The 57,671-nt window shown below is 42.9% G+C and carries 58 protein-coding genes and 2 tRNA genes (1 of these 60 running past the window's edge); 3 read left to right on the top strand and 57 right to left on the bottom strand.

Features of this window, described 5'->3' with window-relative positions; genetic code table 11:
- From sufU to GMC92_RS10035, 8 genes are all read right to left on the bottom strand, one after another.
- Positions 1 to 212: the start of a Fe-S cluster assembly sulfur transfer protein SufU gene (gene sufU / locus GMC92_RS10070; RefSeq protein ID WP_155200295.1), read on the bottom strand. Its footprint begins 223 nt before the window's first position; only the first 212 of its 435 coding nucleotides appear in the window; it begins with the start codon at positions 210 to 212; its stop codon lies beyond the left edge, outside the window.
- Complete coding sequence (locus GMC92_RS10065; RefSeq protein WP_155200294.1) at positions 199 to 1,425, bottom strand: cysteine desulfurase; 1,227 nt, start codon at positions 1,423 to 1,425, stop codon at positions 199 to 201. The genes sufU and GMC92_RS10065 overlap by 14 nt, the downstream gene beginning before the upstream one ends.
- Positions 1,426 to 1,434: 9 nt before the next feature.
- The gene (gene sufD, locus GMC92_RS10060; protein ID WP_049485794.1) at positions 1,435 to 2,697 is read right to left on the bottom strand and encodes a Fe-S cluster assembly protein SufD; all 1,263 of its coding nucleotides are present in this window, start codon (positions 2,695 to 2,697) and stop codon (positions 1,435 to 1,437) included.
- A gap of 66 nt (positions 2,698 to 2,763) precedes the next feature.
- Positions 2,764 to 3,534, bottom strand: a complete 771-nt coding sequence (gene sufC, locus GMC92_RS10055; protein WP_061604642.1) for a Fe-S cluster assembly ATPase SufC — start codon at positions 3,532 to 3,534, stop codon at positions 2,764 to 2,766.
- 134 nt (positions 3,535 to 3,668) lie between these two features.
- Positions 3,669 to 4,826, bottom strand: coding sequence for a glycosyltransferase family 4 protein (locus GMC92_RS10050; protein ID WP_155173101.1), 1,158 nt, complete (start codon positions 4,824 to 4,826; stop codon positions 3,669 to 3,671).
- The gene (mecA, locus tag GMC92_RS10045; RefSeq protein WP_049490468.1) at positions 4,823 to 5,560 is read right to left on the bottom strand and encodes an adaptor protein MecA; all 738 of its coding nucleotides are present in this window, start codon (positions 5,558 to 5,560) and stop codon (positions 4,823 to 4,825) included. The genes GMC92_RS10050 and mecA overlap by 4 nt, the downstream gene beginning before the upstream one ends.
- 135 nt (positions 5,561 to 5,695) lie before the next feature.
- Entirely contained in the window at positions 5,696 to 6,532 is an 837-nt protein-coding gene (locus tag GMC92_RS10040; protein ID WP_070674930.1) for an undecaprenyl-diphosphate phosphatase, read from the bottom strand.
- A gap of 108 nt (positions 6,533 to 6,640) precedes the next feature.
- On the bottom strand, positions 6,641 to 8,548 hold the full coding sequence (locus GMC92_RS10035; RefSeq protein ID WP_155200293.1) for a DUF2207 domain-containing protein: 1,908 nt from the start codon (positions 8,546 to 8,548) through the stop codon (positions 6,641 to 6,643).
- Between the two features lie 117 nt (positions 8,549 to 8,665).
- Between GMC92_RS10035 and GMC92_RS10030 the strand changes: the two genes are divergently transcribed.
- Together GMC92_RS10030 and GMC92_RS10025 are read left to right on the top strand one after the other, a co-directional pair.
- Complete coding sequence (locus tag GMC92_RS10030; RefSeq protein WP_155200292.1) at positions 8,666 to 10,240, top strand: ABC transporter substrate-binding protein/permease; 1,575 nt, start codon at positions 8,666 to 8,668, stop codon at positions 10,238 to 10,240.
- Complete coding sequence (locus tag GMC92_RS10025; RefSeq protein ID WP_049483536.1) at positions 10,240 to 10,980, top strand: amino acid ABC transporter ATP-binding protein; 741 nt, start codon at positions 10,240 to 10,242, stop codon at positions 10,978 to 10,980. The genes GMC92_RS10030 and GMC92_RS10025 overlap by 1 nt, the downstream gene beginning before the upstream one ends.
- A gap of 119 nt (positions 10,981 to 11,099) precedes the next feature.
- Here GMC92_RS10025 and GMC92_RS10020 read toward each other — a convergent pair whose 3' ends face one another.
- From GMC92_RS10020 to GMC92_RS09760, 49 genes are all read right to left on the bottom strand, one after another.
- Entirely contained in the window at positions 11,100 to 11,315 is a 216-nt protein-coding gene (locus GMC92_RS10020; protein ID WP_003004771.1) for a capsule biosynthesis transcriptional regulator, read from the bottom strand.
- Between the two features lie 108 nt (positions 11,316 to 11,423).
- A complete protein-coding gene (locus GMC92_RS10015; protein ID WP_155200291.1) occupies positions 11,424 to 12,317 on the bottom strand; it encodes an SPFH domain-containing protein in 894 nt (297 codons plus the stop codon).
- A gap of 110 nt (positions 12,318 to 12,427) precedes the next feature.
- Entirely contained in the window at positions 12,428 to 13,678 is a 1,251-nt protein-coding gene (ilvA, locus tag GMC92_RS10010; RefSeq protein ID WP_031576453.1) for a threonine ammonia-lyase IlvA, read from the bottom strand.
- Positions 13,679 to 13,754: 76 nt separating this feature from the next.
- On the bottom strand, positions 13,755 to 14,777 hold the full coding sequence (ilvC, locus tag GMC92_RS10005) for a ketol-acid reductoisomerase (RefSeq protein WP_003004157.1): 1,023 nt from the start codon (positions 14,775 to 14,777) through the stop codon (positions 13,755 to 13,757).
- 68 nt (positions 14,778 to 14,845) lie between these two features.
- On the bottom strand, positions 14,846 to 15,322 hold the full coding sequence (gene ilvN / locus GMC92_RS10000; RefSeq protein WP_003010242.1) for an acetolactate synthase small subunit: 477 nt from the start codon (positions 15,320 to 15,322) through the stop codon (positions 14,846 to 14,848).
- The gene (locus GMC92_RS09995) at positions 15,315 to 17,015 is read right to left on the bottom strand and encodes an acetolactate synthase large subunit (RefSeq protein WP_003004603.1); all 1,701 of its coding nucleotides are present in this window, start codon (positions 17,013 to 17,015) and stop codon (positions 15,315 to 15,317) included. The genes ilvN and GMC92_RS09995 overlap by 8 nt, the downstream gene beginning before the upstream one ends.
- A gap of 187 nt (positions 17,016 to 17,202) precedes the next feature.
- A complete protein-coding gene (locus GMC92_RS09990; RefSeq protein ID WP_155200290.1) occupies positions 17,203 to 17,802 on the bottom strand; it encodes a response regulator transcription factor in 600 nt (199 codons plus the stop codon).
- A gap of 1 nt (position 17,803) precedes the next feature.
- Positions 17,804 to 18,901: a sensor histidine kinase gene (locus GMC92_RS09985; protein ID WP_155200289.1), complete on the bottom strand. Its 1,098-nt coding sequence runs from the start codon at positions 18,899 to 18,901 to the stop codon at positions 17,804 to 17,806.
- Positions 18,898 to 19,638: an ABC transporter permease gene (locus GMC92_RS09980; protein WP_155200288.1), complete on the bottom strand. Its 741-nt coding sequence runs from the start codon at positions 19,636 to 19,638 to the stop codon at positions 18,898 to 18,900. Before GMC92_RS09980 ends, GMC92_RS09985 begins: the two co-directional genes overlap by 4 nt.
- Positions 19,607 to 20,524, bottom strand: a complete 918-nt coding sequence (locus GMC92_RS09975; protein WP_155200287.1) for an ABC transporter ATP-binding protein — start codon at positions 20,522 to 20,524, stop codon at positions 19,607 to 19,609. The genes GMC92_RS09980 and GMC92_RS09975 overlap by 32 nt, the downstream gene beginning before the upstream one ends.
- Positions 20,511 to 20,708: a hypothetical protein gene (locus GMC92_RS09970; RefSeq protein ID WP_049503950.1), complete on the bottom strand. Its 198-nt coding sequence runs from the start codon at positions 20,706 to 20,708 to the stop codon at positions 20,511 to 20,513. Before GMC92_RS09970 ends, GMC92_RS09975 begins: the two co-directional genes overlap by 14 nt.
- Complete coding sequence (locus GMC92_RS09965; RefSeq protein WP_014712940.1) at positions 20,705 to 20,896, bottom strand: hypothetical protein; 192 nt, start codon at positions 20,894 to 20,896, stop codon at positions 20,705 to 20,707. Before GMC92_RS09965 ends, GMC92_RS09970 begins: the two co-directional genes overlap by 4 nt.
- 135 nt (positions 20,897 to 21,031) lie before the next feature.
- Positions 21,032 to 21,586, bottom strand: coding sequence for an SP0191 family lipoprotein (locus GMC92_RS09960; protein ID WP_023919327.1), 555 nt, complete (start codon positions 21,584 to 21,586; stop codon positions 21,032 to 21,034).
- A gap of 285 nt (positions 21,587 to 21,871) precedes the next feature.
- Complete coding sequence (locus GMC92_RS09955; RefSeq protein ID WP_049503952.1) at positions 21,872 to 23,536, bottom strand: DAK2 domain-containing protein; 1,665 nt, start codon at positions 23,534 to 23,536, stop codon at positions 21,872 to 21,874.
- A 2-nt stretch (positions 23,537 to 23,538) separates the two neighbouring features.
- Positions 23,539 to 23,904, bottom strand: coding sequence for an Asp23/Gls24 family envelope stress response protein (locus tag GMC92_RS09950; RefSeq protein WP_003004393.1), 366 nt, complete (start codon positions 23,902 to 23,904; stop codon positions 23,539 to 23,541).
- Between the two features lie 142 nt (positions 23,905 to 24,046).
- Positions 24,047 to 24,235, bottom strand: coding sequence for a 50S ribosomal protein L28 (gene rpmB, locus GMC92_RS09945; protein ID WP_001140948.1), 189 nt, complete (start codon positions 24,233 to 24,235; stop codon positions 24,047 to 24,049).
- Between the two features lie 118 nt (positions 24,236 to 24,353).
- Entirely contained in the window at positions 24,354 to 25,049 is a 696-nt protein-coding gene (locus tag GMC92_RS09940; RefSeq protein WP_070665165.1) for a LiaF transmembrane domain-containing protein, read from the bottom strand.
- Positions 25,050 to 25,053: 4 nt separating this feature from the next.
- Entirely contained in the window at positions 25,054 to 25,500 is a 447-nt protein-coding gene (locus tag GMC92_RS09935) for a LytTR family DNA-binding domain-containing protein (RefSeq protein WP_003004160.1), read from the bottom strand.
- A 300-nt stretch (positions 25,501 to 25,800) separates the two neighbouring features.
- The gene (locus GMC92_RS09925) at positions 25,801 to 26,112 is read right to left on the bottom strand and encodes a LiaF transmembrane domain-containing protein (protein WP_049471759.1); all 312 of its coding nucleotides are present in this window, start codon (positions 26,110 to 26,112) and stop codon (positions 25,801 to 25,803) included.
- A gap of 200 nt (positions 26,113 to 26,312) precedes the next feature.
- Positions 26,313 to 26,385, bottom strand: a tRNA-Thr gene (locus GMC92_RS09920).
- A gap of 46 nt (positions 26,386 to 26,431) precedes the next feature.
- On the bottom strand, positions 26,432 to 26,893 hold the full coding sequence (locus GMC92_RS09915) for a GNAT family N-acetyltransferase (protein ID WP_023919330.1): 462 nt from the start codon (positions 26,891 to 26,893) through the stop codon (positions 26,432 to 26,434).
- A 38-nt stretch (positions 26,894 to 26,931) separates the two neighbouring features.
- Positions 26,932 to 27,717 carry an ABC transporter permease gene (locus tag GMC92_RS09910; protein WP_023919332.1) on the bottom strand — a complete coding sequence of 262 codons (786 nt, stop codon included), beginning with the start codon at positions 27,715 to 27,717 and terminating at the stop codon, positions 26,932 to 26,934.
- Position 27,718: 1 nt separating this feature from the next.
- The gene (locus tag GMC92_RS09905) at positions 27,719 to 28,537 is read right to left on the bottom strand and encodes an ABC transporter permease (RefSeq protein ID WP_003017344.1); all 819 of its coding nucleotides are present in this window, start codon (positions 28,535 to 28,537) and stop codon (positions 27,719 to 27,721) included.
- Position 28,538: 1 nt separating this feature from the next.
- Positions 28,539 to 29,531, bottom strand: a complete 993-nt coding sequence (locus GMC92_RS09900) for an ABC transporter ATP-binding protein (protein WP_070660809.1) — start codon at positions 29,529 to 29,531, stop codon at positions 28,539 to 28,541.
- Between the two features lie 359 nt (positions 29,532 to 29,890).
- A complete protein-coding gene (locus GMC92_RS09895) occupies positions 29,891 to 30,829 on the bottom strand; it encodes an alpha/beta fold hydrolase (RefSeq protein ID WP_070665163.1) in 939 nt (312 codons plus the stop codon).
- Positions 30,830 to 30,913: 84 nt separating this feature from the next.
- Positions 30,914 to 31,795, bottom strand: coding sequence for a class II fructose-bisphosphate aldolase (locus tag GMC92_RS09890; RefSeq protein ID WP_003004573.1), 882 nt, complete (start codon positions 31,793 to 31,795; stop codon positions 30,914 to 30,916).
- A 344-nt stretch (positions 31,796 to 32,139) separates the two neighbouring features.
- Positions 32,140 to 32,592 (bottom strand): hypothetical protein, encoded by a 453-nt coding sequence (locus GMC92_RS09880; protein WP_155200286.1) that lies wholly within the window; start codon positions 32,590 to 32,592, stop codon positions 32,140 to 32,142.
- An 83-nt stretch (positions 32,593 to 32,675) separates the two neighbouring features.
- Positions 32,676 to 32,761 (bottom strand) — tRNA-Leu (locus GMC92_RS09875).
- 266 nt (positions 32,762 to 33,027) lie between these two features.
- Entirely contained in the window at positions 33,028 to 34,641 is a 1,614-nt protein-coding gene (locus GMC92_RS09870) for a CTP synthase (RefSeq protein WP_023919338.1), read from the bottom strand.
- Between the two features lie 173 nt (positions 34,642 to 34,814).
- Entirely contained in the window at positions 34,815 to 35,510 is a 696-nt protein-coding gene (locus GMC92_RS09865) for a B3/B4 domain-containing protein (RefSeq protein WP_023919339.1), read from the bottom strand.
- Positions 35,511 to 35,771: 261 nt separating this feature from the next.
- On the bottom strand, positions 35,772 to 36,356 hold the full coding sequence (rpoE, locus tag GMC92_RS09855) for a DNA-directed RNA polymerase subunit delta (RefSeq protein WP_021154455.1): 585 nt from the start codon (positions 36,354 to 36,356) through the stop codon (positions 35,772 to 35,774).
- Positions 36,357 to 36,582: 226 nt separating this feature from the next.
- Positions 36,583 to 37,866, bottom strand: coding sequence for a trigger factor (gene tig / locus GMC92_RS09850; protein ID WP_155200285.1), 1,284 nt, complete (start codon positions 37,864 to 37,866; stop codon positions 36,583 to 36,585).
- 128 nt (positions 37,867 to 37,994) lie between these two features.
- A complete protein-coding gene (locus GMC92_RS09845; RefSeq protein ID WP_023919341.1) occupies positions 37,995 to 38,558 on the bottom strand; it encodes a TIGR01440 family protein in 564 nt (187 codons plus the stop codon).
- A gap of 3 nt (positions 38,559 to 38,561) precedes the next feature.
- Entirely contained in the window at positions 38,562 to 39,032 is a 471-nt protein-coding gene (locus GMC92_RS09840; RefSeq protein ID WP_003010175.1) for an ECF transporter S component, read from the bottom strand.
- Positions 39,022 to 39,783, bottom strand: coding sequence for a bifunctional hydroxymethylpyrimidine kinase/phosphomethylpyrimidine kinase (locus GMC92_RS09835; protein WP_155200284.1), 762 nt, complete (start codon positions 39,781 to 39,783; stop codon positions 39,022 to 39,024). The genes GMC92_RS09840 and GMC92_RS09835 overlap by 11 nt, the downstream gene beginning before the upstream one ends.
- On the bottom strand, positions 39,776 to 40,522 hold the full coding sequence (gene truA / locus GMC92_RS09830; RefSeq protein WP_070590501.1) for a tRNA pseudouridine(38-40) synthase TruA: 747 nt from the start codon (positions 40,520 to 40,522) through the stop codon (positions 39,776 to 39,778). The genes GMC92_RS09835 and truA overlap by 8 nt, the downstream gene beginning before the upstream one ends.
- Before the next feature lie 289 nt (positions 40,523 to 40,811).
- Positions 40,812 to 44,342, bottom strand: a complete 3,531-nt coding sequence (locus GMC92_RS09825; RefSeq protein ID WP_155200283.1) for a family 20 glycosylhydrolase — start codon at positions 44,340 to 44,342, stop codon at positions 40,812 to 40,814.
- Between the two features lie 161 nt (positions 44,343 to 44,503).
- Positions 44,504 to 45,637, bottom strand: a complete 1,134-nt coding sequence (gene dnaJ, locus GMC92_RS09820) for a molecular chaperone DnaJ (RefSeq protein WP_155200282.1) — start codon at positions 45,635 to 45,637, stop codon at positions 44,504 to 44,506.
- A gap of 154 nt (positions 45,638 to 45,791) precedes the next feature.
- The gene (locus tag GMC92_RS09815) at positions 45,792 to 46,424 is read right to left on the bottom strand and encodes a DJ-1/PfpI family protein (protein ID WP_155125224.1); all 633 of its coding nucleotides are present in this window, start codon (positions 46,422 to 46,424) and stop codon (positions 45,792 to 45,794) included.
- Between the two features lie 191 nt (positions 46,425 to 46,615).
- On the bottom strand, positions 46,616 to 48,439 hold the full coding sequence (dnaK, locus tag GMC92_RS09810) for a molecular chaperone DnaK (protein ID WP_070449790.1): 1,824 nt from the start codon (positions 48,437 to 48,439) through the stop codon (positions 46,616 to 46,618).
- Between the two features lie 257 nt (positions 48,440 to 48,696).
- Complete coding sequence (gene grpE, locus GMC92_RS09805) at positions 48,697 to 49,221, bottom strand: nucleotide exchange factor GrpE (protein ID WP_320910008.1); 525 nt, start codon at positions 49,219 to 49,221, stop codon at positions 48,697 to 48,699.
- A gap of 24 nt (positions 49,222 to 49,245) precedes the next feature.
- On the bottom strand, positions 49,246 to 50,280 hold the full coding sequence (gene hrcA / locus GMC92_RS09800; protein ID WP_003004578.1) for a heat-inducible transcriptional repressor HrcA: 1,035 nt from the start codon (positions 50,278 to 50,280) through the stop codon (positions 49,246 to 49,248).
- 168 nt (positions 50,281 to 50,448) lie between these two features.
- A complete protein-coding gene (locus GMC92_RS09795) occupies positions 50,449 to 51,222 on the bottom strand; it encodes a M15 family metallopeptidase (RefSeq protein WP_049475118.1) in 774 nt (257 codons plus the stop codon).
- Positions 51,212 to 51,913, bottom strand: coding sequence for a histidine phosphatase family protein (locus GMC92_RS09790; protein WP_155200281.1), 702 nt, complete (start codon positions 51,911 to 51,913; stop codon positions 51,212 to 51,214). Before GMC92_RS09790 ends, GMC92_RS09795 begins: the two co-directional genes overlap by 11 nt.
- 123 nt (positions 51,914 to 52,036) lie before the next feature.
- On the bottom strand, positions 52,037 to 52,726 hold the full coding sequence (locus tag GMC92_RS09785; RefSeq protein ID WP_155200280.1) for a histidine phosphatase family protein: 690 nt from the start codon (positions 52,724 to 52,726) through the stop codon (positions 52,037 to 52,039).
- An 81-nt stretch (positions 52,727 to 52,807) separates the two neighbouring features.
- A complete protein-coding gene (locus tag GMC92_RS09780; protein ID WP_155200279.1) occupies positions 52,808 to 54,145 on the bottom strand; it encodes a PFL family protein in 1,338 nt (445 codons plus the stop codon).
- Positions 54,146 to 54,163: 18 nt separating this feature from the next.
- On the bottom strand, positions 54,164 to 54,430 hold the full coding sequence (locus tag GMC92_RS09775) for an ACT domain-containing protein (protein WP_003004214.1): 267 nt from the start codon (positions 54,428 to 54,430) through the stop codon (positions 54,164 to 54,166).
- 281 nt (positions 54,431 to 54,711) lie between these two features.
- Positions 54,712 to 55,833, bottom strand: a complete 1,122-nt coding sequence (locus GMC92_RS09765; RefSeq protein WP_155200278.1) for a VanZ family protein — start codon at positions 55,831 to 55,833, stop codon at positions 54,712 to 54,714.
- 144 nt (positions 55,834 to 55,977) lie between these two features.
- Positions 55,978 to 56,568 carry a rhomboid family intramembrane serine protease gene (locus GMC92_RS09760; protein ID WP_101770813.1) on the bottom strand — a complete coding sequence of 197 codons (591 nt, stop codon included), beginning with the start codon at positions 56,566 to 56,568 and terminating at the stop codon, positions 55,978 to 55,980.
- A 318-nt stretch (positions 56,569 to 56,886) separates the two neighbouring features.
- Between GMC92_RS09760 and GMC92_RS09755 the strand changes: the two genes are divergently transcribed.
- On the top strand, positions 56,887 to 57,090 hold the full coding sequence (locus GMC92_RS09755; RefSeq protein ID WP_049471982.1) for a CsbD family protein: 204 nt from the start codon (positions 56,887 to 56,889) through the stop codon (positions 57,088 to 57,090).
- Positions 57,091 to 57,671: the final 581 nt, after the last annotated feature.

Here is a 57,671-nt window from a genome sequence, read left to right as displayed (position 1 = left end):
GCTGTTGAGATCGTACAGCCTGAATTCACAAAGGCAATATCTTCCACCCTGTCATTCTCATCAAATTTCACACTTAACTGGATCACATCTCCACAAGTTGGATTGTTGAGTTGGATCTGATCAACATCTTCAATCTGCCCTTGGTGATGGGGGTGTTTTGAATGGTCAGCTACGACCGCCATGTACAGCGAATCTAATTTAGAAAGTGCCATTGAAAAACTCCTTTGCTTTGATCAATGCCTCAATTAATTTATCACAGTCCGCTTTGGTGTTGTAGATATAAAAACTTGCTCTCGTTGTCGCTGGGACTTGTAGGTATTGAAGGAGCGGTTGTGCACAGTGGTGACCTGCACGAACAGCAATCCCTTCATAATCTAGTGCTGTTGCTAAGTCGTGCGGATGGAGATCTCCTAGATTAAAGGAAATGACGCCAGAACGTTGGGCTAAGTCTTTGGAACCATAGATGGTCAAGCCTTCGATAGCCTGTAATTTTGGAAACACATAGGCAATCAGTTCTTGCTCATGCGCTTCTACCTGGTCCATACCCAGCTCTTCTAAGTAATCGATTGCTGCACCAAGACCAATTGCGCCCGCCATATTAGGTGTTCCAGCTTCAAATTTCCAAGGCAATTCCTTCCAAGATGCAGATTGTTCGTAAACAAAGTCAATCATCTCGCCCCCAAACTCGATCGGAGACATTTTCTCTAAGATTTCTTCCTTCCCATAGAGGACACCAATCCCTGTTGGTGCAGCCATCTTGTGGCCAGAAAAAGCAAAGAAATCCGCATCTAAGTCTTGTACATCAATGGCCATATGAGGGGTTGATTGAGCCCCATCTACGACCATGATCGCTCCAACTTCATGAGCTAATCGAGCAATTTCCTTGATCGGATTGACAACCCCTAAGACATTCGAAGCATGGGTGATGGAGACAAATTTTGTCTTCTCACTAAGCTTGCTCTTTAAGTCCTGCATATCCAGTAAGCCATCTTTTAGATAGACATAGACCAGTTTTGCTCCCGTCTTCTTGCAGGCTTGCTGCCAAGGAATGATATTGGAGTGATGTTCCATGATGGAAATCAGGACCTCATCCCCTTCCTTTAGGACTTCTTCTGCGTAGCGGGCTACCCAGTTGAGTCCGGTCGTTGTCCCTCTTGTAAAGAGCACTTCCTTGGTTGATGAAGCATTGATAAATTTTCTGACTTTCTCACGCGCTGCCTCATAGGCTGCTGTCGCTCGTTCAGCCAAAGTATGGACTCCACGATGAACATTGGCGTTATCTTGCAAATAATAGTGATTAACTGCTTCAAGAACACGTTTAGGTTTTTGCGTCGTCGCTGCATTATCTAGATAAACCAAAGGCTCATCGTGAACTAGTTGATCGAGAATGGGAAAATCTTGAGCAATCGTATTTTTATCTAGCATTGTTTCTCCTTAGCGTTGAGATAACTTTTCTTCGATGGTAGCAATCATTTCATCACGTACTTCTTTAACTGGGATTTCAACAATAACAGATCCCAAGAAACCACGCACCACTAAGCGTTCTGCTGTGTGTTGATCCAGACCACGACTCATGAGGTAATACATATCTTCTGGGTCCACTTGACCGATCGATGCAGCATGGCCTGCTGTAACGTCATTTTCATCAATCAAGAGGATTGGGTTGGCATCTGAACGCGCTTGGTCCGATAACATCAAAACACGGCTTTCTTGCTGAGCATCAGCTCCTTTAGCCCCCTTGATAATATGACCAATTCCGTTGAAGGTCAAGGTTCCTTTTTCAAGAATAACCCCGTGTTGCAAGATATTTCCGATCGAGTTGCAACCAAAGTTGGTCACGCGGGTGTCAATTCCTTGAACCTGACGACCGCTTGATAAAGCAACGACTTTCAAATCTGCATGACTTCCGTTTCCAACCAAGTCACTGTCAAAGTCTGCAACCACGTTACCTTCGTTCATAACACCGATAGCCCAATCAATGCTGGCATCCTGACCTAGTTTCCCACGTCGACTGATGTAGGCTGTGACATTTTCACCCAGACGGTCAATCGCCGCAAATTTCACTTGGGCACCTGAGCGGGCAATCACCTCAACCGTCACATTAGCAGTTGCTGTTGCTGAGCCATCACCTTTTGATTCTAGGCGTTCCAAATAGCTGAACTTGCTGTTTTTGCCTGCAATAATCAAAATGTGTTTATTGAAAGGTACATCACTGTCGCTATCCTGGTAGAAAATGCCTTCGATTGGTTCTGAAATTTCGACGTTATCTGGAATATAGAGGACAGCCCCACTATTAAAATAAGCTGTGTGGTATGCTGCTAGTTTATCATCATCGTATTTAACCGAAGACATAAAGTAGTCTTCTACCACCTGCGGAATTTCTTCTAGGGCAGAATGGAAATCTGTAAAAAGGACTCCTTGGTCTGCCAAGGCTTGTGGCACCTGTTCAAAAACAGTCTGAGTTCCAACTTGGACCAATTTTAAGTTTGAATCGAGGGCTGTAAAATCGGGAACATTGGCAGAAGCCTCACTTTCTGTGATCGTCCCATCCCCAAGATTCCAGCGGTGGAATTTGACGCGTTCAATGGCTGGCAATTCCAACTGATCGATCTTGTCAAAAGCTTTTTTTCGTAAATCTTGCAGCCAGCTTGGCTCAGCATGCAGTTCCGAAAAGAGGGTAATATTTTCAATACTCATTTTTTTCTCCTAATAAAGATACTATCTGTTTGATTTTATGACAACATTAGATCACTTGTCATCAGGTTATAGTTCTTCTTTATAGTCGTAACCGAGTTCTTCTGCGAGTTGGGCATAGCCTTCACGTTCCAAGCGTGCAGCCAATTCTGGTCCACCTGAAAGCACAACACGACCTTCCATCATCACATGAACGACGTCAGGAGTAATATAGTTCAACAAACGTTGGTAGTGGGTGATGATCATCGCTCCAAAACCTTCACCCCGCATCGCATTAACCCCTTTAGATACGACCTTAAGAGCATCAATATCCAAACCAGAATCAATTTCATCCAAAAGAGCAAATGTTGGCTCCAACATCAATAATTGAAGGATTTCATTCCGTTTTTTCTCACCACCTGAGAACCCTTCGTTCAAATAGCGTTCTGCCATTTCTTCTTTCATGTTGAGCAATTCCATCTTTTCATCCAATTTTTTGATGAAATCACGAATAGAGATCTTCTCGTCCTCTTCTTTACTAGCATTCATGGCTGCACGTAAAAATTCTGCATTGGTAATCCCTGGGATTTCTGAAGGGTATTGCATGGCAAGGAACAAGCCCATCCGTGCACGTTCGTCTACTTCCAATTCTAAGATGTTGACACCATCAAACAGAATCTCCCCTTTGGTTACTTCATAATTTGGGTTTCCCATAATGGCAGCTGACAGAGTAGATTTCCCTGTTCCGTTTGGTCCCATGATGGCTGCGATCTCACCAGTTTTTAGGGTCAGGTTTACACCTTTTAAAATTTCTTTGCCTTCAATTTCAACGTGAAGGTCTTTAATTTCTAATGTCGACATTGCATTCCCTTTCTTTTTACTTTGAAGTCTAGAAGGTTCTCAAAGCATCGATTCCTTCATCACAAAGTATTTTTTTACCTTTCAAGTATATCAAAAAAAAGCCTAAATGGCTTTTCTTTTGATTAGAACTATTCTTATTTAGTTTTTTCTTTTCGTTTTTGACGAACTTCCTCCCGGTAGGAAGAATTCCCTATATAGCGCAGAAGATTTAACAAAGGACTGTGATGTGGCCCCAGAACCCCAATCAATTCTGCTAACAACTCTACTCCAAACAAGAGCCCGATCACAAGTAGGACACCCCCAATGCGACTCGAGATGTTGAGCAAGAGAGAAATCAAGGAGAAAATCATCGAAATTCCATAGATCACCAATACAGTTCCCCGATGTGTCAAGCCCAGAGAAAGAAGTCGGTGGTGCAAGTGATTGCGATCCGGTTTATAAAATTTTTGACCAGAAAGAGTCCGACGGATAATCGCTAAAAAGGTATCTGTAATCGGTACTCCGAGGATAATCATTGGGGTGACTACCGCAACTGCCGTTGCATTTTTCAAACCTTGCAAGGACAAGACAGAAATCATGAATCCGATAAACAAGGCACCGGTGTCTCCCAGATAGAGAATGGCTGGATGGTAGTTAAAGGGAAAGAAACCTGCGATGGACGCAACCAAGACAAAGATCGTCATGGTCAGAAAGAGATTGGGTACTGGTAGAAAGAAATAGGACACAATCCCCATTGTTACTAGGGAAATAATAGAGACCCCACTCACCAAGCCATCTAATCCATCAATCAGATTGACCGCATTGGTAATGGCAACAATCCAAATCACTGTCAAAAGATACGATAGCCATGGTTCAAAATGAAGTAAGGGCCCACCGAATGGAATCTTAAAATCATTTAGACGAAAATCTGTCAAAAACCAGACCAGACTCGCTGCCAGCAGGATACCGATCATCTTTTTCTTGGCAGACAATTCTTTTACATCATCGATCAAGCCTGTGAGAGCGATAATCCATCCTGCGCCCACGACCGGCAAGGTATAGGATAGGTAACTTTTGATTGGTGCGGTAGTGGATGTCAGCATAGGAATAAACACAAGAGTCGCAATTGAAAAAGCAATCACAATAGACAGTCCACCCGCGCTTGGCATGGGCTTGGTATTGATCCGACGCGCATTCGGATAATCTACGGCATCAATCTTAAAGGAGAATAGGCGAACCAAGGGCGTCAATACCAAGGCAATCATAAAAGTTCCAATCAGCACCAGAACAAATTGCAAGGAAAAGGACATCATAAGCTAGCAACTTTCTTCAAATTCTCAATCGCACCAGACACCATTAGTAAGTGACCATGTTCCTGCAGAACGGCCCGTGTCACTTCTGAATCATCCGCATACTCCCGAATGATGGCAAGTAACCAGGTTGGATATTGATTTGGTTGATCCTCTGTATCGATCAAGACAGTTAAATAATAATCAGATCCCATTTTGTATAATTCAGAGGTATCCACTGGAAAGCTGACCGTTTTTGAAAAGGCAACTGCTTGCTGGATATTTGAAAAACGCAAAATGTAATAAATATACTGACTTACTGGCGCTTCAAGTGTCGGATCTTGTTCTTGATTGTCCCGCAACTCTTCTTGTTCCAAATGGTGAATAGCTTCTGCATCCCCTTTTGTCTTATCAGAAATCGTTTTTTCCAAGGTTTTGATAAATTCATCTGGCGTCATGCGCGACAACTCTTCCATATCAGGAAGATCTGACAAATCCTCAAAATCCAATTGTTGGTCAATTTTTGATTTGGTAACAAAAACATCCAATTTATCTGGTTTTGGCGTCACACGAAAACTCAGCATCCCGCTATCCAGGAAGCTTTCTGGCATTTCGAGTTCATCCAAAATGGCGTAGAAAAATTCTTCTGTTTTTTCTTGTGGGACAAGGAAGTCAGCAATTTCCATCCCACGTTCTTCTAAGTCTTCTAGTTGGATCGTGATCTTAATTGTTGAATCACTAATTTGCTTCATCTTCATAGCATAACCTCATACTTCTAGTCTTACTATTATACTAAAAAATTGGATAGAATTCAAAAAAAGGATGCATCGAAAAGAGGTCGGGACAAAAGTCTCCAACCTCAGAAAACAATTTGATCAAGTTCAACCGTTCTCTTAGAAAATAATACGGAAGAGTCCATACAATAGCAAGATGGAACCAAGAACAATCCGGTATTTCCCAAAGACGGTGAAATCATGATTTTTCACATAATCTGTCAAGAAGCGGATGGCATACATGCTGACCACAAAGGCCACTCCCATCGCTACCAGTAGAATAAAGAGTTGCCCTAGTGCAAGTGAATGCCCGCTAAGAGCGAATTTCCCAACCTTTAAGAGGCTGGCCCCAAACATAGCTGGGATACCCAGATAAAAGGTAAACTCTGTCACCACTGGACGGCTAACACCATTGATCAAGCCCCCTACAATCGTAGCACCTGAACGGCTTGTTCCTGGAAATAGCGATAAAACTTGGAAGAGTCCAATATAAAGAGCTGTTCGATAAGGTAGCTTATGCAATTCCGTTACTGCTGGCTCAACTTGTTCCCGTCTTTCCAGATAGATAAAGGCAATCCCGTAGGTGATCAACATAATCGCAACGGAAATCGAATTGTGGAAATGCGCCTCAAACCAATCATCCAATTTAAAAACAAAGACAAGAGGGAGCGTTGCAACCGCAACTTTTGCCCATAATTGCCAGGTCCGACGTACTTCTAGTGGAGATTTCCCAGGTTTGAAGGGATACAATTTATCGAAATAAATCACCACAACCGCTAGGATCGCTCCCAATTGGATCACGACATTGAACATCTCCATAAAGGCTGGATCTTGATTTTTAAACTGCACAAAATCCTGTAACAGAATCAAGTGACCTGTACTTGAGATAGGTAGCCATTCTGTAATCCCCTCGACAATCCCAAAAAGAACCGCCTTGATTAATTCGATCAGAAACATCTTTTTCTCCTAAACTTACATTTGCTCTATTATATCATAAATCTATGGACTGGACCAGGCCTTCTAAACTAGAAGGGAAAGAGCGACCAAGACCATTCTTAGTGCTACTTAGAAGGCACCAAAGCCTCCTCCGCCTCCTCCGCCAGAGAAACCTCCTCCACTACCAGAGGAAACTGTGAAATGACTAGCTGTCGATGCTGTCGATCCATAAGTAGACATGGCATGACTTGAGTGGGTCACATCATGATAGAACGGAGTATAAACGAAGGCGTTTAAGGCTTGATTTTCTAAATGAATATTCCGAAGCTTCATGACCTTTGTGACCTGATCAGCTACACCATACAAGGCCGCATAGACCAATAAGCGATTCCATAGGACCAGAGACTGCAACTCTGCATCGTTGAGGTGGGCAATCTCTTTCAACATCCGACCAAAACTATCCCAGTAATAGCGTTGCTCAGCACCCGCAAGATTGACAACCCCATCTCGTAGGCAGGCTTTAAAGACACCATTGAAGCGCACTGGCATAAACCAAAGTATGAGGATCCCTATCAAACAAGGAACAGAGAACCAACCCATCCCAAAGATAGCAAAGATTTCTGCTCCAAGAGCGATAAACCAAGCAGCCCAACCAAAGAAGAGACTTCGTCTAGCTTGCGCTTCTTCTTTTGCTTCTAAAGGGCGATAGTAGCTTGGCAAATGGAGATCTTCCACCTTGCGACGAACATCTCGGGCCACTTGGTTGACAGCCGTATCAAAGCGGCCCTGAGCCCAACTTCCTAGTGAACGAATCGCATCTTGATCTGCTTTTTTGGCATGTTTGTATACATCATCACTAAATTTATAATTTTCAAAGAGACGGTTAACAGGACAGGAAACTTGATCCCCAAAAGCCATATTCATAAAGGACCGTTCAAAATCATCCACATGTCCATGAGAATCCCTGGTCAAAACCACTTCATTTCCTTGTTGCTCGTAGACAATCACTCCACGATCCATCAAATCCAGCAAAGTAGCTTGAAGCATTTTTTCAAATGTAAATACCGGCGGAGTTGCCTTCTCTTTATTGGTCGGGGAGGCCTCGTCTAATTCAGCTGAATAAACAACCGAACTCATAATCAGAGGTGCAATGTCCTGTGGAATCTCGTAAAGACGAGTATCGGTCGGATAGGTCACACCAGGCCAAATCATTTTTTTGAACCGATTGCGGCCCAAGAGAGAAAGAAGCCAGAGTGCAATAATGAAGGCTGGCAAGATCCAGTTCCAAAACATGCGTGTCCAGTATTTTTCCTGTTCAATTTTAGCTTGGTTCTTGTGAAATTCATCCAATTTGGTCAATCCTGTATTTCGACCAGAATCATACAAAGTAGTTAGGTCTGACTTCAACCAGTAACCATACAACTCCACAGCCTTTCCTTTGCCTAGGTTATAGAAAGTAGCAGAATAGATTCCATCTTCTTTTTTTACAGTCACATCTGGTCCCATAAAGGCTGTATGGATATACAGTTCCGATTGGGCATTGGCTGGTGCGAACTTAGGAATGACACGAAATTGAACTTCATCCACCTTCTGATCACCATCAGTAATTGGTTTCCAGTTCAACTGCAAGATATCCTTGTGTGAATAAAGAAGATTTTTTAATTTCCATGTGACTTTAATTTTGACTGTATCTGTCGCCACACCACTGTTATAAATTTTCACTCGGTAGCCATCACCTAGATTCGTAATCTCGGGTTCTCTTTGAAGATCACGGCCTTCCACCTCAACCTTTGGCGGCATCTCAATTGCAAAGCCTTGTGGCATATTCCCCGCCGTTCCTAGACTAACATACTGCCCTCTGTAGGAATCTTTGAAATAATAGACCAACTCCTCCTCATAGGTGGCGTCGTCCCAGGTGTCCAAGGTCAAGGTTCCACCATAGTACAATACATCATAAGAGGGGCTGGATGCATGGACGTTCTGACTGACAAAAAGGCAGGCCAGAAAGGCGAAAAAAACATACAAATACTTTTTCATTTGATCACGCTCCTTTGTATTATTATAGCATTTTTTAAATAAAAAGAGGAGCATGCTTGAAATGCAACCTATTTTACCGTACAATAGGAAGAGTTAAAATAAGGAAGAGGAGAAAAAATGAAAAAAACAATCATTGGAGTCTTTGTCGGAATAGTAACTGTTTTGTTAATTTTTCTGGCGATCACTCACTCTGTAAAAGAAGAAGGTTATCTGCGCATTGGTATGGAGGCTGCCTATGCGCCTTTTAACTGGACTCAAAAAGACGATTCAAATGGTGCTGTTAAAATTGATGGTACTAATCAATATGCCAATGGATATGATGTTCAAATCGCCAAAAAGGTAGCAGAGAAACTTGGGAAAAAACCACTTATTGTCAAAACATCTTGGAATGGACTAATCCCAGCTCTGTCATCTGGAAAAATTGACATGATTATTGCAGGGATGAGTCCTACCGCAGAACGAAAAAAAGAAATAGCTTTCTCTAACAGCTACTATACCAGTGAGCCAGTTATGCTCGTTCGCAAAGATGGAAAATATGCAAATGCTACTACCTTAGATGACTTTAAAGATGCAAAGGTCACCTCTCAACAAGGTGTCTACCTATATAATCTTATTTCACAACTAAAAGGTTCTAAGAAAGTAACTGCTATGGGAGACTTTGCCCAAATGCGCCAAGCTTTAGAATCTGGTGTCATCGATGCCTATGTCTCAGAACGTCCAGAAGCATTGACAGCTGAATCTGCCAATTCAAATTTTAAAATGATTCAATTTAAAAATGGTTTTAAAGTTGGGAAAGAGGATGCTACGATCGCTATCGGGATGAAGAAAGGTGATAGCCGGATTGACCAAATTAATGCTGCTTTAGCAAACATTTCTACTAAAGAGCAAGTCAAACTAATGGATGACATGGTGACAAAGCAACCTGTTTCAACCGATACTACTGAGAGTAAAGAATCGTTCTTTGATCAAGTTGTGAACATCTTAAAAGAAAGTAGCCCACAGTTCTTACGCGGAACCGGAATGACCCTTTTGATTTCCATGACTGGGACAATTGCTGGATTAATCATCGGGTTGTTGATTGGCGTTTACCGGACAGCTCCGAAAGCAAAAAATAAAGTTCTTGCTGGATGCCAAACTGCCTTTGGTTTGTTCTTGAACGTCTATATTGAAATCTTCCGTGGGACACCTATGATTGTACAATCTATGGTTATTTACTACGGAACAGCTCAAGCCTTTGGGATTTCAATCGATCGGACCCTCGCTGCCATTGTCATCGTATCTATCAATACGGGTGCCTACATGAGTGAAATTGTTCGTGGTGGGATCTATGCCGTTGATAAGGGACAATTTGAAGCAGCTACAGCCCTGGGAATGACCCATGGACAAACCATGCGCAAGGTCGTACTTCCACAAGTTGTCCGCAATATCTTGCCAGCAACAGGGAATGAATTCGTCATTAACATTAAAGACACCTCTGTCTTGAACGTTATCTCTGTAGTTGAACTTTACTTCACAGGAAATACAGTTGCAACACAGAATTTCAAATACTTCCCAACCTTTACTATCATTGCTGTGATTTACTTCGTTCTCACCTTTACTATCACACGAATCCTTCGCTACATCGAACGTCGCTTAGATTCTGATACTTATACTACAGGTGCAAATCAAATGCAAGTCAATGAGGTGAAATAATGTCAGAAAAAATTCTTGAAATTCAACATTTAAAAAAATCTTATGGTCAAAATGAGGTTTTGAAAGATATTTCGCTCACGGTTGAAAAAGGAGAGGTGATCTCCATCATCGGGAGCTCAGGTAGCGGAAAATCAACCTTTCTTCGTTCCATCAATCTTCTAGAGACTCCTACTGATGGAGAGATTCTCTATCGTGGGCAAAATGTTCTTGATCCTGAGTATGATCTTACCCACTACCGCGAGAAATTGGGAATGGTGTTCCAAAGCTTTAATCTCTTTGAAAATTTAAATGTCTTAGAAAATACGATCGTTGCACAAACGACCGTCCTCAAGCGTGATCGTGAAACCGCAGAAAAAGTTGCCAAAGAAAACCTTGAAAAAGTCGGTATGGGATCTCAATATTGGGCTGCTCGTCCGAAACAACTTTCAGGAGGCCAAAAACAACGGGTTGCTATCGCGCGTGCCCTTTCCATGGATCCTGATGCCATCCTCTTTGATGAACCAACTTCCGCCCTGGACCCTGAAATGGTTGGGGAAGTTTTGAAAATCATGCAGGACCTCGCTAAAGAAGGTTTGACCATGATCGTCGTAACCCACGAAATGGAATTTGCCCGCGATGTCTCTAGCCGTGTCATCTTCATGGACAAGGGGGTCATTGCTGAGCAGGGAGATCCAAAAGAAATCTTTAGTAATCCCAAAGAAGAACGGACCAAGGAATTCCTTCAACGCTTCTTACACTAACCTCTTGAAACAGTTTGCTTACCAGTATGGAAGCAAGCTGTTTTTTGTACCTCCTCTTCTTTTAAGGCATAGAAAAAACCAGAGAGGAAGCCTCTCTGGTTTTCAATTGGAACAACAAATTAATCTTCAAATTTTTGATGATTTTTGTCATAAAAATCAATCAATCCGAGTGCAGTTTCAAACGAGATGTTCTTCACTTTTGCACGTCCTTGAGCCAAGGCAATGATAGACATTTCACGGGCATTTGTTTCTTTACTGATACGATATCCCGTAATTTTCTTATCGCGTACCCATCCAACAACTGATTCTACTTTTTCAAAGTTCGATTTAGCCATGATCTTTCTCCTATATTATTATTTCCAATACTAATATAAATTGTTTTGCACATTTTGTCAACTAAAATCGCTGAAAATACGAACCTTTTTTAAAAAATGAGAAATAGTTTACTTTGCTTTCAGGGCTGATAATATTTGTGTACGAATGTTTTCGACCCCATCTGGGTTAGCTGGTAGGAAAATCGTATTATTCCCTTCTTTATCTGCAAAATTATTTAGGGTATCCAAGTACTGGTTGGTTAAGAGAATAGACATGATTTGTTCTTCGGTCAAGTCTACATTCGCACCTTTTAACTCTTTAATAGAGTCTGCCAATCCATCGACAATGGCCTTCCGTTGCTCGGCAATACCAACCCCGTGCAAACGGTCTTTTTCCGCCTCAGCTTCGGCAGCAGTCACGATCTTGATCTTATCTGCTTCTGCCAATTCCTGAGCCGCCACGCGTTTTCTTTGCGCTGCATTGATCTCGTTCATGGATTGTTTCACTTCGGCATCTGGCTCAACTTTGGTGATCAAGGTTTTAACAATAATATATCCATAAGTTGACATTTCTTCTGCCACTTGTTTTTGAACTTCAAGAGCGATTTCATCTTTTTTCTCAAATAATTCATCCAAGGTCAACTTAGGCACAGAAGAACGAAGAGCATCTTCAATGTATGATTTAATCTGTGATTCTGGACGCATAAGTTTGTAGTAGGCATCCTTTACGTTGCTTTCATTCACTTGGTATTGCGTCGCCACATTCATGGTAACGAACACGTTATCCTGAGTTTTTGTTTCAACCACGATCTCACTCTGCAAGACGCGCAATTGAACTCGTGCGGCAATTTTATCGATGCCAAAAGGCGCTCGCATATGAATACCACTATCGCTAATTTTTTGATAGCGACCAAAACGCTCGATGATGGCAACAGATTGTTGCTTGACCACATATAGTGAGCTGATCACAATGAATCCTGCAACCATTAGCAAGAATAAAATAAAGATAAAAAATACAGGCATAAAAAGTTCCTCCTTTTAATTTACGCATATCATATCACAAGTCTTCATAAAAAAGCAATATATTCCATAAAAATATATTGCTTAAATTGTCGATTATTTCTGCATGATACTCAGACCAGCATATTATAGAGAGTTTCATTTCCGTTCAAGTTAATGAAAGACGGATCAAAACGCTCAATACGATTGACCAAACCTGCATAGTCATGCTTATTGGCCAAAGTAACCCCAATCAAGACAGGGCCAGTCCCCTTACTAGCACGCTTGATGTATTCAAAACGTGTGATATCATCATTTGGTCCTAAGATATCATTTACAAATTCGCGAAGGGCCCCTGGACGTTGTGGGAAGTTGACGATAAAGTAGTGTTTTACTCCATCGTAGATCAAGGCCCGTTCTTCCATCTCAGGCATACGGTTAATGTCATTGTTCCCACCTGAAATAATACAACAAATGGTTTTCCCCTTGATGTATTCGCGCAAGATTTCAAGGGATGCTACACTAGCTGCTCCCGCTGGTTCGGCTACGATCCCTTGCTTAGAATAAAGATCAATCAAGGTCTCTGAAATCAAGCCTTCATCGACCCCAACAAGAGTTTCCACATGCTGGCGGGTCACTTCATAAGTCGATTGTCCTACCTTTTGCACAGCAATCCCGTCTGCAAACTTATCAATTTCTGGTAATTTGACGGGACCACCTGCTTCAAAAGCAGCCTTCATGGAGCGCGCTCCTTCAGCCTCTACCCCAATGACCTCAATCCGAGGATCCGTTTCTTTGATGTAAGTAGAAACACCTGAAATGAGGCCTCCTCCACCTACAGGAACAAGGACAGCATCAAAGGAAATCGATTCTTTTCGAGCTTCCTCAAGAATTTCATAGGCCACTGTTCCTTGGCCAGCCTGTACGTGTGGATCATCAAACGGGTCAATAAAGGTCCGTTTTTCTGCAAGAGTAAATTCTTGAGCTGCCTTAGCTGACGCGTCAAAGGTATCCCCGACCAACTTAATCGTTACATAGTCCCCACCAAAGAATCGGACTTGGCCGATCTTTTGTTGAGGTGTTGTGATCGGCATGAAGATGGTTGCTGGAATCTTCATTTCATTACAAGTATAAGCAACTCCTTGCGCATGGTTTCCCGCAGAAGCACACACTACCCCACGCTCACGCTCTTCTTTTGAGAGTTGAGAAATTGCAAAATACGCTCCACGAATCTTGAACGAACGAACACGTTGGGCGTTTTCTTTTTTCAAATAAATCTTTGCCCCATATTTTTCAGATAAATAGTGGTCGTATTCAAGGGGCGTATTGACAACGACTCCACTTAATATTTTATGGGCCTTGGCCACATCTTTTGCTGTTATCATTTCTTACCTCTGTTGCTGTGTATTGATCAAAAAAGCAAGCTAGGGTGTCCCAACTTGCTTAGTCTTCTACAGACAATTAGTTGTAGATTTTGAAGGCGTCATCGTCGTTTTGACCAACGAATGGCATTGCTTTACGCAATTCAGCACCAACTTTTTCAATTTCAAGTTCTTCAGCTTGTTTGCGGAAGGCTTTCAAACGTGGGAAACCAGCATCGTGGTCTTCAACGAATTCACGCGCAAATTTACCTGATTGGATATCAGCAAGGGCAGCTTTCATGTTTTCTTTTACTTCTGGACCGATAACACGTGGACCAGTTACGAAATCACCAAATTCTGCAGTATTTGAACATGATTGACGCATTTTCTTGAAGCCACCTTCGTAGATCAAGTCAACGATCAATTTCATTTCGTGAAGGACTTCGAAGTAAGCCAATTCAGGTGCATAACCAGCTTCTGTCAAAACTTCAAATCCAGCTTCGATCAAGCTTGTCAAACCACCCATAAGAACGGCTTGTTCACCAAACAAATCTTCTTCTGTTTCTTCTTTGAAGGTTGTTGAAAGAAGACCAACACGTGCTGAACCAACACCTTTTGCCCAGTCCATTGCGATGTCTTTCGCGTTACCAGTAGCATCTTGGTAGACAGCGTAAAGTGCTGGTACACCAAATCCTTCAGTGTAAGTACGACGTACCAAGTGACCTGGTCCTTTTGGTGCCACCATGAAGACATCTACGTCTTCAGGAGCTTTGATGTAACCAAAGTGGATATTGAAACCATGGGCAAAACCAAGAGCTTTACCAGCGCTCAAGTTTGGAGCGATTTCATCTTTGTAGATATCTTTTTGGATTTCGTCTGGTGCCAAGATCATGATGATATCAGCCAATTTAGTTGCTTCTGCAACTGGGTAAGCTTCAAATCCATCTTCTTTTGCTTTATCGAATGATTTACCAGGACGCACACCGATGATGACATCATGACCTGAATCACGCAAGTTTTGTGCGTGTGCATGACCTTGTGAACCATAACCGATAACGGCGATTTTTTTACCATCAAGTGCTGGTACTTTAACGTCTTTTTCGTATTCCATTTGAACTGCCATAAGTAAAATCTCTTTTCTATTATATTATTTGCCTTTTTAAGGCGGGGTTAACAATGTTAAGGTGAGAATTAATCTCGAGTAAATCCGGTTGCACCGGTGCGGGCGATGTTTTTAATCCCATAAGGTCGAATAACACGAATGAGGGCTTCGCTCTTTTCTGCATTTCCCGTCATTTGAACGGTGATAGAGCTTGGGGCTACATCGACCACGGTCGCACGGAAAGGTTGAATAATGGCCAAGATTTCTGCTCGCTTCTCAGCAGGTGCAGAAACTTTCACCAGGATCACTTCGCGCTCCAAGTGTGGTTTATCAGTGATATCCCGGACACGGATCACATCCACTTGGCGGTTGAGCTGTTTGATGATTTGCTCTACTTCATCATGCGAAGCAACATCAATGATAATGGTAATCCGCGATACATTAGGGTTTTCTGTTGCGCCAACAGAGATGCTTTCGATATTGACTTGACGTCTCGACAAGACTCCAGTAAAGCGGTTCAGAACACCTGAGCGGTTTTGAAGTTTGGCTGTTAACATTCTACGCATTAAACTTCACCCCCAACATCTCATGATTACTCTTACCAGCTGGTACCATCGGCAAGACATGCTCTTTCCGAGAAATGTCTACTTCGATGAACATTGGTACATCTTCTGTGATGACTTCCAAATCCTTCTCAAGAGTTTCAGGATTATCAAATTTATAATTCTTGATCCCGTAAGCTTGCGCCATCAATTGGAAATCTGGAAGGCTATCAAAGACTGACTCTGACGTCCGACCATCATAGAAGGCTTCTTGCCATTGACGGACCATTCCAAGCGAGTGGTTGTTGAGCATAACGACCTTGATCGGAACCTTATAAATATTTAAGATTGCCAATTCTTGATTGGTCATTTGGAAACCACCATCTCCGACAAAGAGAACAACTTCTTTATCTGGATTGGCAATTTTCGCTCCGATAGCTGCAGGAACACCGAATCCCATCGTTCCTAGACCACCAGATGTTACCAATTGGCGCTCATTTTGGTAAGGATAGTATTGAGCTGCCCACATTTGGTGTTGTCCAACGTCTGTGACGACAATAGCGTCCCCCTTGGTCAACTCTCCGATGCGTTCGATCACAGCTTGTGGTTGCACAACCCGTTCTTTCTTGTCGTATGAACGAACCCGGTTCTTATCTTGGGTCACCTTTTCAATCCATTTTTCTGTGTTGTTATGAACCGTTGGCTCTGCTAGCAACTGTTGCAAGGCTTTCTTTGCATCGCCAACAACAGGAATGTCGACAGCAATGATCTTCCCAATCTCTGCAGGATCAATGTCGATATGGGCAACCTTAGCATTTTTAGCGAAAGTCTTTGGATTCCCTGTCAAACGGTCATCAAATCGACAACCAACACTGATCATGAAATCTGTCTCTGTCATAGCGATATTGGCCGCGAAGGATCCGTGCATTCCTCCCATCCCTAGGAAAAGAGGATGACTGGTCGCAATCGTTCCTTGACCTAACAGACTGGTCACTACTGGAATCTGATAGCGCTCTGCTAGAGCAATCAACTCTTTTGCAGCTCCAGCGTAACTCACCCCACCACCAGCAAGAAGAACTGGTTTTTTAGCCTTACTCAATTGCTTCAAAATCTTTTTGATCTGCAATTCATTGGGTTCAATGGTAGGCTGGTAGCTTGGAAGCTTCACACTTGGTTCATAGATAAAATCTGTCTCTAAAGCAGACACATCCTTTGGAAGGTCAATTACCACCGGACCAGGGCGTCCAGTCGTCGCAATATGGACAGCTTCTGTGATAATTCGCGGAATATCTGCCGTCTCACGTACTTGATAGTTGTACTTGGTAATGGGCATGGTAATTCCCACGATATCCGCTTCTTGAAAGGCGTCTTTCCCGATCCCAGCACGATTGACTTGACCAGTGAAGACTAATAGGGGAACGCTATCGCTCATGGCATCTGCAATCCCTGTAATGGCATTGGTAGCCCCCGGTCCACTAGTGACGACTGCGACACCCAGCTTTCCAGTTGATTTGGCGTAGCCTTCAGCCTCATGCAAGCATCCTTGTTCATGACGACCCAAGATATGCTGGATACCCTCAAAGCTATAGATGGCATCGTATAAAGGCAAAACTGCTCCACCAGGATAACCAAAAATAGTGTCAATGCCCAAATCACGCAGGGTTTCAAGAACGAGCTCTGAACCGGTTTTTGCAGTTTCTAAGGTAATTTTCTCCATGTCTCTCCTTTCCAGTACTTTGTATATCAAATTAGCATGCTACTATCATACCATTTTTAGAAAATATTTCAAGGAAAAATAGTAAATTTTCTGAATTTTCTATCCAAATCCGAAGAATGAGAGTTGTTCTAAAAATGCTAGGTCTATCAGAAAAAAGTCTCTAGGAACTCCTAGAAACTTTTCTTCCTTATAACCAACCCTTTTCTTGAGCGATCTTTGCTGCCTCGGTCCGGTTTTCCGCATCCAACTTGGTCAGAATGGCTGACATATAATTGCGGATGGTCCCGTTTGAGAGGAATAAACGATCAGCAATTTCTTGGTTAGAAGCCCCTTTTGCGACTTCTTTTAAAACTGCCTTTTCTTGAGGGCTTAGAGGATTGGGATGGGTCAAAATCCCTTCCATTAATTCAGGCGAATATTCTTTTTGCCCTGCTAAAACGGTATGCAGAGTGGCCATCAAATCCGTAATGCGGCGTTCTTTTAAGACATAGGCATCGACTCCAGCCTTGAGAGCCCGCTCGAAATAGCCCGGCCGCTTAAAGGTGGTAACGATGACGACCTTGATCTGGGGTTGTTGACGTTTAGCCCACTCCAACACTTCTAACCCTGTTTTTATGGGCATTTCGATATCTAAAATCGCAATATCGACTGGATGTGTTTCGAGTAAATGAATAGCCTCTTGCCCATCGCCAGCCTGCAAGACATCTTCCACATCCTCTTGTAGGAGCAAGAGCTGGCAGAGCGCATCGCGCAACATACTTTGGTCTTCAGCAACTAATAAGCGCATCTTATTTCCTTTCTTGATAAGGGATCCGTATTTCTATCCGGGTCGGCTTGTGTTGATGACTGATCTCCAGCTCTCCTCCCAACAAGGTAATCCGTTCGCGAATCGAGTGCAGGTCTTTATCGGAGACTGTGGCAAAGCCGATGCCATTATCTTCTGCGACCATTTCCACACCTGTCTCGGTGGAGCGATAAGAGAGAAGAGCTTGCGTCGCTTTGGCATGTTTGATCATATTGGTAGCTAATTCCAGAGATACCATAGCCAGAGCAGATTCTAGGATCGGCGAGATGCTAGCAGTATCAAGCTCGTTTTGAATCTCCACTTTGATTTGAGCCACTTCCAGCATTTGCTTGACGGTTTCCAACTCTCTTGCCAGGGTTCGCTGCTTTAAGTTCTCGACAATCTCTCGGACTTGGTGCATGGACTCTTGACTGATGGCTTGAATCTCTTGCACCTGCTCCTGCGCCTTCTCAACCTGACCCAATGCTAAGAATTGATCAGCTAGGTCTGCCTTGACACTGAGCATGGCAAAGGTGTGTCCCAGACTGTCATGCAGATCACGGCCAATCCGATGGCGCTCGTTTTCTGCCAGCAAGAGATTGATCTGGGCATTTTGCTTGGCATGGTCAGCTTTCAACTCTTCCATCATCCGAATCCGAACCATGCCGTAAGTCATGGCATGGGTAAAGAAGAAAATGATGATTAAAAATACCCATTCATACTCCATCGCATTCTGTTTGAAAAAGATAACTCCAAAAAGTAGGAATTGCGATAGAAAAACTGTCCAAAGATAAGGAGAGCGAAAATCGCTAATCTCAAAGTGATAGACTAACAGGTTACTGATGAAGAAATAAAACCAAAAATAGTTGGCGTTAATAAAAAGAGTATTTCCTGCTACATAGGCTAGGAGGTACAGCCAACAAATCCAGATCAGCTTCTTGTTTTCAGTAATCAAGATTCCTAGATAGGAAGCAATAAACAAGAGGGCTAAAAAGAAGTGCCAGTAGGGAACCTCACCCAATAAAATAGAGATAAATGGGAATCCCATAAAGACTAGGCTAGCGTAAAACATATAATGGATACGCTTGAGTTTTTCAATCATGAACGAACCTCAGAATGACGACGATAGACGATAACAAGGGCAAACAAGACCAGGGTAAACAAGGTTAAATAGACACTCGCAAAGACATTGACCTGCCCCTTGTTTAAAAAGATCTTGATCAGTTCCATCAATTGATAGGTTGGTAAGCATTTGCCAATGGCTTGCATCCATTCTGGAAATAGGCTAATGGGCATCCATAGTCCACCCATAACAGCCAGTCCCATATAAAGGAGATTCCCCACAACAGACATCAATTGACTAGAAGGAAGCAGGGTCAAGACCAGACCGATCGCTACAAAAGCTAGACTTCCTAAGATGAGAAGGAAGGCTACTAAGACCCAATCCTGCAAGGACATATTCACATGCCGCACCACATGGCCCACGGTAAAGACAACTCCAATCGATAGGAGAAAATCGACAAATAGACCCACAACCTTTATTAGATAATATTCTACCATAGATACGGGGGTATGGCGCAAGACTTTTTGCCAATTATTGAGTCGATCGGTTTCAAGAACGGTTGGAAAAGAAAAGATAGCCGTAGACATCATGGAAAAAGCCGTCATGGAGAGGAGATAATCCCTCATAAAGTGAGCGGGGGCCCCTGGCGTGTCCTGGTACATCCCTGAAAAGAAGAGATAAAAGGCCGTAGGCATCCCAATTGATAACAAGTAATAAATGGCTTGGCGACTGGTCAAATGCCACTCAACCACGCCGAGAGCTTTCATGCGTTTCATCTTCTCTACCTACTTCCTTTGTATTTTCAAAAATAGAATCCAATAAACTTCGATTGGTTACTTCGATTTCTTGGATCGAACATCCTTCTTCTTGCAATCGAATCCACAAACGATTGGCGTCCCGTGTCACAACCTGAAGAGCATCGGGTTTAATGACCACTTCACCAACGCCTTCCATCTCTGCCACTAGAGCTTGGTAGCGCAAAGGCAGGGTAAAATGTTTTTCTACCTCTTCGCTTCTCATAGCGAGTGGTGTCGTATCCCGAAGCAAATGCCCCTGATGCAAGACCAAAATTCGATCAGCCGTGTGCTCTACTTCCTCGATGTAATGGGAAGAATAGACAATGGTCACACCCTCTTCCTTTAAATGCCCGACGATCTCCCAAAAGCGTTGGCGAGTGGACGTATCCATGGCAGACGTTGGCTCATCCAGAAACAGAAGACTGGGACGACCAATCAAGGTCAACACAAAGGATAAAAGACGCTTTTGCCCACCAGACAGCTTACTGGCTAATTGCTTCTTTTGTTCTGGAGTAAAACGCAATAAATCATCGATGTCATTGACCGTTAAAGGGTTGGGATAAATGGAGCGAAAGAAACTGATCAGTTCCTGCACGGTTAGCTTTTGCACGATGGCATTCTCTTGAGGGAGATAAGAGACACTAGCCTTTAACTGAGGATGACCAGGAGCTTTTCCCTCTACTTCAATAGTTCCAGAAGTCGCCTTCATATCTCCCAGCAGACAGTTCATCAAGGTTGTTTTCCCAGCTCCGTTTGGTCCAATCAAGGCCAGACAATCCCCTCTCTCCACTGTGAAAGAAAGATCTTCTAGGATCACCTTTCCTTTGATACTTTTGTTCAAGTTCTCTACTCTAATGACACTCATGAGACTCTCCTTTCAACCAGATTTGACCAGCTGGAATGATGACAAAGACGACCAAGGTCACTCCCCAAACTGTTTGGAAAAACCAGCTAGGAAAATGGGCAGAAAACCAGCCCGTCATCATCTCAGTTGCCCAAAGGAGCAAACACAAAACAGCTACCAATCCAAATTCAAACTTCTTTTTCATTGCTCCATCTCCTTTTTAACAGCCTTGATCATTTTCAATCCTTCCTGAACCGCCCAGCTCATGATGCCAATCCCAGCAAATAATTCCCAAGGAAAATGGTAATAGAGACTATCATCCTTTGAAAAGATCAAATAGACGACCATCCCCACCACTGTTAACGTAAACACTTTATAGAACCATTGTTTCATTTTTCCTTACCTCTTACTTTCTGACTATATTATAGCGAAAGAAAATAACAGCCACTAGATAATTTTGTCACTCGCTCACATGACAAAAGTCACTAAAAAAAGCCAAGTGACTTCACTCGACTTTTTCTATTCTTCTTACTGACCTTCTTCTTTCATGCCATGCAGTTTCAAGGCCTTGACCAAGGCATCTGCCTTCATGTTTTTCAAATCATTGAGACCAGCATCTTTGAAGTAAGAAATTTCTTCAAGAGACTTGGCGTCAATTTGGTTGAGGTCAATCACACTGGTTGAGAGCAATTTTTTCTCTGGTGTGACTGTGTATTCCAAACTAAAACCGGGAACAGTTTTTAGCTTCTTATAGTCTTCATTTTGCTCCAGCAAAGCTTGAATGGCTGCTGTGAGCTCTTCAGGTGACTTTTCTGCTGCGATGGTCCCAAGTTGTTGGGGCAGATCGGCCGTCACTTCGATGCGAAGGTTTTCAACCTTATCTCCCTTAGACTTGATGATATCCCGGTGTTTTGTTCCATTGATATCTCCTACTAAGGTTGTGGTTTTTTCTTCATTTTTTACTTCTTTTTTAACAGAGGAACTGCTAGATGAGCTAGCGGTTGTAGTTTTCTTCGTTTGGGATTGCGAACAACCAGTCAATACCAAAATGGCTAGCCCAAGGGTTACAAAAAATTTCTTCATTTTTATAACTCTCCTTTCACATACTGATACCAGTATAACATATCGCGTCTTTCTTGTCTAAAAACTCCACTGCTCAAACCATTTCCCCCTCTTTTCAAGCTCTTCAATTTGAATAAAAAACTGATGAATGTGAGACTTTTTGCAGAAACTCCTTTTTCTCACGAATAAAGCCTCAGTGGAGGGTTCACTTCAGTCTCAAATCCCTCTGAATCACGCTGCTTTCATAGAGAATCTCCTGGTTTTTCTATATACAAAAAAAGGTTCCGAAAGGAACCTTCTGTTCAATTATTCTACACTAAACAAGTATGGGTAGACGGGTTGGCCACCTTGGTGGATTTCCACTTCTACATCCTCATACTTCTCAGCAAGGACTTGGGCCAATTCATTTGCCAACTCCTCACTGCCGTCTTCACCGACATAGATGGTCACAATTTCACTGTCTTCATCCAACATATGAGCGAATGTTTCTTCCAAGGTTTCCATCATATCTGGATTTGAAACAACGATTTTGCCATCGACCATTCCAAGATTATCATTTTCATGGATTTCAAGCCCATCAATAGTGGTATCGCGAACCGCTGTTGTCACACTACCAGACGCAACATCACCCAATGAAGCGCTCATGCGTTCGTAGTTTTCTTCGATCGATTTGCTTTCATCAAAGGCAAGAAGACTAGTCAATCCTTGAGGGATAGTCTTGGTCTCAACAACTGCTGCAGGTTGATCAATCACTTCTGCTGCAGATTGAGCCGCCATCAAGATATTTTTGTTGTTTGGCAAGATAATGATGTTGCGCGCATTCAACTCTTCAACCGCTTTGACAAAGTCTTCTGTTGATGGGTTCATGGTTTGACCCCCAGAGATGATGTAATCAACTCCTTGCGCTTTAAAGATATCAGCCAATCCGTCACCAGCAACTACTGCGATGATGGCATATTCTTTTTCTTCAACTGGCTTCGCTTGACGCTCTTCTTTTTCAACTTGCGCTTCGTGTTGGTTGCGCATGTTGTCGACTTTCACCTTGACCAAGCTTCCGTACTTAAGACCTTCTTGCATGACAAGACCTGGATCTTCTGTATGGACGTGAACTTTGACAATCTCATCGTCATTCACCACCAATAGGGAATCCCCTAGGTTGTTCAAATAGTTACGGAATTCATCGTAATCGAAATCTTTGACATAGGTTGGACCTTGTTTCAAAGCGACCATGATTTCTGTACAGTAACCAAACTTGATGTCTTCAGTTGCGACATGGCCAGCGACTGACTTGTGGTGTTCTGCATTGATCATTTCTGACATGGTTGCAGGTGTTGCTTGGAACTCTTCAGAAGCGATGAATTCACCTGTCAAGGCTGACAAGAATCCTTCATAGATGAAGACCAACCCTTGACCACCAGAGTCTACCACGCCAACTTCTTTCAAGACCGGCAACATATCTGGAGTCTTCGCAAGAGCTGTTTTAGCACCTTCAAGAGCTGCACGCATGACTTCTACTGCATCGTTGGTAGATTCTGCTTTTTTCTTGGCACCGATGGCTGCCCCACGAGAAACCGTCAAAATGGTTCCTTCAACTGGCTTCATAACGGCTTTATAAGCAACTTCTACCCCAGATTGGAAGGCTGCTGCAAGCGCTGCTCCATCCAATTCTTCTTTGTCTTTGACACTTTGAGAAAATCCGCGGAACAATTGAGAAGTGATAACTCCTGAGTTCCCACGCGCACCCATCAAGAGACCTTTAGCAAAGATTCCTGCTGCTTCTCCAACAGTTGATGCAGAACGGTCAGATACTTCTTTGGCCCCATTTTCGATGGTCATTCCCATATTAGTCCCTGTATCTCCATCTGGTACAGGAAAGACGTTCAAAGAGTTTACATATTCCGCTTGTTTATTTAAGCGCGTAGCCCCCGCTTGAACCATTTCTTGAAATAAACTTGTAGTAATATTAGCCACGATTATTCTCCCACAATCTTGATATTTTGAATATAGACATTCACAGTATCCGTAGTGATTCCAAGTTGATTTTCCAAACTAAATTTCACACGTTCTTGAATATTTTTTGAGACTTCGCTAATCTTTGTTCCATAGCTCAAAACAGTGTAAACATCAACTGCGATAGTTCCTGCTTCCGTTGTTTTGACAACAACACCTTTAGAGAAGTTTTCTTTCCCTAGGAGGGCTTGGAAATTATCTTTGATCGCATTTTTGCTGGCCATTCCAACCACACCGAAGATCTCAGTAGCGGCACCGCCTACAACAGTTGCGATAACCTCATCAGTCAATTCAATTTGACCGTCCTTTGTATTGATTTTTACTGTCATAATTTCTACCTCAAAAGTATTTTATATTCTATTTTACCATAAAAGAGGTCAACTGTAAAAGGGTAGGGACTATTCTTCACCCGCTGTGACAGCTGTCTCTAGAGAAAAAGAAAAGAACCTCTATGAGGTTCTATATTCTTTATTAAACGCGTTCTACTTTACCAGATTTCAATGCACGAGCTGAAGCCCAAACTTTTTTAGGTTTACCATCGATAAGGACAGTTACTTTTTGAAGGTTTGGTTTTACGGCACGTTTTGTTTGGTTCATAGCGTGTGAACGGTTGTTACCTGATACAGTCTTACGACCTGTGAAATAACATACTTTAGCCATTTCTGTGTTTCCTCCTATTAGATCTAATATAACGGATGTGCTAGCACCACATACCGTACTATATTACCAAAAAAAATCTCTCTTGGCAAGCTTTTGGCCAAAGTTTTTCATTTCCGACTTAAGAAAACGAATTCGCTCCGACATAGATAATTTCCAGATTTCCTAAGGAAACATCGCCCGTAATGTAGAAATCCTTGCTTGTCAGAGCACTTGGATTTTCCTGATGTTGGATCGCTGAGAGGGAATTATCCACATTTACATGGACACGCCAATCACTTGGTACATAGAGACTCAAACTTCCAAGGGAAACATCGACAACAAACTGAGCAGATGGACCCTCGATGCGGCAATTGTCAAAATAAACCGATGCTTCTCCCATACTCACATCTGCACTTCCGCGGGTAAAGTGTTGGTCATTGAGATATTTTGTCACTGTTGAAAAAGTGACATCAATGTCATTGCCATCCGACTTACTCATGGACCCAGCAGAATAGGAAGCTAGGCGGGCTTTTGTTTTCTTAGAGGGTTTAAACAAAATGTTGAGCCCAATCACAGCGAGAATTGAGGAAAGGATGACAACTGAATTTGAAACTGGGAGGAAATGGTATTGCCCATTGAGACAAAAGAGGGCTAAAAGTCCATAGATGAAGCCCCAACCAAAATGGCGTTTTAAGAAACTAGAGAGGGACAGGACGGCAAGCAAGGTAACCCAAGCTAAGGTCCAGATGCTGATGTCCCATTTTACAAAATAGCCCTGTAAAAGGAGTAAGGCTGCTAAAAGGATTAAGAATACTCCGATTAATTTTTTTCTCATGATATTACCTCATTTCATTTAGTCGTTCTTTTAAGAGTTGATAGTAGCGTCTGGATACGTGAACCTGCTTATGGGTCTGATAGAAATTGACCGTGCTGGTTCCTGAAAAAGACTTTTCTAGAGAATAGATCTGCTTTGCGTTGACAATGGTGGATTTGGATATCCGACAAAAGGCGATGGGAAGCAGCTCCTCCAACTCATAGAGCTTCTGCTTAACTTCATAGGCCTCGTCCTTGGTGTGACCAAAAATCTTCTCCCCGTCCGTCTCAAAAAAGAGGATCGATGCCACATCCAGAAAATACTCACTTCGATCCTTGTAAAAGGCCAAAGGAGCAACCTTTTGTTCGAGGATTCTCTCTTGCAGCTGGGTCAACTCCGGGGTCAAGCGCGGAGCTCGAATCAAGATCTCAGGCTCGTCCATAGATGGATCCAATTCGATTCTAACTTTCATAAAACTCCTTTCCCAACGTTTTGATAGTACCATTATAACAGCTGTTGAAAACAAAACAAGGGCTTTTCAGTAAGTGGCACGTTTTCCCCATCAAGAGGTCATTTTTGAGAAGTAAAAAAGAGAGTGGGACAGAAATCGGTAATTCGTTAGAATTCGATTTCGTCGTCCCACCTCCGCACAGTTGAGTAGGGCTGTAAAAGCTGATGAAATCAGCATAGTAGAGCCCACTCAACCACTGCGTCTTGCTCGACAATCCAAAGACAATTGAGAGGCTAGGATTTTTATCCCAGCCTCCTTTCTTTATTTATTGCTTTCCTTGTCCGGTAAAAGAAAACTAAGACCTACGCAAGCGAGCACACCTGCTGTGATGACCAGACCATTTGAAACCGGCAGGACATCGTAAATCGCATTTGCGATCATAAATGCGATCAAGGCGCAGATAACACTTGCCTTGTAATCTTTTTTCAAGAGATTTTCAAGTGTAAAGAATGCAAATAAGAGAACAGGAAATAGGGGCCAGATGTTCACATCGAGCTTTGGAAAACCAACCATTCCCATTGTGACAACCGCAAGAGCAACCAAAATAAATCCAAGTCCAAGTAGTTTTTTCATCATCATATACCTCATTTTGATTATTCGGAAGTATTTCTTCCTTTGATGATTCTATGATAGCAGAGAGCTCCTACGGAGACAAGGACTTTTGACTAAGTGGTCAAAAATGGCGCCTATGTGGTCAAAAGAAGGAGCGAGACCGAACGAATATGTGATCACCATTATTCATCGTCTCGCTCCTTCAAAGCAGATTTTTTCTATGCCGATTGCAGGGATCGAACCTGTGACCTACGCGTTACGAGTGCGTTGCTCTACCAACTGAGCTAAATCGGCGATTACCTTCTTAGTATAGCACTCTGATAGCGGATGTCAAGCACTTTTAGTTGATCTTTTTAATCAGAATCTGACATGGATTCTGTGGATCCCATAGTTGCGGAAAAATCTCTAATTTTTTAAAACCAAGACTGCGATAAAAGACATTTGTTCGGTCATAATCTTTATTTGAACCTTCTGCGACTGTTTTGACCTGTAGGTAGTCCACTTGTTTGACTGCTTCTCTTTCTATAGTCGTAATTAATTTCCTTCCAATTCCTTGACCTTGGAATGATTTTTTCACGCCTAGACAGTCAATTTCAGCACAATCTTCACTCGAATATGATAAACTTATAAACCCTACTACATCACTTTCTTGATAAGCAGCCCAAACTCGTAAATCCTTAGCTCCTTCAATGTAGGCTTGCGTGCTTTCTGGTATTCCAAACCATTCTGGCAAATCCCTTAAAATCTCAGCGACAACTGCCATTTTTTGATCTTCACCCTTGACTTCTTTAATTACAAACATCATAAGTTCCTTTCTTGATTTTAGTCTTACTTTACCTCTTACGAACCAGCACTTTCGTAAGCATCCAATCCCCTATCCCAAAGTTTGAGGGAAATAACAAAGAAAACAAGGGAAATCAGAATCAAACCACCAATATTAAAGAGTCCATCCTTGTCCTGCAAGAAATAGCTGGCAGGATAGTAGGCCGTAAAGGCGAAAGGTACAATAAAGCTAATTAACCAACGAAGGAGCGAATTGTAAATAGAAATAGGATACTTGGCAAAATCATTAAACATATAGAAAATGTAAATCATGGCACCTGACTGCTTGGTCCAAAAAGCGATGCTAGCTGTCGCGATTTTTAAAGAAGTGTAAATCAAGGTCGCAAAAGGAATACAGACTAGAAAAATCAGGAATTTTGGAAGAGTCCAAGAGATGCTAGTTACTGTTGTTCCTAATAGAATGCCACCGACCAAGAGTTCACCCAAGGCATCAATCTGAAAGGTCTCAACGAGGATGTGAAAGAGAGGATTGATAGGACGAGTCAGATACTTGTCAAACTCCCCTTTTCGAACTAGTCGTTGACCTAAAGCCCAGAGATTGTCAAAAAAGAGATGATCTAGTCCCTTTGGAATTAAGGAAAATCCATAGATAAAGGCAATTTCTTGAAAAGTCCAACCTTCTAGGGAGGGAATGTGTTGAAAGATGACATTGAGAAACAAGAGGTTCAGGCCTTGAGTCAGAAAGACTCCCAACACACCAACCACAAAATCTACCTTGTATTCCATGATTTGCTTGATATACTGTCTGATAAAAATCAGATGCATGCGTTGATATTTTTTCATACTAACCTCCCTGAATGGTGATAAATGACTGGACTCGTTTCCAAATCAACTGAGACAAGCCCACCATCACTATAAGCCAGAAAAGCTGAAGCAAAAGTGCTTGAAGAATCTGACTAGCATCGTATTTTCCAACAATAATCATGACCGGAGTGTAAATTAAGGATGAGAAAGGTAAGAAGGACAGAATATCTGAAATGACCTTTGGAAAGAAAGCCAAGGGGATCAAACTCCCAGACATAAAGGCCACTATGGAAGTCTTAAGTAGGTTGGAACCCCATAAATTTTTAAATACAAAGGCTGAAAATCCAAAGCAAATATTAAAGAAAAAGTTAATCAGATAAGCCAGGGTTAAGCTAAAGAGATAAAGGGTAGTTAGTCCCAGCACTTCTACAATCCCTTGCCCAGATAAGATTTTCATCAAAACAATGACACTTAAAAATGGCAGTCCAACAGAGATAAAAATCAACCACTTGGAACCAAGCTCCGTAAAGAGGTAAGAAGCCGCAAAATGCACTGGTCGCAACAAGCGCATGATAATGGAACCATCCTTGACCTCATCACCAATCATAAAGGAAGAATCCGACCTAGTCAGAAGATTAGTCACAAAACTCATGATGATGTAGAGGGTGATATCCGCCATACTGAAGCCCTGAATCAAAGGCTCCTGGGAGGAATCAAAGACAGCCTTCCATAGATAAAAAGCCACAAAAGCACCCATGACATCGCCAATCCGATAAAGAATAAAGTTGACTCGATAGCTAATCAACTCCTGAATCCCTGCATTGATAAAGGGTTTATAACGTCTCCACAATTTGACCATCTTAGAGCTCCTTTCGATAGAAGCGACGGATAATATCTTCAATATCCGTATCTACCATCTTCAAATCACGGATCTCAAAATCAGATAAGGTTTGCTTGATAATATCGGCCGACTGGTAGCGGGAACTATCGAATTCAATATTGAGAGTATTTCCTTGTCTATCAATGGACATATCAGGCAAGCCCTCATAATGAGAGACGAGATGATTTTGACCTGGCGTCAGGTCAAAGGAGAGAGTCTTCATCTTTCCAAAGGTCTCCTTGAGCTGGCTAACCGTTCCATCAAAAATCTCTTGCCCCTTATCAATCATAAAAATCCGATCACAGAGTTGCTCAATATCACTCAAATCATGAGTAGTCAAGAGAATAGTTGTCTCTTCCTCCTGATTAATCTGGGTAATGGCCCGACGAATGTTGTCCTTGACCGACACATCCAAACCAATAGTCGGTTCATCTAAAAAGAGAACTTTGGGATTGTGAAGCAAGGAAGCCGCAATATCCGCCCGCATCCGTTGACCTAGTGAAAGAGTCCGCACAGGATCCTTGATAAATTCCTTCAAATCCAAAACTTCATTCAAAAAGTCCATGCGCTTATGGAAAAGCGAGTCCGGTACATCATAGATCTCTTTCAAAACCGTGTAGGTCTCTTGCAGAGCCAAATCCCACCATAACTGGGTGCGTTGTCCGAAAACGACTCCAATATCCTTGACATAATCTTGGCGATTATCCTGCGGAATCTTGCCGTTAATCCGACAAAAGCCAGATGTGGGCTTCAAAATTCCTGTCAGCATTTTGATGGTGGTTGACTTCCCAGCACCATTTGCCCCGATAAATCCTAAAATCTGCCCTTTTGGAACTTCAAAAGTTAAATCCTTGACCGCTTCAAAGGTCTGCTTTTCAGGATGAATAAAGGAGCGCAAGGCTCCCTTTAACCCCGGCTCCTTAACTGTCTTCACAAAATTTTTCCGAAGATGTTGCACTTCTATCATTGCCATATCTATCTCCCTATCGTAAGAAGCAACATTGTATTTTTGACTACAAATATTCTAAATCCTTACTTTCTACACTTACTCAATATTATTACAGAAGGCTTTATACCAACCTATTATAATCCAATAAAAAAAGGAATGCAAGCGTTTGCTTATAGATTATGAAATTAGAGATTTCTCTCTTAAAATGAAACTTTTAATCAAAAATTCTGTTAAATAGTTTCCTTAAGACACCAAAAAACCTGCCCTTAGGGGCAGGCTTATTGTTAAGAAAAAGAATTTTTTTAATCGAGAAAATTAACGATTCTACTGTTAATCCTTCAGCATTTAATTATTATCATCAGTCTCAATGGATTTTTAAGCCCTCAATTATTCTCTAAAAATTCTTTAATACGAGAAACAATAGCATCGCTTTGATAATGATAGAGGTCGTGAGGCGCATCCATATAGTCGACTTGAACATTAGACTGGTCGCTTGCAAATCTCTCTGCATAACGTTGCCACTCTGATTGGCTAAAGGTCGTGCCTTCACCGTTAGAAACCAGGAGTAAGGCTGGAATTTTCGGATTAATGCTAGATGGAACTTTCTTGGCATTTTCCTTTGCCAAACGGGATTCATGAAGCATGGCTTGTGACATCAACTGCTTATATGCTAGTAATTTATATTGTTGTCGTTCAGTTTCAGTCAGAGTTGGATTTTTTATATAAAAGGACTCTGGGAAATAACGGAGCAGGCCAATCTTACTCGTCCAATAGGCTAAGGTTATGAGAGTTGGGTGTTCTTTTAAATCTTCATAACTCGCTGGCAAGGCCCAATCCAGGCCAATCAAAGCCTTCACTTCATTCGGATATTTCTCTTGCCAAGCAAGACTCTCTAAACTAGCCATAGAATGCGAAATAATCACATAAGGACCTGAAACATGAGCTTGCGACAAAGCTTGACGGGTCTCAGAAAGGACCTCCATCACATCTCTTGAACGATCACTATCTTGGCTAAAACCATATCCTGCTCGCTCCACGACAACAACCTTGTATTTTTTGGATAGGGGATCTGATAGATTCTTAAAGTCTAGGATAGGAGAGGCGATACCTGCACCAGAAAGAAAAACGATTGTTTGAGGCCCTTCTCCTTTAATAGAAACATTCATTCGATGTCCATTGACTGTCACTTGTTTACCAATGGGTGTGAGAAGCTTACTTTCATTTCGTAAACTGACTTGATGAAAAACAAATGTAGCACCTAAAAAGAGCAGGAGAAAGCCACAAACGATCCAGCTCCACAGTTTGAATTTTTTCATAGGCATATTGTACAAAAATTAACCCCTGGAAGCAACCTTTCCCAAACAAAAAAACAAGATCCACATGGGACCTTGCTTTCCTGTTTTTAATTAAGCTTTGCCTTCTGAACCGAATACGTCGATACGTTCTTCAACAGCTGCTGTAATTGCTTCGAAACCTGGTTTCAAGAATTTACGTGGGTCGAAGAGTTTCTTCTTGTCGTATTCTGCTTCGTTTGCATCGTATTCACGTACGAATTGACGAGTAGCATTTGCAAATGCGATTTGGCATTCAGTGTTAACGTTAACTTTTGCAACACCAAGTTTGATAGCTGCTTGGATTTGATCATCAGGGATACCTGATCCACCGTGCAATACGATTGGGAATCCTGGAACAGCTTCAGTCAATTTTTGCAAGTGGTCAAGGTGAAGACCTTTCCAGTTTGCTGGGTAAGGACCGTGGATGTTACCGATACCTGCAGCCAAGAAGTCGATTCCTGTAGCAACCATTGCTTTAGCATCTTCGATTGGTGCCAATTCACCGTCACCGATGATACCGTCTTCTTCACCACCGATAGTACCAACTTCAGCTTCTACTGAGATACCTTTAGCATGAGCTTTTTCAACGACATCTTTCGCCAATTTAAGGTTTTCTTCAACTGGAAGGTGTGAACCGTCAAACATGATTGAAGTGTAACCAGCTTCAATACATTCAAGAGCATCGTCGTAGTGACCATGGTCAAGGTGAATAGCAACTGGTACAGTGATACCCATTGATTCTACAAGGTTTTCAATAAGGGCTTTACATACTTTGTAACCACCCATGTATTTAGCAGCACCCATAGAAGTTTGGATAAGTACTGGAGCTTTCTTAGCTTCTGCTGCACGCAAGATAGCTTGAGTCCACTCAAGGTTGTTTGTGTTAAATCCACCAACTGCATAACCATTGTCACGAGCTGCTTGGACAAATTTTTCTGCTGAAACGATTGCCATGTGTAATAGGCCTCCTATAAATTTTTGTGGGATTGATCCCACTTACATTGTTTATTTTATCACTTTTTAGATGAAATTGCTAGCTTTTCCTGTGTCTTTAAGCACTTTCTTATGATAAATAGGGCGGAATCTCCTATCTCCTAAGGCTTTCACCCTAGCAAATAAGGAAAAGAGAGTGGGACAGAAATCGGTAATTCGTTAGAATTCGATTTTGTCGTCCCACCTCCGCACAGTTGAGTAGGGCTGTAAAAGCTGATGAAATCAGCGTAGTAGAGCCCACTCAACCACTGCGTCTTGCTCGACAATCCAAAAACAATTGAGAGGCTAGGACTTTTGTCCCAGCCTCAATTCTCTTCTTTATTTTTTTTTAGCGAAAGGAGAAAGGCGATCCCGCAAATCACAAGGAGTACTGCTACAACCCATTGAGAATAGAAATAAGCAGCAAATAACTGACTGTCGGTAAATATTTTTCCAAGAAGTCCGTTTAGCACTCCCTCAAGAAAGGGAATATTCTCACACACTGCAAGGATTGACGCAAGAAAGAGTATACTGCCTGCTATCAGAAAAAGATGAAGAATCCATTTTTTGATTCTTTTTTTATCTCTGAGCAGATACTTAGAAGCAATCGCCACTAAAAAAATGAAAACATTCCATATGTTTAAGGCGATAAAATATCTAAAAGTATCCTTGTATGCACCTATCCCCATCGCTAAAATCAGGATAGGACCGAAAAAATTAATGGCACTTCCCAATAGTGCAAAGAGGCCATCGGCCAAAACCAGATCCTTTTTCTTCATTTTCTCACCTCATCTCACACCTATTCTACCACAAAGAAATTTGAAAACAAAAAAAGATAGCCGAAGCTATCTTGATTATCCGATGCGGAGAGAGGGACTTGAACCCTCACGACCTAAAGCGGTCACAGGATCCTTAGTCCTGCGCGTCTGCCAATTCCGCCATCCCCGCGATTGAGTACTTTACTAGTATATCAATCAACGACTTTTTTGTCAAGATTTTTTTCAAACTTTTTTCAGAGTTTGTCATTTTTTCACAAAAAGGGAGTGGGAAAGAACTCCGACTAATTAAAAAGAGTTCGTCTTCCCACCCCCGCACAGTTGATTAGGTCATCTTTGGAGCTTGAAAAGCGAACAAAGATGCCAATCAACCACTGCGTCATGTAGTTATTACTATTATAGTCCAAAGGCTGGACACTTATTGCCCAGCCTTGATTCTTATTTGCTATCGTGGTTTTCAACTGCCGCTGTGATAAAGGCTGTGTAAAGTCCTTCTGGGCGGTTTGGACGGCTTGACAATTCTGGGTGGTATTGGCAAGCGACAAAGAATTTGTTTTCTGGGATTTCAACGATTTCGACCAAACGGTTGTCTGGTGAAACGCCTGAGAAGACAAATCCTGCTTCTTCGAACTGTTCACGGAAAGCATTGTTAAACTCATAACGGTGACGGTGGCGACGTTGCACCACTTCTTGATTGTCATAGGCAGCTGCTGCTTTTGAGCCTCGTTTGAGTTTAGATGGGTAAAGACCGAGACGGAGCGTTCCTCCCATGTCTTCCACATCGATCTGGTCCCGCATGATATCGATAATCGGATACTTAGTTCCTGGATCCAATTCGGACGAATTAGCTCCTTCTAAGCCTAAAACGTGACGGGCAAATTCGATACAGGTTAACTGCATACCCAAGCAGACACCCAACATTGGGACGTCCTGTTCACGCGCATACTTGATGGCTTGAATTTTTCCTTCTGTTCCCCGTTGGCCAAAACCACCTGGGACAATGATCCCATCCGCATCTCCAAGGAGTTCTGCCACATTTTCAGCTGTCACATCATTGGCATTGACCCAATTAATCTTGACTTCTGCATCATTAGCATAACCTGAGTGCTTCAAGGCCTCAACGACAGAAATGTAGGCATCTTGCAATTCCACGTATTTTCCAACCAAGGAAATCTTGACCTGCTTCTTAAGGTTCATGACCTTATCGACCATCGCAGACCATTCTGTCATATCTGCTGCAGGAACATCCAATTTCAAATGGTCACAAACAATTTGGTCCATATTTTGTGCTTGCAAGTTCAATGGGATTTGGTACAAATGCTCCACATCAAGAGACTCAATGACTGCTTCAGGTGCGACATCACAGAATTGAGCCAACTTGTTCTTAATTCCTTGACCAGCTGGTTTTTCTGTACGGATGACCAACATATTTGGTTGAATTCCTAGACCACGCAATTCTTTCACAGAGTGTTGCGTCGGCTTGGTTTTCATTTCTCCCGCAGCTTTTAAGTAAGGTAGAAGAGTGGTGTGGATGTACATAACGTTTTCAGCACCAACATCTGCCTTCATTTGACGAAGAGCTTCAAGGAATGGAAGGGACTCAATATCTCCAACTGTTCCTCCGACTTCTGTGATGATGACATCTGAATCCGTCGTCGTCGCTGCTCGTTTGATCTTTTCTTTCAAGGCATCTGTAATATGAGGAATAACCTGTACAGTCGCGCCCAAGTATTCTCCACGACGTTCCTTTCGAAGGACTTCGCTATAAATTTTCCCTGTTGTCACATTTGAGTACTTATTCAGATTGATATCAATGAAGCGTTCATAGTGACCAAGGTCCAAGTCTGTCTCTGCGCCATCGTCTGTGACAAATACTTCCCCGTGTTGGTAAGGACTCATCGTCCCTGGGTCAATATTGATATAAGGGTCAAATTTTTGGATGGTCACTTTCAATCCACGATTTTTGAGCAAGCGACCAAGACTTGCTGCGACAATCCCTTTCCCGATGGATGATACGACACCACCCGTGACAAAAATATATTTTGTTGACATGTGCTTTCCTCTTCTTCTAATGTTGTAGAGGCCATTCCTCTTTGCAGAAAAAACAAAAATAGCTCCCTAATCCTTAGGGAGCTCCGACCTCAAAATGAGGTGCCCGAACAATATCTTACCGCAAATGGTCTACTTTGTCAAATTGAAAATTTCATGAAAATAATTTTCGCTGTTTACACGACCTTTTCCACTCCATTTTGTGTGACGAGAAATTTCTCAAATTGAAGCTGAGGCATGCAAAGAGCAAGGTCCTTGTGGATTCGTTCTAGCGCTTCTAAACGCATCTCGACTGACGTCTCGGTATTTCCTTGGATGACAAAGAGGGCGTTTTGCGTAGTCTCCTCAAATTTGTAATGGTCACTATCGCGTACATCCAACCAAGCCAGAACTCCTTTTTGATCCCGGTAGACAGGATCTGTCGGTGCGACATGTTTTTCACTAGAAAGGATAGGGAGGAAGAGATCGTCTCTTTGACTCACTGTAAATTCAATCGGTCCCTCAATCTTATCTAGGTCATGTCCTCCAATTGCGAGAAAGGACTTCAGAGATTCGACATTATAGATATCGATGATGCTATTGATCTGAGGAAGAGCTCCTCGATGCTGGATGTTTCGGATAAGAGCTAGGACTGTTGGGGGATTTTTCTTGATGCTACGCCCTACTTTTTGCAAGAGGTCTGTATACCCTTTAATGACAGGAGATGCCACTACTTCTTCTGTCTGACACTGGAGCGCCCATTGTTCAAGCGCTTTCTTCTTTTCAAGAAAAGAAGGGGGCAGGACTGCTTGGGGATCCACATTTCTAGCAATTCCGACCACAACCGTATCAATACCAAGAGCTACTAAACTTTGATCTAAACGAAAGTCCATCTGAACACCTCCTATTTAGGAATCCTTACACGTTTATCATACGCCATTTCGCCACTTTTTTCAATGCAAACAAAAAGAGAGTGGGACAGAAATCGGTAATTCGTTAGAATTTGATTTCGTCGTCCCACCTCCGCACAGTTGAGTAGGGCTGTAAAAGCTGATGAAATCAGCGTAGTAGAGCCCACTCAACCACTGCGTCTTGCTCGACAATCCAAAAACAATTGAGAGGCTAGGACTTTTGTCCCAGCCTCTTCTTATGATTTATTCTTCTTCCTCGTCTTCAGAATCCTCTTCTTCGTCGTCTTCTTCGCTTAATTCAACTTCCTCACCCAAATCATCTGGTACGATTTCATTGATTTCAGCATCGTAAGCTTCGACTTCACTCTTTTCATCGTCTGGATTTTCTTCATCATATGAAAGAGCTGGATCTGCTTCGTAAACTTCTTCGTCTTCTGGATCGTCGTCGTTGTAGTCGATCGCATCCTCGTCTCCATCCATGAAGGCATTGACACGTTTTTTCTTCCGTTTCTTAGGAGCTTCATCTTCGTCTGTTTCTTCAAGAGCGATGATTTCTTCGTCAACTTCATCGATGGCATACCATGAACGAAGACCCCATTTGTTATCTCCAAGTGGGATAAAGCTTCCATCTACATTCAATTCTGTGTAGAACAATGGGAGGGCTTCACGGATCTCGCTGTTTGATTTTTCAAGGTAATTTTGAATTTCATTTACAAGATCGCTAAAGTACATTTCATGGTCACGTCCGCGTAATTCCAAAATCGCACGCGCCACTTCAATCATAGAAAGTTCACTTTTTTCTTGTCCAGCAAATACTTCTAATTCCAAGGGTAAATCTCCTTATGTTTCATTTCCTAAATGGAGAAGGATCCGGTCTTCAACCTCATCCTATCCTCAATGATAGATTGAAAACTTCTCGTCACTAAATCTATCACGCATTTTATCGTTACACTCTATTGTACGATAAATTTCCCCTTTCGTCAAAGGAAAATTCCAGGATTCTCCACGAAATCAGAAAAAAGAAGAGCCTCACGGCTCTTCTTTTTAATCTCAATTATTTTACTTTTGCTGTGCTTGTGATTACGTTCACTGCTTTCTTCACTGTGATGTCATGTTTCAACATTTCTGGTGAAAGAAGGTTGCGAACTTGTTCAACTGGCATGTTGTAATCTGCTGCCAATTGTTCGATTTCAGCGTTGATTTCTTCTTCAGTTGCTTCGAAGCCTTCTGCTTTCGCTACTGCTTCAACCACAAGGTTTGTCTTCGTACGGCTTTCAGCTTCTGCTTCGTATTGTTTGTGAAGATCTTCTTGAGTTGTTCCAGTGATTTGGAAGTACATTTCAGGTGAGATACCTTGACGTTGCATGTTTCCAAGGAACTCGTTGATTGAACGGTGTACTTCTTCGTGGATCATTTCTTCTGGAAGGTCAACGATTTCAGCGTTTTCAACTGCTAGATCGATTGCTGCTGCTTCTACTGCATCGTTGTATGCTTCTTCTTTAGCTGCTGCCAATTCTTTGCGGTATTTTTCTTTCAATTCGTCAAGAGTTTCAACTTCTTCGTCGATGTCTTTTGCCAATTCATCGTCAAGAGCTGGTACTTCTTTTGCTTTTACTTCGTGGATAGTTGTCACGAATTTCGCTTCTTTACCTGCAAGGTCAGCTGCTTGGTAGTCTTCTGGGAATGTTACGATCACGTCAACTGTTTCACCAGCAGAGTGTCCAACCAATTGGTCTTCGAAACCTGGGATGAATTGACCTGAACCAAGTCCAAGTGAGAAGTTGTCACCTTTACCACCGTCGAATTCAACACCGTCGATAGAACCTACGAAGTCGATCACAACTGTGTCACCTTCTGCTGCAGCACCTTCTTTAACAACCAATTCAGCCAAGTTGTTGCGTTCGCGTTCGATACGAGCATCCACATCAGCGTCTGTTACTTCTTTAGAAACTTCTACTGATACTTCAAGGTCTTTGTAAGCACCCAATTTTGCTTCAGGTTTTGTGACAACAGCTGCTGTCAATGTCCAGTCTTGACCTTTTTCCATAGATACAACATCGAAAGTTGGTTGTGCTACAACTTCGATTCCAGCTTCTTTAACAGCTGCTTCATATGCTGCTGGAAGAAGATCGTTCAAAGCATCTTGGTAAAGTGCTTCTTCACCAAAACGTTGGTTGAAGATTGGACGTGGAATATGACCTTTACGGAATCCAGGTACGTTCAAAGTTTTCTTAACTGACTCAAACACACGGTCCAAAGCAGGTTTGATTTGCTCTTGGCTGATTGTGAAAGTCAATACACCGTGGTTAGTTTCTTTGTTTTCAAATGATACAGACATTCTGTCTCTCCTTAAAATAATATAGTCATTCCTTATAATTTTACCACAAAACTTTGAAATTGCAAGTTTTAAAACGTTTTTGCCTCTCTTTTCATCCAAAAAAACTAGCCCTTAAAAGCTAGTTCTGATTATGATTTTCGGATGGGATCATCGAGGTAGAGAGCACGGGCCCCACCGATCAATTTTGGCCGACTGGCGAGGGCTGTGACATGGGCTCCACCTAGTTCACGCAAGATAGGGCGAATCGGAACTTGCACGTGTTTGACATGCATCCCTACTGAGGTATCTCCGATGTCTAACCCGGCTTGAGCTGTGATGAATTCCACTTCAACAGGATCCTTAAAATACTTGAAAGCTGCGAGTTGTCCAGCACCTCCTGCATGGAGACTCGGAAGGACATTGACGATTTCTAGCTCCTTCTTGTCCGCCAACTCTCTTTCGACCACTAAGGCGCGATTGAGATGCTCACATCCTTGTACCGCCAGATAAATCCCCCTTGGATTCAACTCATCTAGCAAGGTCTGGACAATAGCTTCAGCAATGTCGATGTTGGAGGCCTTTCCAATTTGCCCTCCTGCAACTTCACTTGAAGACATCCCGAGAACTAGAATCTGTCCTTGGTGGAGACGGCTTTTTCCCAAGACATCTACCAAGATTTCTTTTGTATCCTTCTTCAGTTGCTCCAGATCCATGAATTAGCTTCCTTTCTTTTGAAATGCATAATAGACCACATAGCCTAAAGCCATTCCAACAAAATTCTGAGCGAGGTTATTCGGAATGTCCGAGATAGCAGCACCCCAGCCATTGCCTAAAAAGAGAGCAGAAGCTAGTGCGTAACCGCCTACCATCACGACTGTCGCAAGGAGCAAGCCTAGGTAACGAGCTTTTCCCTTGAAGCCAGCGAAATAGCCTTGCCCCCCGTGAAAGAGGAGGCTAAAGAACATCCACTGAGGATAGCCTGAAATCAGATCGAGTAAGAAGGCTCCGACACCACCGACAATAGCACCTTCCTTACGCCCAAAATAGAAGGCTGTGAAATAAACGCCAAGATCTAGCAGGGTGACGATCCCTGTCGGAGTTGGAAGTTTGGTATAGTAGCCGAGTACAACTGTCAAGGCTGTCAAAATAGAAAGGCGGGCAATGAGTTGAGTTCGATTAGATGTCATATTGTACTACTCCATACTGGTCTGAATGTTGAATCGCTTGGAAAACAAAGTCTTTAGAGGCTTTAACAGCTTCAAGCGGTGATTTCCCTCTTACCAACTGGCTGGAAATGCTAGACGCAAAGGTACAACCAGCTCCTGTATTGTTCTTTTCTAAGACCGGCTCTTCAATAACGGTGAAGTCTGTCCCATCATAAAAGACATCGATGGCCTTTTCTTTATTGAGACGATTCCCTCCTTTGACCACGACATTCGCTGCTCCTAATTCGTGGAGCTTGCGCGCTGCCGCCTTCATATCGTCGAGCGATTGAATCTTGCTTTGGGTCAAGATCTCAGCTTCTGGTAAGTTTGGCGTGATGATGGTCACATAAGGGAAGAACTTGATCAATTCGTCTCGAAGAGCTGAGACTTCCACATCATGGCTTTCCTTGCAGACCAATACAGGATCTAGTACTACAGGGATCTCCGCATGGGCTTTGACATAGTCCAAGGCTAAGTCTGCCACTTCGACATTTGGCAAAAGACCGAGTTTAATAGCAGAAAAAGGAACATCCTTGAGAGAGTTGAGCTGTTGCGTAAAGGTCGTTGGATCCACCGGAATCACTTCAAAACCGTTCTCCGTCATAGCGGTCAAACAAGTTACCGCTACAAAACCATGCTGTTTATTAGTCGTATAAGTTGCAAGGTCTGCGTGAAGACCTCCCCCACTAAAAATATCATTTCCTGAAATAGCTAGAATCAATTCATTACTCATAACGGATCTCCTTTAAATATAAGCCATTTGGCGCTGCTGTAGGACCTGCTAGATTGCGGTCCTTCTTTTCCAAAATCAGATCGATCTGCTCGATTGGCATCCGATCATTTCCGATCTTCAACAAAGTTCCCACCATATTGCGGATTTGCTTGTAGAGAAAACCATTGCCCGAAAAGGTAAAGACAAGGCGATGATGTTCTGCATCCTCGACCAAGCGAGCCTCTGTAATCGTACGAACCTTATCTTCCACGCTGGTTCCTGAAGCTGTGAAACCGCTGAAATCATGGGTTCCCTCCAACTTTTGGATGGCTGCTTGCATCTTTTCCACATCCAAAGGATAAGGATAGTGGGTGGCATAGTGGCGCATCATGGGGTTCTTGGGACGACCATAATCCACGATGAATTCATAGGTTTTGCTGTGCTTCTTGTAGCGTGAGTGAAAGTCATCTTCTACTTGCTCCACTCGGATGAAATCAATATCCTCTGGGGTTTGGGTATCGAGGGCAAAGCGAAGCTTCTCCTCGTCCCGCGCTTGGGGGAGATCAAAATGAATCACCTGGCCAAGAGCATGGACACCGGAATCCGTTCGCCCCGCTCCATGAACGGTAACAGGGGTTCCTTGATTGAGGCGCGTCAAGGTCTTCTCGATTTCCTCCTGCACACTACGGGCATGCGGTTGGCGTTGAAACCCTGCAAACAAGGTCCCGTCATATGAAATGGTTGCTTTGTATCGTGTCATGGTTCTATTTTAGCAAGATATAGAAGGGGTTACAAGAGTGAAAAAACCAAACTGTCCGGGTACAGTTTTGCAAACACAAAAAGAGGCTGGGACAAAAGTCCTAGCCTCTCAATTATTTTTGGATTGTCGAGCAAGACGCAGTGGTTGAGTGGGCTCTACTACGCTGATTTCATCAGCTTTTACAGCCCTACTCAACTGTGCGGAGGTGGGACGACGAAATCGAATTCTAACGAATTACCGATTTCTGTCCCACTCTCCTAACTTCGACCTGTTACAAGTCAACTAAGTCTCAGTCTCTTTTTTTATTTTTCAAGTCCATTCCTGCTGCTCCTAAGATCGCTCCTAGTAAAGCGAGTCCAAGTGCAGATTCCACTCCTGTTTCTGGAAGTTGCTTGTGAGAGTTTACTGCTTCTGAACGAACCTCTTTTTCCACAGCTGCTGGAATTGGCGTTGGGGTATTTACTGGTTGATTCTTCGAGACCACTTGAGGCGTTGAAGGATCTGGAACCATTTTATTTACAAGCACGTCTGACTTCACTGGTGCTTCTACTGAAGGGCTTGCTGGAGTCACAACCTCTTTGGTACCGACTTCAACAATTTCTGCAACTGGCTCTTTAGCAACTTCTGTAGCGATCACTTTTCGACTTTGATCAAGTGCCGAAACCTCTACATACTCAAGACCTTGCCCTTTAACCCCAGCCTGGATCACTCTGCGTTCTCCTTTAGCGAGATCTGGATTGGTCCGTTCCACAAGGTCAAAATCAGGTTCTTTCTCCACGATGTCAAGACTTGGTTTGTCTTCCACTAGGGCTTTGACGTCATTTTCAGCCAAGCTACCTACTTGCGTGATTGGCTTGAGCCCCGCAAGGGCTTGAGTCAGAGCAGCCACTTCTTGATCCACCTGATCTTGATGAGCACGGCTCACATTCCAATTCAAGTTATCTAAGACTTTCGCAAGTGCTGCGCGCGATTCTGGTGTGTATATGTCTAGATCTGTTGGCACCGTAGCAACTGCTTTTCTAAGAGCAGTGAAGTCCGCCTTGAAATAGTCCTTGTTATGGTTGGCAAAAGCTTCCATGAGATCAAAGACATTTTTTTCGATGTATTCTTCACTTGGGGTATCACACCAAACAGCTACCATGCTACCGACCATCGGCAAAGATGTTTCTGGATATGTTGTACTTGGGAGTTGTCTAAATGGAGTAGCAGCTGCATTGGCAATCGCTTTTTCAATATAACCACCACCCGTTTCAGGTGTTCTTCCCAAAACATAGTACCAGTCTCCGTTAGTATTAAGGAATTTATAGCCCTTATCTGCCAAATACTGTGGAGATGCGAGGTTATAGCCCCACCATCCTTTAGACCAGTATGAAATCAAGACGTCCTTGTCAAAAGCAACATCATCTTCATCTCCATAATAGAATCCATCGTTAAAGGCCATTGGCTGCAAGCCTTTTTCACGCGCCATAGCTGCAAGACTATTGGAATACTCCGCAAATTTACCATAGAGATCATACCACTTGAGGTAGTACCAGCCTTGCGCACTGGTAGCGTCATTGGCATATTCATCTGTTCCATAGTTAAAGATCTTAGACTTGTCTTTGAAGTAGTCCATGTATTTGCCAATCAAGGCTTTGGTAAAGTTGACTGCTGCCTCATTGGTCAAATCCATAGTTGTTTTTGAAACCGTATCAAAGCTGGCTTGTGGATTTTCAATGCCCAATTTTTCCATGGCCACCAACAAAGCATCCATGTGGCCAGGACTATTGACTGCCGCAATCAAGCCGATTCCTTTAGCAGTAGCATAAGCATGGAGTTCATCCATTTCTGCTTGGGTCAAAGCTTGACCATTTGGATCATCGTAATAGGCCTTGGTGCCTTCTAGAATGGCCTTTTTCACATCGTCACTAGCATAAGTCTTGCCATTGGCTTCCACCGTCATATCATCGAGTACGAAGCGCATGCCATCATTTCCGACAAGGAGGTGCAAGTCAGAATAACCCAGCTCACTGGCCTTATCTACGATCCGTTTCAACTGATCCAGCGAGAAGTATTTGCGCCCTGCATCGATCGAGATGACCTTCTTCATGGCAAGTTTTTCCGCTGCTTCTTTTGCAGCAACTTCTTTCGCGTAGCTTTCCGTATACACCAAAGCATCTTGAGCTGCTTTGAAATGGTCGATCAAGGTTTTGGCCTCTGCTCGAGTGGTGTTTGCTCCTGCCCCTTCTAAAGCTTTTTTAGCTGCCGTAAAGGCTACTAGAGATTCCGGTGTATAGTGGTCCAAATCAGTTGGAGCTTCTGAAAGAGCTTTTTCGACGACTTCAGGATCTGCTACAAAGTAGTCCGCATTCTTGTCCGCGAAAGCATGCATGAGCTTAAAGAGAAGGTCTTTTTTGTAGGTTGCAGATGGCGTATCTGCCCAGGCAGCTACCATGCCACCGATGAAGGGCACCTTAGCCCCATCATTTTTTTGAACCACATCAATCGCTGACTTGGAAATTCCTTCGAGACCTTGATCGAGGTTGTACCAACCAGATCCAGCCTTGTCCCGTCCAAGCACATAATACCATGCATCATTGGTATTAAGAATCTGATGACCTAGTTCAGACAAGAGTTTTGAAGAAGCGACATCATAGCCGTTCCAGCCACCTGTCCAGTAGGACACAATGATATCCTTGTCAAAAGTGCCATAGGAAGTATCGCCATTGTAGTAGATTCCATCATTGAAGGCCATTGGTTTCATCTTGTGTTTTTTCACAATAGCTGCTAGATCATTAGCATATTGGATGAATTTTTCATAGCCTTTTTCTGGATAGCCTTCACCTGGCCAATGCTTGCTGGCTTGGAGAACCTGCCAACCATGGGCATCTGTAGCATCGTTGGCATATTCATCCAAACCAATATTGAAAATGTCTGCCTTGCCGCTGAAATAAGCCGCATACTTGTCTACCAAAGCCTTGGTGAAGTCTAAGGCTTTTTGGTTGTCCAAATCAACTGTCCGTGCTGATTTCTTTGTACCAAAATAATTAAAGTGAGGGTTTTCGATACCCAATTGTTCCATGGCCGTCAGAATCGCATCCATGTGACCTGGACTATTAATGGTTGGGATGACACCTACTTTCTTCGATTTGGCGTAAGCCAAAATATCATCCATTTGAGCCTGGGTCAAAGCTGTCCCGTTCGGATCATCGTAATAAGCTTTTGTCCCTTTTTCAACCGCATCCGTCACGGCTTGGCTAGAATAAGAAGTATCTCCCACTTTCAAAGACATATCATCCAGCACAAAGCGCAAGCCGTCATTTCCAACTAGAAGATGCAAGTCTGTATAGCCCGTTTTACTTGCTTCATCAATGATTTCCTTGATTTGGTCTGGTGAGAAGTACTTGCGACCGGCATCGATCGAAACAATCTTTTTCTTGGCTAATTTTTCTTCCTGATCAGGATCTTTAGCAGGCGTTTCCGTCGCTGCTGTCGCTGGTTGAGCTGCCACATCCGACTCTGCGACAGAGCTCGCTTCTTCGCGAATCAAACGGTTAAGATCTGATACCCGCAATTCACGATCAGGCAGTGTCGGTTGACTTTGATCGACGATTGGGGCAGGAGCCGTTGGTTTTTCTACTGTTGGCTGAGAAGCTTCCTCATTAAGGGAAATCGTTGACTCACCCTCGCTTGGCTGAGTCGGAACTGTCGTTGAAGGACTGTCTGTAGTCGTTGGCGTATCAGCTGCTACAACATTCGCACCAGCAAAAAATCCTATGAGCACCGAAGCAGCTCCTACTGCATACTTGCGAATCGCATAACGTGGTTGATGTGATTTCATCAGGACCTCCTAAATTGTCTTTGTAATCGTTTTCTTAAATTTACCACGATATCTTAATAAATTCAATGAGGGGTCACATTATTCTTTAATTAGGAGAGGAAGTTCTTGGATTCGATCCAAAATAAAACGAGCCCCTTACTCAAAAGGGAACTCGTTCATTCTTATAAATCATCTAAAGCATCTTTGACCTTGTCAAAGAACCCTTTTTTCTTTGGGTTGACCTTCAAATCACTTGCTTCCGCAAAGGCTTGAAGGGCTTCTTTTTGCTTGTCATTTAAACCAGTTGGGGTGACGACATTGACAGATACATATTGATCCCCCATAGCACCACCACGCAAGCTTGGAGCCCCTTTTCCACGGAGGCGGAATTTCTTACCGGTTTGGGTTCCTTCAGGAATGACCAAATCGACATCTCCGTGAACAGTTGGCACATGGACCGTATCTCCAAGAGCTACTTGGACAAAGTTCAAGTCTAACTTGTAGTAGATGGTTGAGCCATCTCGTTCGAATCGATCGCTCGGCTCAACATTGACAACGACATACAAGTCACCATAAGGTCCACCGTTAAAGCCAGCTTCTCCTTGACCAGCTAAGCGGATTTGTTGACCCGTTTCAACTCCTGCAGGAATCTTGACATTCACGCTATGAGCTTGTTTTTCATGACCTGTTCCACGACAAGTCGTACATGGATCTTTGATTTCTTGACCACGACCATGACAGACATCACAGGTCACTTGACGGCGCATCATACCAAGAGGGGTTTGCGTATCCACATTGATGACTCCAGAACCATGACAGCGTCCACAGGTCACCGGACTAGTCCCTGGCTTAGCTCCAGAACCATGACAGGTATGGCAGCTAGCTTCCCGATGGTACTTGACTTCTTTTTCCGCACCAAAAATCGCTTCTTCAAACTTGAGATTGACGCGATATTGGAGGTCATCCCCTTGGCGAGGTGCATTTGGATTACGACTTGCACCACCACCAAAGAAACTAGAGAAGATATCTTCAAAGCCACCAAAACCAGCACCATCAAAGCCACCAAAACCACCTGCTCCGCCACCGAAGCCACCATTGGCACCTGCAGCACCATATTGGTCATAAGCAGCCCGTTTTTGCTCGTCACTCAAAGTCTCATAAGCTTCTTGAACTTCCTTGTACTTTTCCTCAGCACCAGGCTCCTTGTTGATATCTGGGTGATATTTTTTAGATAATTTCCGATAGGCTTTCTTGATCTCATCTTGAGATGCATTCTTTGAAACGCCCAAACGGTCATAAAATTCAGTATTGTTCATACAAGATACTAAGAGCGAACAGAAAGCGACTGAAATTTAGGAAACCGACAAGAAATCCTGATTTCTTAGGCGGTTTATCTAATTTCCAAGCTTTCCGCTCGAGTTCAATTCCCCGAACGCTCTTTGTTCCTTTCTATAATTTTCATGTAAATCTTTAGAGGCTGTTTTCTATACTTCGCTTCACTTGATCAAAGTCTTGGTCCGATAGAGTAAATATCAAATCCTCTTCTGAGTAGTCGTTTCGTTCTTTAAAATAGTTGTCCGTATTCTCTGCCAAGCCTAAACTTAGAATCACTTTTCTTGCAAACTCTTGATGGGCAAAACCGATAGCCGTAATGATTTGTTTATCTTGCACAACCAGTTTGGGTTGGAAATTTTCACGTGGAAGAAACTCAAAATAGTCAAAGAAGTTTTGCCAAATTCCACCTGTATATTTCGTGTCCTTCAACAGACCTGCTTTCGCTAATAAAAGAGGCGCTGAAGAAATGGCTGCAACGAGGATATCTTGCTCACCAAGGTCCCTCAAGAACGAAATCAATTTTCCATCCTGTAGGGCAGGTCCTATGTTGACCATCCCGGGCAAAATCACGCAAGAATACTCTTCAATACGGATTTGATCTAGTGTTTTCGTTGGTTGACAGGGTAAGCCATCCTCAGAGACCACCATCGAATGATCTGAAGCAGCATAATCAATCGTAACATCAAAAGACAGAGCTAAAGTACTCGTTAAAGCAGTTATCTCATAAAGAGAAAAATTAGGATAAATCAAACAAAGTACTTTTTTCATACGCAACATCCTCTATTTTACCGAAAAACAGAGGCTGGGTTGCAACCTCTGGATTTCTTTTTATCATTTAGTTGTTAAGCTGAATTGAGCACGCCCTAACCTCTTGGTGAAAAAGATAAATCTTCCTAGAAACTAAAGTTCCTGCGTCAGATTTCCTATTTTCACTGTGAGGTTTTAACGGGCTTTGCATCTTACTTTTCCGTAAACTCTCCGTCTACGACGTCATCGCCTGCGTTGCCTGATGCTTGTGCTCCTTCAGCTCCTGCTTGTGCTTGTTGTGCTGCTGCAGCTTGTTCGTAAAGTTTAACAGCCAATGCTTGTGCTTTTTCGTTCAAGGCTTCAAGTTTTGCTTTCATTTCTTCAAGGTTACCTGATTCTTGAGCTTTCTTAAGATCATCAAGTCCTGCTTGAGCCGCGTCACGTTCTGCATCAAAGCCTTTGCCTTCAGTTTCCTTGATTGTCTTTTCAGTCGCAAAGATAGCTTGGTCTACTTCGTTACGAAGGTCTACTTCTTCTTTACGTTTCTTATCTGCTTCAGCGTTTGCTTCTGCATCTTTCATCATGCGGTCGATTTCTTCGTCTGTCAAACCTGAGTTAGATTGGATCACAATCGTTTGTTCTTTTTGAGTTCCAAGGTCTTTGGCTTTAACAGACACGATACCGTTCTTATCGATGTCGAATGTTACTTCGATTTGTGGGATACCACGAGGTGCAGCTGGGATATCTGTCAATTGGAAACGTCCAAGAGTCTTGTTGTCCGCTGCCATTGGGCGTTCACCTTGAAGAACGTGAATATCAACGGCTGGTTGGTTGTCTGCTGCAGTTGAGAAGACTTGTGATTTAGATGTTGGAATTGTTGTGTTGCGGTCGATGAGTTTTGTAAAGACTCCACCCATTGTTTCGATACCAAGTGACAATGGAGTTACGTCAAGAAGGACAACGTCTTTGACGTCACCAGTGATCACACCACCTTGGATGGCAGCTCCCATAGCCACAACTTCATCAGGGTTAACTGATTTATTTGGTTCTTTACCAGTTTCAGCTTTAACAGCTTCTACAACTGCAGGAATACGAGTTGAACCACCGACAAGGATGACTTCGTCGATTTCTGACAAGCTCAAACCTGCATCTGAAAGGGCTTGACGAACTGGAGTTTTCGTACGTTCTACAAGGTCACGAGTCAAATCGTCGAATTTCGCACGAGTCAAGGTCATTTCCAAGTGAAGAGGTCCAGCAGCTCCTGCAGTGATGAATGGCAAGCTGATTTGAGTTGAAGTGACACCAGAAAGGTCTTTCTTCGCTTTTTCAGCTGCATCTTTCAAACGTTGAAGGGCCATCTTGTCTGTTGACAAGTCGATACCATTTTCTTTCTTGAATTCTGCTACTAAGTAGTCGATGATTTTTTGGTCAAAGTCGTCACCACCGAGTTTGTTATCCCCTGCAGTTGCCAATACATCGAAGACACCATCACCGAGTTCGAGGATAGATACGTCGAATGTACCACCACCAAGGTCGAATACCAAGATTTTTTCTTCTTTATCAGTCTTATCCAAACCATAAGCAAGGGCTGCTGCAGTTGGTTCGTTGACAATACGTTCTACTTCAAGACCAGCGATTTTACCAGCGTCTTTAGTTGCTTGACGTTGAGCATCGTTGAAGTAAGCTGGAACTGTGATAACTGCTTTCGTTACTTTTTCACCAAGATAATCTTCAGCGTAGCCTTTCAAGTATTGAAGGATCATAGCTGAGATTTCTTGTGGTGTGTATTCTTTGCCGTTAGCAGAAACTTTTTCAGAAGTACCCATCTTAGATTTGATAGAGATCACTGTATCTGGGTTTGTGACTGCTTGACGTTTTGCAGCGTCACCAACGATGATTTCACCGTTTTTGAATGACACTACAGATGGAGTTGTACGGTTTCCTTCTGGGTTCGCGATGATTTTGCTTTCAGTTCCTTCAAGAACTGCTACTGCTGAGTTTGTTGTACCTAAGTCAATACCGATAATTTTAGACATATGTTTTTCTCCTTAAATTTATCTTCTTTTTTTCTTTTTGATACTCTTCTTAAGTGGCGACGCCGTCAGAGCTTGACTTCGTCAATCTCTTTGACTAAACTTTGAGCCTAAGGTCTCAAAGTTTGCGAAGATAGCGCCACGGCGAAGAGTATCGCCTTTGGTTCGCTTCGCTTCTTACTATTGGTGAAGCTGAACCATTGTTTATCTTTCTTTCATAGTTTAGTGTCGTTTCGGACAAGGTTTTTAAGTTTTCTCGCCTAGTTGAACACTACTACCATGGCTGGGCGTAGGATGCGGTCATGGAGTTTGTAGCCTTTTTGGAAGACTTGTGCGATGGTGTCTGCTGGATGCTCGTCATCTGCAGGTAAGGTTTGGATGGCCATGTGGTAGTTATGGTCAAAGGCTCCGTCCGCTGGAATTTCTTCAATTCCTTCTTCTTTCAGAGCATGTACCAAACTTTCTTGGACCATTTCCAAGCCCTTCTTCACATCATCTGTCAATCCTTCTACGGCAAGGGCACGTTCGAGGTTGTCAAGTGATGGTAAGATCGCTTTTGCCAAATCTTGGCTACGGTACTTTTGTAATTGTTGACGTTCTTCATTGGCACGGCGCTGAATGTTTTGCATTTCTGCATGAGCACGAAGGTATTTATTTTCAAATTCTTCGGCACGCGCTTGTGCTTCTTCTAACTCAGAAGGTTGGTTACTTTCCTCTACAACTTCTTCAGTTGTTTGGGCAACTTCCTCTTCTTTCACGTCTTCTTTTTTGATATCTTCTGTCAAGGCATACACCCCTTTCATTTGATCTTAATTTACTTCATAATGGTTGCTGTTGAGGTAACGGTAGTAGTCCGTCAACTTCATAACCAGTACCCGTCCGATGACATTGACCAGGCTAATCACACGCCTGTAGTCCATCTCTACGGGACCGATCACATGCATGAGGGCCATCCCACGATAAGGAACCAGGAACTTGTGACTAATCACTGTCACATTTTTCAAGGCCTTCTCTTGAGATTCTGCAACCAGGATCTGGGTCATTTGGTCTTCTGGCATTCCCCCTCGCAACTCGAGAGCTACGTGTTGGGGATTATCTAAGAACTGATAGGTCTGAAGATCGGCGTAGGTTAAGGATGAAACCTTTCCTTCTACAAAGACCAGTTCTTGAAACAGTTGCGAGAAGACGTAATCAAAGAGATCCAGCACATTATCTGTCGTCTTGAAATAACGCTGTACAATCTGTGGAATCTCTGTCCGCAAGCGGTAGTGGATATCCAAGACTGTATTTCCAATGAAGCGTTCTTGAACCAGCTGATGGAAGATTTCCAAGTCACTGGTTAAGAAATTCTTTGGAATGGCAAACTGGACGGTGACAGGCTTTGATTCATCCAAGGTCAGAACCGCTAAGGCATCGTGGTTGGACAATGGAACAATCTCAAAACCAGTCAAGCGCTGACGTGTCGGCTCCACATCCTGAATCACTGCGGTGTAACCCGTCATCTGGGCTAGCAACTTGGCCGTAGCATCCAAGATATCATCTAACTTAAAGGCTTCGAAATCAAAGGCTTTCACCACCTGGTAGACATCTTGCTCATCAATCAACTCTAGATCAAGCGAGTTCTGAACAAAATATTGAAAACCAGCTCGGCTAGGCATGCGACCACTCGAAGTGTGGGCCTTTTCTAGTAAGCCTTGTTTTTCGAGGGCAGCCATGTCGTTTCGAATGGTCGCACTACTGGATTGAATCACATCTTGTAGCGCTTTTGAACCGACTGGTTCGTGGGTCTTGGTAAAGATATCGACAACAAGATTGAGAATCTCATTTTGACGTTCTGTAACCATGACCTCACCTCTCTTTCATTTTTTAGCACTCTAAACACTCAAGTGCTAAACCATGATTCTATTATACACCCATCCAAAAGAAAGTCAAGAGAAAAAACCAAAAAATTAGCACTCTTTTTTCAAGAGTGCTAAAAATCATTCTTAAGACCTAGAGAAGTGACTCTCCTCTTATTTGCCAGCTTTTTTCAAGAGTTGAATATATTCTTCTAATACTAGCTGATGGTTGGCCATATACTGAGCGTTTTCTACGCCAACATAACGGAAATGCCAATTCTCAAAATTCACACCCGTGATGTTGCTCTTCCCATCTGGGTAGCGAAGCACAAAGCCATATTGCGGTGCGATGGCAGCCAGCTGCAAGCCCAACTCATCACTTTGACCAGCTTCGACACTCATATCAATCGCAAGCCCTGTCTGGTGTTCACTCGCACCAGGGACCTGTACCTGGGTCTGCACCTGCTTTTCAGCTTCTTCGTGCGAAAGGCCGCTAGCCTCTAGTTGCGCAACACGTTCATTATAGAGCTCTGTTTGCTCGGCCACACTTCGATAGCCTGATATCAAGGTTTCTTCTGGGGCAATTTTTCGAGCCGCTTCTAAAAATTGACGAGTCGGTTCTACAATCCGACTATCCACTTTGATAGCATCCACATCTGTTAATTGTGGGTTCAGCTCAGGCTTTACATTGTCACGATTGACCAAGATCAACTGCCAGTCTTTTGTCGAAACGGCTGGTAAATCTGATTTTTCTTCCTTTTTCTTAGAAGAAGAGGGAGTCGTTACAGCTGTTTTTTTAGCCTTCCAAAACTGAAGCCCTGAAAACAAGCTCGGCTTCGCTAAGTAAGCACCAATTCCCGATCCAAGGACCACAAGAAGAAAGAAACTCAATAGGTAAGGCCACCACTTCTTACGTTTTTTTCGTGCGCGTCTATACTTATTCGTCATGGCCACCCTCTAGAAGTTTTGCTCCAACCTTACGATAGGACATATCCCCAATCTTTTCAATATGAAAGGCGCCATCCTCATAGGCCAAAACCGTTACACTTCCGTTGTCCAAGACCAATTCTTCGACAGCTTTCGGATCGATGAGATAAATCAAGGTCGTAATGGTCATGCCGTGGCTGACAACAATCGCATTCCCACCGCCAGCTGCTTCTACCTCTTTTGCAATAGCTTCAAATCCTTCTAAGATTCGGCCACTCAAGGCGCTCCAGGATTCAGCCCAACCCGTGGTATCCACTTCAACGATCCCTTCTGCCAACTCCATTAAACTCAACCGATGGAAATCATCGACCTTAAAGACACGGGGTAAAACCCCCATAAAGAGCTCGCCATCATAGGCACCGTCGAAGCTACCAAAACACCACTCACGAATGCGTTTATCATAGCGATAAGGAATCTGACCTGTCAAACCAAGCTCTTGAAGAACAATTCCCATGGTTTGAATGGTGCGTCCAGAATCACTCGAAACAGCCTCTTCAAAAGAAAGGCCAGCTTCCTTAAGGCCAAGCCCTAATTCTCTAATCCCACGCTCTCCTGCTTCTGTCAGCGGAGTGTCTGACCAGCCCTGTGCTCGCCCAATGGTATTAAACATGGTTTTTCCATGACGAGCAATATATAATCTGGTTTTTGTCATTGTATTACCTCCGTATGTATCTCTTTCATTATATCATTTTTTGAAAAAAGAAAGTAGGAAAGCTCTTACAAGTTTTGAGAGAAAGAAAAGGCTATGACCAAAAGGTCAGCCTTTTACGACGGACTAGGATTCTTGCAAGCTTTCACCGACCTCACGGTAACTGCTATCTCCAAACACCTTTACCGTCAATGTGCCATCTTCATATTCTACAAGGGTAACACTACCATTTGAAAGAGGCAGATTGAGATTTGGTTTTCCTTCAATTAGGCAGACCAAGGTCTGAATGGTCCAACTATGGCTGACCACCAAGGCATTGCCTCCTCCATTTTCTTCTACTTCTTTGGCGATAGCTTCAAAACCTTCTAAGATTCGGCCTTTCAAAACTTCCCAAGGTTCAGCCCAATTCGCTGTGTCCACTTGGCAGATGCCATTGGCCAAGTCTTCCAAGGTCAAGGTCTTATAATCTTCTACATCCAGCACGCGCGGCACGACACCGTGAAAGAGCTCACCACCGTAGGCTCCATCAAAGCTTCCGAAACACCACTCGCGAATCCGCTTGTCAAAGCGATAAGGAATTTTTTCTTTTAACCCCAATTGATCAAGTATAATCCCCATGGTCTGAATAGCACGACCTGAATCACTGGAATAGGCTCGGTTAAAGTCCAAGCCAGACTCACGCAAGCCGATCCCTAGAGCCTCAATGCCTTTTTCTCCTTCTGCTGTCAAGGGTGTATCGGACCAGCCTTGAGCACGGCCAATGGTATTAAACATGGTTCTCCCATGACGAATCACAAATAATCTTGTTTTAGCCATCTTGTCTCCTTTTGCAAGAAAAAAGTCTGGAGTTTCATCATCACAGACTTTTCTATTTTCTACTATTATACTAGATTTCTCTTAGTTTTTAAAGCTATGAACCGGAGCTGGAATTTGACCACCACGGGCAATGAAATCAGCTGACGAAGCCTTGTTGACCTTCATTACCGGAGCAGACCCAAGAAGTCCTCCAAGCTCTAACATATCGCCTTCCTTGCCATAAGGAATGATGCGAACCGCTGTTGTCTTTTGGTTGATTACCCCGATAGCAGCTTCATCTGCGATCATGGCCGCAATGGTCGTAGCTGGAGTATCAGCTGGGATGGCAATCATATCCAGACCGACGGAACAGATAGCTGTCATGGCTTCCAATTTTTCCAGGTTGATATGACCCGATTGAACCGCTGCAATCATCCCTTCATCTTCTGAGACCGGAATGAAGGCACCTGACAACCCACCGACTTGGTTACAAGCCATGATACCACCTTTTTTCACTTGGTCATTGAGCAGAGCTAGCGCTGCTGTAGTTCCATGGGTTCCTACTACTTCAAGCCCCATGGCTTCAAGGACACGGGCAACCGAATCCCCAACAGCTGGTGTTGGCGCGAGAGACAAGTCTACAATTCCAAACTCCACACCGAGACGTTCACTAGCCATTTGACCCACTAATTGTCCGACACGGGTAATCTTGAAGGCTGTCTTCTTAACTGTTTCAGCCAAGACATCAAAGCTTGCACCTGGAACTTTTTCAATGGCCCGTTGGACAACACCAGGTCCTGAAACCCCAACGTTGATGACAACATCCGCTTCACCGACACCGTGGAAGGCACCCGCCATAAATGGATTATCTTCTACTGCATTGGCAAAAACTACGAGCTTACCAGGCCCCATTGGATCTGCTTGGGAAGCTTCTTTAATGATACGGCCCATGTCTCGGACAGCGGTCATATTGATCCCCGTCTTGGTCGATCCGATATTGACTGAAGAGCAGACAAAATCTGTCTCCGCAAGGGCACGAGGAATGGAATTGATGAGGATTTCATCCCCTTTTTGGTAGCCTTTTTGAACCAGAGCTGAGAAGCCACCGATAAAGTTGACCCCAACTTCTTTGGCCGCACGATCCAGTGCCTTAGCAAAGGGCACATAGTCTGTCGCATTGGTTGCTGCACCGATAATAGAAATTGGAGTGACTGAAACCCGTTTATTCACAATGGGAATGCCAAGTTCTGCCGCGATCTCATCCCCCACAGCCACCAAATCTTTGGCCTTTGTCACAATCTTATTGTAGACTTTTTCTGCTACCTTTTCGATATCCGGATCAATACAATCTAGAAGCGAAATCCCCATGGTGATAGTCCGAACATCGAAGTTCTGCTCCTCAATCATGGCAATGGTTTCTGTTACCTGTTTAATGTCCATAAATTCTCAACCCCTATCTTACAAATTGTGCATAGCATCAAAAATCGCTGCGCTTTGGATATTGATTTTTACATGAAGAGACTGACCGAATTCTTCCAACTCTGAACGAAGCTGTGTGAAATCTTTTTTCTCATCTGACGATACAACCGCCATCATGGTAAAGTATTCATCCAATACGGTTTGAGAGATATCATCGATATTGAGTCCTAATTCTGCCACTTTCGTTGCAACACCCGCTACGATTCCTTTTTGGTCTTTTCCAACGACTGTAATAATTGCTTTCATTTCACTGCTCCATTCTATCTATTTGCTTCCATTGTAGCACAATCCCCTTAAAATCGCCCTTCTCAACTGGGAACGTTCGGATATATTAAACGTGTATAAAAAAATAAAGAGGCTGGGACAAAAGTCCTAGCCTCTTTATTTTTGGATTGTCGAGCAAGACGCAGTGGTTGAGTGGGCTCTACTACGCTGATTTCATCAGCTTTTACAGCCCTACTCAACTGTGCGGAGGTGAGACGACGAAATCGAATTCTAACGAATTACCGATTTCTGTCCCACTCTCTCTATTTTGACGATTCAGTTTCATCTTTTAAGAGCTCTTTCTTCACGCGCACCGTACTCTCATACTCAGCCCCAGCTAGACGATCAAAGGGAAAGCGACGATTGAGCAAGACGATAGCAAGAGTGAGAATCAGGTACAATAAAAGCATAAAGAAGAGCAATAAAATCATAGACAGGGTTAAGAGGGAATTGTCCGTCAAATCGCTATTCAAGAGCGAAATCAAAGAGAACAACCCTTGAGGAATCAGATAGAAATAACCTACTACTAGAATCCCCCGCCAGATGGTGCGAAGCCATTTTTGCTTGTCAAAATGCAAGCGGAATTTCAATAAAGCCATTCCCAAGGTTTTACCCCGCCACAAAGGAATCAAGGCAAAATAAACAGCCAAAACCGCTACATAAGGAACCGTCTCTAAACGCTCGATTACCGCGTAAAGCAAGGATAGCATCACAAAGTCGATCAAGAAGGCAAGACCCATCCGGAAACCAGATACTCTGGTTCCTACTCGGAAAGAATGTTCGTCAATTTCGTCTCTTGTTGGCAATAACCATACCAGGAACCAACCGAGCAGATAGCCCACTCCTCCACCAGTGGTATTTTGAATAATATCATCGACATCTGCTAGGCGGTAAGGACCCGGATACAGAAAATAGAGACCTGATAACTGGGTCAGCTCCAAAAAGAGACTAAAGAGGGCTGTCAGAAGAATCGTTTTCTTAAAACCACACTTAAAATAATAGCGCAGATACATCCCAAAAGGAATCAACATCAGGACATTAAAGGCAGGCACATAAAAAGTTGGATGCTTAAGGGCTTGAATCCATGTACCAGTCTGCGCCAGATCAAAGGGGCTCTCCTTGAAAAAATCCACTACAAAGGCAAAGGGATGGAGATTGACCATTTCCGAGTAGCTAGTATGAATCTTACTTGGATCCGGCAGAGGCAAGATCACCAGCAGATAGACCGTCATCAAGTAAAGTATAAAAGAATAGAAAATCAGCACCCGCAATTTATTGACCGAACCATATTTTCGATAATTCAAAATCATGTAGGGCAAGGTCAACAAAAATGCCAGAAAAGGAAAGAGCTGAACAGCTGTTTTGATTGTAGAGATATACCCCATTGTGTCTCCTTTTTACCGTTATAAAATCACCCTTTGCACAATGACAAAAGGTGATTTCTTCATTGATATAGAATATTATACGGCGCGGTAGAGGAAGAGTCAAGGAAGTACGATGAAAACCATACTGAGGAGCCGTCTTAATAGTTAGCTCCTTCCCTTCAAGCCTTTACTTCCGATAAAGACCAACAGATAACTCACAATCCCTGAAAGATGCAATAGTGTTGAGATCCATCCGGTGATTGCTGGTAAGAGCATGAGGCCAGATAGGAAAATTAAGAATAGATAAAGCCATTTTACGGTGCGCGAAAATTCTTTCCACACGTTTGGCAGGAGCATAACCCCTCCGGTCACAAAGGCATAGCCGACGGCAGAGATCCCTGTTGCCTGAATGTCCTGCCCGTGTGTTAAGAAGTGAAAAACGATGGAAGAGAGGACTGTCGCCGTCACAAAAACGATTAAGACTTGTATGGAGCCTCTTTTTCTTTCTAGCAGTCCACCGAAGGGAAGGATCATGAGTCCGTTTAAAATCAAATGGACCCATAAAAACCAGGCAGGGGCTCCTTTACTACCATGCATCAAGGTCCCACTGACATACTGCCAACCATACACCGGCTTCGAATGAAAAGCTAATAAGTCATACATAGCATCCCCATAAAAGGAAGTCAATAGACCGAGCAACAAACAGATTAGAGCTAAAGTGCTGATAATAGGGTAGGTTGTGAGGATTCTTTTCATATTTATCTTCTCTTTTTCAAAAAACAGCGTTACGATGTTTCCATTCACGATTATTATACCATTTATTTCATTGGAGACAGAAAAAGTTTTTTGCTTCTTTCGTTTCAAATCTTTGCTGGAAAAACGAAATATCGTGACTTATTAGTCGGTCATTATTCGTGACCGGAAAGCGATCCTGTTTTTTAGCCGTAGCAAAAATTTGACTTTCTATTTTAAAAAGAATATACTCATTCTAATCTGAGACAAATATTTTTTATTTTTTTAAATCAACAGTATTGCATTCAGAGAAAAAACTACTAACTTCATGGAGGTGACGCTATGTCATTAGAAGAAAAATTGAACCAAGCAAAAGGTTCTGTTAAAGAAGGCCTTGGTAAATTAACCGGCGATACAAAAACAGAAGCTGAAGGCACTGCTGAAAAAGTTGCTTCAAAAGCAAAAGAAGTTGCTGAAGATGCAAAAGAAGCTGTTGAAGGAGCTATCAAGGGCGTTAAAAATATCTTTCATAAAGACGACAAATAGTCTTTAACATCCTAGACCCACTCTATTTTCTACAGTCATGTTTGACCGTGGAAGATAGGGTGGTTTTTATTTGCTTCAAATTCAGTTATACAAAAAAAACACCCCGAAGGGTGCTCATTGTAAGTATAGTAATTCTTTCGAATTAACATTTTGCGTGCAGTGGTTGCTATCCATTCAAATATCGCTTCGCTTGTTTTCTTGGGGCAACTGTGCATAGCATATCTCTACGCGACTAAAGTCGCTAGAGCTATCCTAATTGCGCACCGCTAGTTCTCATACAAAAAACACCTTGCAAGATGCAAAGTGTTTTCGTTTGTATTCTGCTTTCCAGCAACGAATTAACGTTTAGAGGCAATTGACTTCGTCGAATTGCAGCCGTATTTGTAAGTGGCTAAAGCCACAACAACTACGTCAACTGCCACAATTTAGTATGAAAACATAAAAAGAACACCTCGAAAGGTGTTCTTTGTAAATATTGTAATTCTTTCGAATTAACGTTTACTAAATTGTGATGCTTTACGAGCTTTCTTAAGACCTGGTTTGGAAAGTATGAATTTCAGTTGGACTAAAAACAGCGTAAT

This window comes from Streptococcus parasanguinis (genome assembly GCF_009717775.1).
Taxonomy (GTDB): Bacteria; Bacillota; Bacilli; order Lactobacillales; family Streptococcaceae; genus Streptococcus; species Streptococcus parasanguinis_AG.
This window is presented reverse-complemented; position numbering and strand designations above follow the sequence as displayed.

Coding starts and splice junctions, on each gene's coding strand:
- GMC92_RS10065 (WP_155200294.1), bottom strand. CDS start 1,425: ATGCTAGATAAAAATACGATTGCTCAAGATTTTCCCATTCTCGATCAA.
- sufD (WP_049485794.1), bottom strand. CDS start 2,697: ATGAGTATTGAAAATATTACCCTCTTTTCGGAACTGCATGCTGAGCCA.
- sufC (WP_061604642.1), bottom strand. CDS start 3,534: ATGTCGACATTAGAAATTAAAGACCTTCACGTTGAAATTGAAGGCAAA.
- GMC92_RS10050 (WP_155173101.1), bottom strand. CDS start 4,826: ATGATGTCCTTTTCCTTGCAATTTGTTCTGGTGCTGATTGGAACTTTT.
- mecA (WP_049490468.1), bottom strand. CDS start 5,560: ATGAAGATGAAGCAAATTAGTGATTCAACAATTAAGATCACGATCCAA.
- GMC92_RS10040 (WP_070674930.1), bottom strand. CDS start 6,532: ATGTTTCTGATCGAATTAATCAAGGCGGTTCTTTTTGGGATTGTCGAG.
- GMC92_RS10035 (WP_155200293.1), bottom strand. CDS start 8,548: ATGAAAAAGTATTTGTATGTTTTTTTCGCCTTTCTGGCCTGCCTTTTT.
- GMC92_RS10030 (WP_155200292.1), top strand. CDS start 8,666: ATGAAAAAAACAATCATTGGAGTCTTTGTCGGAATAGTAACTGTTTTG.
- GMC92_RS10025 (WP_049483536.1), top strand. CDS start 10,240: ATGTCAGAAAAAATTCTTGAAATTCAACATTTAAAAAAATCTTATGGT.
- GMC92_RS10020 (WP_003004771.1), bottom strand. CDS start 11,315: ATGGCTAAATCGAACTTTGAAAAAGTAGAATCAGTTGTTGGATGGGTA.
- GMC92_RS10015 (WP_155200291.1), bottom strand. CDS start 12,317: ATGCCTGTATTTTTTATCTTTATTTTATTCTTGCTAATGGTTGCAGGA.
- ilvA (WP_031576453.1), bottom strand. CDS start 13,678: ATGATAACAGCAAAAGATGTGGCCAAGGCCCATAAAATATTAAGTGGA.
- ilvC (WP_003004157.1), bottom strand. CDS start 14,777: ATGGCAGTTCAAATGGAATACGAAAAAGACGTTAAAGTACCAGCACTT.
- ilvN (WP_003010242.1), bottom strand. CDS start 15,322: ATGCGTAGAATGTTAACAGCCAAACTTCAAAACCGCTCAGGTGTTCTG.
- GMC92_RS09995 (WP_003004603.1), bottom strand. CDS start 17,015: ATGGAGAAAATTACCTTAGAAACTGCAAAAACCGGTTCAGAGCTCGTT.
- GMC92_RS09990 (WP_155200290.1), bottom strand. CDS start 17,802: ATGCGCTTATTAGTTGCTGAAGACCAAAGTATGTTGCGCGATGCGCTC.
- GMC92_RS09985 (WP_155200289.1), bottom strand. CDS start 18,901: ATGATTGAAAAACTCAAGCGTATCCATTATATGTTTTACGCTAGCCTA.
- GMC92_RS09980 (WP_155200288.1), bottom strand. CDS start 19,638: ATGAAACGCATGAAAGCTCTCGGCGTGGTTGAGTGGCATTTGACCAGT.
- GMC92_RS09975 (WP_155200287.1), bottom strand. CDS start 20,524: ATGAGTGTCATTAGAGTAGAGAACTTGAACAAAAGTATCAAAGGAAAG.
- GMC92_RS09970 (WP_049503950.1), bottom strand. CDS start 20,708: ATGAAAAAGAAGTTTGAATTTGGATTGGTAGCTGTTTTGTGTTTGCTC.
- GMC92_RS09965 (WP_014712940.1), bottom strand. CDS start 20,896: ATGAAACAATGGTTCTATAAAGTGTTTACGTTAACAGTGGTGGGGATG.
- GMC92_RS09960 (WP_023919327.1), bottom strand. CDS start 21,586: ATGAAGAAATTTTTTGTAACCCTTGGGCTAGCCATTTTGGTATTGACT.
- GMC92_RS09950 (WP_003004393.1), bottom strand. CDS start 23,904: ATGACAGTAAAAATCAATACAAAGGACGGTCAAATTGAATTGACTGAT.
- rpmB (WP_001140948.1), bottom strand. CDS start 24,235: ATGGCTAAAGTATGTTATTTCACAGGTCGTAAGACTGTATCAGGTAAC.
- GMC92_RS09940 (WP_070665165.1), bottom strand. CDS start 25,049: ATGAGAAAAAAATTAATCGGAGTATTCTTAATCCTTTTAGCAGCCTTA.
- GMC92_RS09935 (WP_003004160.1), bottom strand. CDS start 25,500: ATGAAAGTTAGAATCGAATTGGATCCATCTATGGACGAGCCTGAGATC.
- GMC92_RS09925 (WP_049471759.1), bottom strand. CDS start 26,112: ATGAAAAAACTACTTGGACTTGGATTTATTTTGGTTGCTCTTGCGGTT.
- GMC92_RS09915 (WP_023919330.1), bottom strand. CDS start 26,893: ATGTTTGTAATTAAAGAAGTCAAGGGTGAAGATCAAAAAATGGCAGTT.
- GMC92_RS09910 (WP_023919332.1), bottom strand. CDS start 27,717: ATGAAAAAATATCAACGCATGCATCTGATTTTTATCAGACAGTATATC.
- GMC92_RS09905 (WP_003017344.1), bottom strand. CDS start 28,537: ATGGTCAAATTGTGGAGACGTTATAAACCCTTTATCAATGCAGGGATT.
- GMC92_RS09900 (WP_070660809.1), bottom strand. CDS start 29,531: ATGGCAATGATAGAAGTGCAACATCTTCGGAAAAATTTTGTGAAGACA.
- GMC92_RS09895 (WP_070665163.1), bottom strand. CDS start 30,829: ATGCCTATGAAAAAATTCAAACTGTGGAGCTGGATCGTTTGTGGCTTT.
- GMC92_RS09890 (WP_003004573.1), bottom strand. CDS start 31,795: ATGGCAATCGTTTCAGCAGAAAAATTTGTCCAAGCAGCTCGTGACAAT.
- GMC92_RS09880 (WP_155200286.1), bottom strand. CDS start 32,592: ATGAAGAAAAAGGATCTGGTTTTGGCCGATGGCCTCTTTGCACTATTG.
- GMC92_RS09870 (WP_023919338.1), bottom strand. CDS start 34,641: ATGTCAACAAAATATATTTTTGTCACGGGTGGTGTCGTATCATCCATC.
- GMC92_RS09865 (WP_023919339.1), bottom strand. CDS start 35,510: ATGGACTTTCGTTTAGATCAAAGTTTAGTAGCTCTTGGTATTGATACG.
- tig (WP_155200285.1), bottom strand. CDS start 37,866: ATGTCTGTATCATTTGAAAACAAAGAAACTAACCACGGTGTATTGACT.
- GMC92_RS09845 (WP_023919341.1), bottom strand. CDS start 38,558: ATGGATCTGGAGCAACTGAAGAAGGATACAAAAGAAATCTTGGTAGAT.
- GMC92_RS09840 (WP_003010175.1), bottom strand. CDS start 39,032: ATGACATCTAATCGAACTCAACTCATTGCCCGCCTTTCTATTTTGACA.
- GMC92_RS09835 (WP_155200284.1), bottom strand. CDS start 39,783: ATGAGTAATGAATTGATTCTAGCTATTTCAGGAAATGATATTTTTAGT.
- truA (WP_070590501.1), bottom strand. CDS start 40,522: ATGACACGATACAAAGCAACCATTTCATATGACGGGACCTTGTTTGCA.
- GMC92_RS09825 (WP_155200283.1), bottom strand. CDS start 44,342: ATGAAATCACATCAACCACGTTATGCGATTCGCAAGTATGCAGTAGGA.
- dnaJ (WP_155200282.1), bottom strand. CDS start 45,637: ATGAACAATACTGAATTTTATGACCGTTTGGGCGTTTCAAAGAATGCA.
- GMC92_RS09815 (WP_155125224.1), bottom strand. CDS start 46,424: ATGAAAAAAGTACTTTGTTTGATTTATCCTAATTTTTCTCTTTATGAG.
- dnaK (WP_070449790.1), bottom strand. CDS start 48,439: ATGTCTAAAATTATCGGTATTGACTTAGGTACAACAAACTCAGCAGTA.
- hrcA (WP_003004578.1), bottom strand. CDS start 50,280: ATGGTTACAGAACGTCAAAATGAGATTCTCAATCTTGTTGTCGATATC.
- GMC92_RS09795 (WP_049475118.1), bottom strand. CDS start 51,222: ATGACGAATAAGTATAGACGCGCACGAAAAAAACGTAAGAAGTGGTGG.
- GMC92_RS09790 (WP_155200281.1), bottom strand. CDS start 51,913: ATGACAAAAACCAGATTATATATTGCTCGTCATGGAAAAACCATGTTT.
- GMC92_RS09785 (WP_155200280.1), bottom strand. CDS start 52,726: ATGGCTAAAACAAGATTATTTGTGATTCGTCATGGGAGAACCATGTTT.
- GMC92_RS09780 (WP_155200279.1), bottom strand. CDS start 54,145: ATGGACATTAAACAGGTAACAGAAACCATTGCCATGATTGAGGAGCAG.
- GMC92_RS09775 (WP_003004214.1), bottom strand. CDS start 54,430: ATGAAAGCAATTATTACAGTCGTTGGAAAAGACCAAAAAGGAATCGTA.
- GMC92_RS09765 (WP_155200278.1), bottom strand. CDS start 55,833: ATGGGGTATATCTCTACAATCAAAACAGCTGTTCAGCTCTTTCCTTTT.
- GMC92_RS09760 (WP_101770813.1), bottom strand. CDS start 56,568: ATGAAAAGAATCCTCACAACCTACCCTATTATCAGCACTTTAGCTCTA.
- GMC92_RS09755 (WP_049471982.1), top strand. CDS start 56,887: ATGTCATTAGAAGAAAAATTGAACCAAGCAAAAGGTTCTGTTAAAGAA.